Raw genomic sequence first — 55,625 nt, 5'->3', positions numbered from 1 at the left:
AGCGATGCAGGCCGTCTTCCCAGATAACTCCGTCTGCCGGGTTCGCAGGACGGGCTGCCGCAACGTGAAGGTCTACTCCCAGCATCTGTGGTGCATGTTCCCACAGCACGGTCCCGGCAAGAAGCACGACCGCATCATCGCCCTCGAACCCTGGCAACAGCAGCTCGTGGACGGTCACCCCTGGGATTTCATCCGCGGGCTCTTCCACTCCGACGGCTGCCGGATCACCAACTGGACCACCCGCATCGTCGCGGGCGAGCGCAAGCGCTATGAGTATCCGCGCTACTTCTTCACCAACAAGTCCGACGACATCCGCACGTTATGCTCCGACACCCTCACCAAGGTGGGCGTCGAGTGGACGACGTTGGCGCGTGGCAGCGACCCATTCAACATCTCCGTTGCCCGCAGGGCCTCCGTCGCCCTCATGGACGCCCATGTCGGGCCGAAGTACTGAGCCCAGCACTCCGGCCCCGGAGGCGCGGGACTATCGCAGATCGTCCGCCCCGATGTAGTGCGCGCGGACCAGGTTGGTGGAGCCGGAGACGCCGGGTGGGGAGCCGGCGGTGATGATGACGAGGTCGCCCTTCTTGCAGCGGCCGAGGCGCAGCAGTTCCTCGTCGACCTGGGCCACCATCGAGTCCGTGGAGTCGACCCTCGGGCCGAGGAAGGTCTCGACGCCCCAGGTCAGATTGAGCTGGGAGCGGGTGTTCGGCTCCGGGGTGAAGGCGAGGAGGGGGATCGGGGAGCGGTAGCGGGAGAGGCGGCGGACGGTGTCGCCGGACTGGGTGAAGGCGACCAGGCACTTGGCGTCGAGGAAGTCGCCCATCTCGGCCGCCGCGCGGGCCACCGCGCCGCCCTGGGTGCGGGGCTTGTTGCGCTCGGTGAGCGGGGGGAGACCCTTGGCGAGGATGTCCTCCTCGGCGGCGGCGACGATCCGGCCCATCGTCTTGACCGTGGCGATCGGGTACTTCCCGACGCTGGTCTCACCGGAGAGCATCACCGCGTCGGTGCCGTCGATCACCGCGTTGGCCACGTCGGACGCCTCGGCGCGGGTGGGGCGGGAGTTGTCGATCATCGAGTCCAGCATCTGGGTCGCGACGATCACCGGCTTGGCGTTGCGCTTGGCCAGCTTGATCGCGCGCTTCTGGACAATCGGCACCTGTTCCAGCGGCATTTCGACGCCGAGGTCGCCGCGGGCGACCATGATGCCGTCGAAGGCGTCGACGATCCCGTCCAGGTTCTCGACCGCCTGCGGCTTCTCGATCTTCGCGATGACCGGGAGCCGGCAGTCCTCCTCCTGCATCACCCGGTGGACGTCGATGATGTCCTTCTCATTGCGCACGAAGGACAGGGCGATGATGTCGGCGCCGGTGCGCAGGGCCCAGCGGAGGTCGTCGATGTCCTTCTGGGAGAGGGCGGGGACGGAGACGGAGACACCGGGCAGATTGAGGCCCTTGTGGTCGGAGACCATGCCGCCTTCGATGACGATCGTGTGCACCCGCGGGCCGTCGACGTCGACGACCTCCAGCGTGACGCGGCCGTCGTCGACGAGGATCCGCTCGCCCTTGCTGACGTCGGCGGCCAGTCCCTCGTAGGTGGTGCCGCAGCGGTGCTGGTCGCCCTCGATCGGTTCGACGGTGATGGTGAACTCATCGCCGCGTTCAAGGAGTACGGGGCCTTCGCGGAATCGTCCGAGCCGAATCTTCGGGCCTTGAAGGTCGGCGAGGATGCCGACACTGCGGCCGGTCTCCAGCGAGGCTTTCCGCACTCGCCGATAACGCTCCTCGTGCTCGGCGTAGGTGCCGTGGCTGAGGTTGAAGCGGGCCACGTCCATTCCGGCCTCGACGAGTGCCTTGATCTGCTCGTACGAGTCGGTGGCGGGTCCCAAAGTACAGACGATTTTCGCTCGGCGCATGTCCTCGAGCCTATGACTTACCGGTGGGTAAAGGACCGGGAAGTCCGTACTCCTCCATGGCAATTGCATGGCAGGTTATTGACAACTAATGAAACGTGCACGGCCATGCTCCGATGAGCGATTTCCGGGGGCGTTTCACAGCTCGGGGCGGGTCATGGTGAAGCGCGCGTTGAGGTGCGCGTACACGGTCTGGCGCTCCGGTTCCAGGTCCAGCGCCGGGGCGCTCTCGGCACCACCGTAGCCGGACCGGGCGCGCGGGGCGGCCATTGCCACCGGGGTCATCGGCCCGGCCTCCGCCTCGAGGTCGGCCAGCTCGACCAGGGCGACGAGCGAGGCGCCCAGCGCCTCGGCGTACTCGCGGGCGCGTCGTACGGCCTGCCGCACCGCCTCCTGGCGGGCCTCGCGGTGGACGGGCGAGTCGGGGCGCAGCGCCCACCGGGGTCCGTTGACGGTGGTGAGTTCGGCGTCGCCGAGCCGGGTGGTGAGCTCGCCGAGCGCGGTGAAGTCGGTGATCGTCACGGTGAGGTGGACCCGGCCGTGGTAGGCGCGGACGCGTTCATGGCGGCCCTTGGCGGTGAGTTCGGGGGTGATCGTGAAGGCGCCGGTCTCAAGGGTCTCGATCGCTTCGCCGTAGGACTTCACCAGGTCGAGGACGTGCTTGTTGCGGCGGGTGAGGTCCTCCAGCGCGGCCCGCCGGTCGGAGCCGCGGGCGCTGACGGTGATGCCGAGCCGGGCGATCTCGGGGTCGGCCTCGAGCCGTGCCTCGCCGCGGACGGCCAGGCGCGGGGTGTCGGGGGTGCCGTACGGGACGGGGGTGCCGTACGGGACGGGGGTGGCGGGCTGGTCCATGGAGGCTCCCGGGTGGCAGAGGAGTGGGGGGACGGGCTCAGCGGGACGGCACGGTGAGCCGTCCCTGCGGGGGCCGGTCGGCGTTGAGGGTCAGCGCGATGTCCACCAGCGGCACCCGGTCCAGGCCGGGCACCCGGTCCAGTTCGATCCACGCCGCCCGGTCGGTCGAGCCGCCGGTCTCGTGGCGCAGTTCCCCGCCGGTCACCCGGGCCGCGTAGAGGACGCGTACACCGTGGAAGTCGGCGTCGCGGCCCAGTCGCCGCGGGGTGCGGCCGCGGACGGTGTCGATGCCGAGCAGCCGCTCGATCTCCACCGTATAGCCGGTCTCCTCCTCGACCTCGCGGTGGACGGCGTCGCAGGGGTCCTCGCCGTGGTGGAGTCCGCCGCCGGGCATCGTCCACCGCTTGCCGTCGGGGCCGATCCACCGGGCGAGCAGGACGCTTCCGTTGTCAACGCAGACGGCGTACGCCGCGACGCGCAGATGTCGGTTGGCCATTCCCCCAGCATGCCGGAAGCAATCCGATCGCAACCTGTCAAGGCTGTTGCGGAATGGTCGCGTTGGGCCAGAATCTACGCGCGTTGTGCCCCATTCCGGAGGGCGCGCGTATCGCATCAGGGGAGAAGGACATGCCGCTCAACCGTAGGACGTTCCTGGGCCGCTCGGCCGCGACAAGCGCAGGGGTGGCACTGGCCGGAGGCGCGGCGGCCGTTCCGGCCGAGGCGGACGACCGGGAGAGCGGGACCGGCGGCGGGGGCGCCAAGCGGTACGCGTTCACCGTCATGGGCACCACCGATCTGCACGGCAACGTCTTCAACTGGGACTACTTCACCGACGCCGAGTTCGACGACGCCGCCCACAACGACGTCGGCCTGGCGAAGATCTCCACGCTGGTGGAGCGGGTCCGCGCGGAGAAGGGGCACCGCAACACCCTGCTGATCGACGCGGGTGACACCATCCAGGGCACCCAGCTGTCGTACTACTACGCCAAGGTGGATCCGATCACCGGCGCGGGCGGCCCGGTGCATCCGATGGCACAGGCCATGAACGCCATCGGCTACGACGCGGCGGCGCTGGGCAACCACGAGTTCAACTACGGCATCCCGGTGCTGCGGAAGTTCGAGGAGCAGTGCGACTTCCCGCTGCTGGGCGCCAACGCGCTGGACGCGAAGACGCTGCGGCCCGCGTTCCCGCCGTACTGGATGACCCGGCTGCGCACGCCCTGCGGGCGGACGGTGAAGGTGGCGGTGCTGGGGCTGACCAATCCGGGCATCGCGATCTGGGACAAGGCCAATGTCCAGGGGAAGATGACCTTCCCGGGGCTGGAGGAGCAGGCGGCGAAGTGGGTGCCGCGGCTGCGTTCGATGGGTGCGGATGTGGTGATCGTCTCGGCGCATTCGGGCACCAGCGGGACGTCCAGCTACGGCGACCAGGTGCCGTATGTGGAGAACGCGGCGGCGCTGGTGGCGGAGCAGGTGCCCGGGATCGACGCGATCCTGGTCGGCCACGCCCATGTGGAGATCCCCGAGTCCCGGGTGGTGAACAGGAAGACGGGCCGGGAGGTGGTGCTCTCCGAGCCGCTCAAGTGGGGTCAGCGGCTGACGGTGTTCGACTTCGAGCTGGAGTGGGCCCGGGGCCGATGGCGGGTGGCGTCGGTGTCGGCGGAGGTGCTGAACTCGGCCGCGGCCGAGGAGGACCCGCGGATCGTGAAGCTGCTCGGCGATGAGCACCAGAAGGTCGTGGGCTATGTGAACCAGGTGATCGGCAGCTGTACGGCGGCGATGGCGGCCACCGAGGCGCCGTACAAGGACGCGCCGATCATCGACTTCATCAACCATGTGCAGACGGAGACGGTGAAGAAGGCGCTGGAGGGCACCGAGCACGCCGCGCTCCCGGTGCTGTCACAGGCTTCGTGCTTCTCGCGCACGGCGAAGGTCCCGGCGGGAAAGGTCACCATCCGGCAGGTGGCGGGGCTCTATCCGTTCGAGAACACCCTCGAGGCACGGGTGCTGACGGGCGCCCAGCTGAAGGAGTACCTGGAGTTCTCGGCGCGCTACTACGTGCGGACCCCGGCCGGGGGTGAGGTGGATCCGGCGAAGCTGACGAACGCGGGGAACATCCCGGACTACAACTACGACGTGGTCAGCGGGGTGAGCTACGAGATCGACATCGCCAAGGCGCCCGGTGCGCGGATCGCCGGGCTGACCTTCGACGGCAAGCCGGTGGACGACGCGGCCCGGTTCGTACTGGCGGTGAACAACTACCGTGCCAGTGGGGGCGGCAACTTCCCGCACCTGCCCAAGGCCAAGCAGGTGTGGGCCAACTCGGACGAGATCCGGAACACCATCATCGGGTGGGTGAAGGCCCAGGGGACGGTCGATGTGGCGCGGTTCGCCTCGGTGGACTGGAAACTCACGCGCGAGGGCACGCCGGTGTTCTGAACGATGGCCGGATGACCGAGGACCTCGCCGCCGCCCTGCGGCCCGTGCTCCGCGATCTGCGGGCCACCTGCTCCGTCCGGCCGATCGTCCGGGCGGCACCGGAGGAAGGAGACGGCGGCGAGGACATGGTGTTCTTCTGGGAAGCGGACGGCAGCGGCCGGGGCATCGGGCTGTGGCCCGGGCACGGCCCGGCCGACCGGATCGCCCAGGTCGCCGAGCAGGCGAGCGACTGGGCGGTGGAGGCGCTGTGCGCCGCGCTCAAGCCCGCCGTATGGCCGGAGTGCCCCGTCCACCCCGACTCCCATCCGCTGGAGGCCGGGGTGCGCGGCGGGGTGGCCGTGTGGTCATGTCCGCGTACGGGCCAGTCGGTCGCGCTGGTCGGGGAGTTGGGGAAGGCCGACGCCCGTGGCGCAGGGGCCTGAGGGCTGGAGCCCGAAGGTGGTGAAGGCGGTGCGGGACGGCAGGGGGTAGGCGGGTTCCGCGGTCATCGAGTTGAGGATGACGGCGGAGCGCCACGCCGCCAGGCCCAGGTCGGGGGTGCCCACGCCGTGGCTGTGGCGCTCGGCGTTCTGGACGTAGACCGAGCCCTTGATCATCGGGTCGAGGACCAGCCGGTGCTGGGCGTCGATGCGGGGGCGTTCGGAGGAGTCCCGGCGGATGTAGGGGTCGAGGGCGGCGAGCAGGGTGTCGACGCGGCGCTCGCGGTAGCCGGTGGCGAGGATGACGGCCTCGGTGGTGTGGCGGCTCCGGGTGCCCTGCTGGGTGTGCTCGAGGTGGAGTTCGAGGCGGGCGGCGGCGATCCGGCCCGCGGTGCGGACGGTGACACCGGGGGTGAGCACGGCGCCGGGCCAGCCGCCGGTGAGCTGGGCGCGGCGGTAGAGCTCCTGGTGGATGGCGTCGATGGTCTCGTGGGCGATGCCCTTGTACAGCTGCCACTGGCGGGGCAGGAGTTGGTCCCGTACGGGTTCGGGGAGCCCGTGGAAGTAGCGGGTGTAGTCGGGGCTGAACTGCTCCAGCCCGAGCTTGCTGTATTCCATGGGGGTGAAGGCGGGGGTGCGGGCGAGCCATTGAAGGCCCTCGGCGCCCAGGGGGCGGTGGCGCAGCAGGTCCAGGAAGACCTCGGCGCCGGACTGGCCGGAGCCGACGACGGTCACCTGGCCGGTGGTCAGCAGCCGTTCGCGGTGTTCGAGGTAGTCGGCGGCGTGCAGCACGGGCACGTTGGGGGCTTCGGCGAGCGGGCGCAGCGGTTCGGGGACGTACGGCTCGGTGCCGACGCCGAGGACGAGGTGGCGGGCGTGGGTGCGGCCCAGGGCTTCGGCTTCGCCGTCGGTGCCGATGCGGGTGAAGTCGATTTCGAAGACGCCGTGGGCGTGGTCCCAGCGGACGGCGTCGATCTGGTGGCCGAAGTGGAGGCCGGGGAGCTGTTCGCTGACCCAGCGGCAGTAGGCGTCGTACTCGGCGCGTTCGATGTGGAAGCGCTCGGCGATATAGAAGGGGAACAGCCGCTCCTGGGCCTTGAGGTAGCTGAGGAAGCTCCAGGGGCTGGCGGGGTCGGCGAGGGTGACCAGGTCGGCGAGGAAGGGCACCTGGATGGTGGCGCCCTCGATGAGCAGACCGGGGTGCCACTGAAAGGCGGGCCGCTGGTCGTAGAAGGCGGTGCGCAGCCCGGGGACGCGGTGGGCGAGAGCGGCGAGGGAGAGGTTGAACGGGCCGATGCCGACCCCGGCCAGGTCCAGGGGCGTCTCGAGGGGGGAGGCGGCTCCGGGCGGCGGACCGGGTGTGGGGGCGGGGATCCCGGTGGGGGGTTGTGCGGTGCTCATGGGGTGCTGTCGCCTTCCACGAGTGCGAGCAGCCCGCGCAGATCGGCGGGCCGGGTGTGCGGATTGAGGACGGTGGCCTTGAGCCATATCCCGTCGGCGGTGGTGGCGCGGCCGAGGACGGCGCGGCCGTCGATGAGGAGGCGGCGGCGCAGTGCGGCCACGGTGGCGGGTCCGGCTCCGGTGGGACGGAAGAGGACGGTGCTGATGGTGGGGCGCGCGTGGAGTTCGAGGCGGGGGTGGGCCTCGATGAGGTCCGCGAGCTGGTGGGCCGCGGCGCAGACGTGGTCGACGAGTTCGCCGAGGCCGCGGCGGCCGAGGGCGCGCAGGGTGACTGCGGTCTTGAGGATGTCGGGGCGCCGGGTGGTGCGCAGCGAGCGGCCGAGGAGGTCCGGGATACCGGATTCGGTGTCGTCGTCGGCGTTGAGGTAGTCGGCGCGGTGGTCGAGGGGGGCCAGGGCGGCGGCGTCGGGGACGGCGAGGAGTCCGGCGGCGACCGGCTGCCAGCCGAGTTTGTGGAGGTCGAGGGTGACGGTGCGGGCGCGGTCGAGCCCGTCGAGGCGGGGCCGGTGGGTATCGCTGAACAGCAGCGGTCCGCCGTAGGCCGCGTCGATGTGAAGGGCGGCGGTATGGCGGTCGCAGAGGTCGGCGATGGCCGGGAGGGGATCGATGGCGCCGGTGTCGGTGGTGCCCGCGGTGGCGACCACCAGGACCGGGCCTCGGCCGGTCAGCCGGGTGAGGGCGTCGTGGAGCCGGGCCGGGTCGAGGACTCCGGCGGGGGTGGGGAGGGTGAGCGGGGTGGGCAGGCCGAGCAGCCAGGCCCCGCGGTGGACGCTGTGGTGGGCGTTGGCCCCGCAGACGATCCGGAGTGCGGCGCCCGGTCCGGGCGGGACGGCGGTGCGGGCGGCCTCGCGGGCCAGCAGCAGGGCGAGTTGATTGGCTTCGGTGCCGCCGGTGGTGACGAGCGCGTCGGGCGCGGGGCCGCGGGGGTGGACCAGCGCGGCCAGGGCGCGGCAGGTGAGCGCCTCCAGTTCGGAGGCGGCGGGTGCCTGGTCCCAGGAGTCGAGGGAGGGGTTGAGCGCGGAGACCGCGAGGTCGGCGGCGGCGGCGACGGCCAGCGGCGGGCAGTGCAGATGGGCGGCGCAGCGGGGGTCGGCCGGGTCGGCGGAGCCCGCTGCGAGGGCCCGTACGAGGGTGCGCAGGGCGAGCGGCGCACCCTCGCCGACATCGGGGAGGAGCGGTTCGGCGGCGGCCCGGACGCGCCGCGCCACGGCGCCGGGGCCGCCGGCGGGCAGCGGGCCGGACCGGTCGGCGGCGCCGCGGGCGAGCGCGTCCAGGACGGTATCGACCATGGGCCGCAGAGCGTCCGGGCCGCGACCGCCGCCCGCGAGCAGGCCGGCGGTCCCGGTGGCGGGCACAGGCATGGGTGTGCCCCTTGTCTCGAAGTAGGGGAGGCGAACGCTGCCTCAACGTACTTCGTGCGCAAGCGGTTCGGCCGGTGGGGCCATGAAGTCCACCCGTACGTGGTACGGCGCCGCGCGGCCCCTTGCCGCCGCCGGCGGGGGTGCCCCCGGGCCTTGTCTCATGCGTCCTGTGTCCCGCTCCCCCGCTGCTCCTGCCGCCGCTGGACGCGCAGGGCGCGCCGCAGGTCGTCGAGCTGGTCGGCGAGGCTCCGGTGCAGCGTGGGGAGCAGATCGTCGCGGCGCAGGCACTCCTCCCCCAGCTCCAGGGTCCGGGTGTCCACGGTGCTGGGGAAGCCGGAGCGGGCGACCACGTCGGCGATGGCGCGGCCGCGCCGGGCGGCCACCTCGGCGGCGGCCGGGAAGTAGCGCGGGACGTAGTCGGTGAGCAGCTCGTGGTGCTCGGGCTGCCAGAAGCCGGTCGCGGTGGCGGAGACGAGATAGTTGGACAGTTCAGCCGGTTCAGCCGGTTCAGCCGGTTCGCCGGCGCCGCCGAACAGGGCGTCCCAGGCGGCCCGTTTGGCGTCCGGGTCGGGGAGGGCGGCGCGGCAGCGGGCGGCGCCCTCCTGACCGGTGGCGCTGGAGTCACGGGCGAGTTCGGCGTCGATCTCGGCGGGGCCGATGGCGCCGAGGACGGCGAGCCGCCCGAGGATCCGCCAGCGCAGTTCGGGGTCGAGGAAGGGGCCGCCGGGGACGGTGTCGCCGTCGAGCCAGTCGCTGAGCCCGGCCGGGGCGGTGGCGCTGTCGATGAAGGTGCGGACGGCGGCGAGCCGCAGTCCGGGGCCGGAGCCGTCCTCGGTGCGGCGCAGCAGGTCGCGGCAGGTGGCGCTGAGGGTGGCCAGGGCGGCGGAGCGCCGGTCGCCGGGGAGGTAGCGGTCGGTGAGCTGGCCGCGGGCGAAGGCCAGGACACCCTGGACGATCGCTATGTCGGTCTCGCGCGGGAGGTGGGCGCGGACGGCGTCGAGGTAGTCGGTGGGCGACAGTTCGCCGTCGCGGACCATGTCGCGGGCGGCGTTCCAGACGACGGCGCGGCTGACGGCGTCGGGGAGGCCGGACAGGGAGCGGACGGCGGCCTTCCAGGAGCCGGGGTCGAGCCGGACCTTGGCGTAGCTGAGGTCGCCGTCGTTGAGCAGCAGCAGATCGGGGCGGGGGCCGGTGAAGGAGAGGGTGAGGGTGGGTTCGGCGCCGCTGAGCTCGGCTTCGACGCGCTTGCGCAACAGCAGTTGGTGGGCGGCGGCGGGCTCGTGGTCGTACAGCCCGATGGAGATGCGGTGCGGGCGGCGGACGGGGGTGGCGCCGTCCCCTCCGCCGTCGTGGCGGATCTCGGCGCTCCAGCGGTCGCCGTGGGCGGTGATGGCGGGGGTGAGGGTGTCGACGCCGGTGGTGCGCAGCCAGCGGTCGGCCCAGGCGTGCACATCGCGGTCGGAGCCGTGGGCGAGGGAGTCGATGAAGTCGGCGAGGGTGGCGTTGCCGAAGCGGTGGCGGGCGAAGTGCCGGTTGATGCCGTCGAAGAAGTCCTTCTCGCCGAGCCAGGTGACGAGCTGGCGCAGGGCGGAGGCGCCCTTGGCGTAGGAGATGCCGTCGAAGTTGAGGCGGGCGGCGGCGGTGTCGGGGACCTGCTCGGGCGCGGGGGCGACGGGGTGGGTGGAGGGGCGCTGGTCGGCGTCGTAGCCCCAGTTCTTGCGGCGGACGCCGAAGTCGGCCCAGATGTCGGTGTAGCGGGTGGTCTCGGTGAGGACCTGGTAGCCCATGTACTCGGCGAAGGACTCGTTCAGCCAGATGTCGTCCCACCAGGTCATGGTGACGAGGTCGCCGAACCACATATGGGCCATCTCATGGGCGATGACCATGGCGCGGGTCTGGCGCTCGGCGTCGGTGACGGCGGACCGGTAGATGAATTCGTCGCGGAAGGTGACCAGCCCGGGGTTCTCCATGGCGCCGTAGTTGAACTCGGGGACGAACGCCTGGTCGTAGGAGTCGAACGGGTACGGCTCCTCGAAGATCTCGTGGTAGCGGTCGAAGCAGCGCCGGGTGATGTCGAAGAGCTCCTCGGCGTCGTCCTCGAGGTGGGGCGCGAGGGAGCGGCGGACGTGGAGGCCGAAGGGCAGTCCGGCGTGCTCGGTGCGCACCGAGTGGTAGGGTCCGGCGGCCAGGGCGACGAGGTAGGTGCTGATGGGCGGGGTGGAGGCGAGCTCCCAGCGGCCTTCGGCGGGGGCGCCGACGCGGGTGGCGATGCCGTTGCCGAGGACGGTCCATTCGGGCGGCGCGGTGACGCGGACGTCGAAGACGGCCTTGAGGTCGGGCTGGTCGAAGACGGCGAAGACGTCGTGGGCGTCGTCGCCGCACATGGTGTAGAGGTAGGTCTCGCCGTCGGCGGGGTCGGTGAAGCGGTGCATGCCCTCGCCGGTGCGGGAGTAGCGCATGTCCGTCTCGACGCGCAGCTCGTGCTCGCCCTCGGCGAGCGCGGTGAGCGGGAGCCGGCCGTCGGCGAGGGACGCGGCGGCGGCGCCGAGGTCGAGCTCGTGGCCGTCGAGGACGGCGCGGTGCAGCGCGGCCGGACTGAGTTCGACGAAGGTGTCCGCGCCCGCCTCACGCGCGCTGAAGCGGATGGTGGTGGTCGAGCCGAAGAGTTCGTCGCCACGGGTGAGGTCGAGTTCGACCGTGTAGCGGTGGACTTCGATGAGGCGGGCTCGGATCTGCGCTTCCTCGCGCGTCAGTACGGACATGGGGACATGCTGCCCTACCTTCCGTGGGCGGCACACGGGTGGGAAGCGGTTGCGGGCGGTCGTCGGGGGCGGGCGAGGCCGGGCGCGCCACCGGAGTGCGCCCCTCCGGGGCGGCGGGGGCGGTCCGGGCGCCGGGGCTCAGGAACGGGCGATGGTCTCGTGGTGCCGGATGACCTCGGCGATGATGAAGTTGAGCAGCTTCTCGGCGAAGGCCGGGTCGAGTTTGGCGCTCTCCGCGAGCTGGCGCAGCCGGGCGATCTGGCGGGCCTCGCGGCCGGGGTCGGCCGGGGGGAGTTTGTGGGCGGCCTTGAGATGGCCGACCTGCTGGGTGCATTTGAAGCGCTCGGCGAGCATGTGGACCACGGCCGCGTCGATGTTGTCGATGCTGTCGCGCAGCCGGGCCAGCTCGGCCAGGACGGAGTCGTCGATGTCCCGGGCGGCGGTGGCGGGGGTTCTGCCGGAGGCGCCGTCCGCGCCGGGGGCGCTGGTGCGGACGGGCTCGTCGGCGCGGTGGGTCTCGCTGTGCGTCATGGACCCCGACCCTATGCCAGCCGGTGCGAGGGTCCGTCTTCAAAGGGGGCGTCCGGCCGCGAGCGGCGTCTGGTGCAGGGGGCACCTCCCAGCGGTAGCTGGGGGAACATCGCAAGGCGGAGGATCGCCCTCGTACTGGGCGTACTCGGGCGACTCCGACAACGCAGCGAGGTGCCGTGCCAGGCGTCGGGAGCAGGGCGGCCCCTTTGAAGACGGGCCCTAGGGCCTTGCGGGACCGCCCCGCCCCCGGTGGGGGGTTGAGGAGGGGACGGGGCGGTCCGGCCGGAGGGGCGCCGCCCCCGGCGCGGCTCCTCCACCGTGGAGGAGCGATCCTCGGGAGGGGAGGTTCCACTTCTTGCCGGATTTTCCCGCCCCGACCCCGGACTTCTCCCTCCGTGCCCGGGACTTTTCGCTCCGTGACGGGGATGTGTCCGTCCTGATGGGTGGTTTTCCGTCGTGTCCGGGAGCGTGCCGGGGGCGATGCGGCAGCGGGGTCCGGACCGGGTCCGCCGGGGTCTGTACACCCTAGGGTCGACACATGATCGCGACACTTCAGTGCACCGTCATCGACTGTCCGGACCCCGCCGCGCTGGCCGCCTTCTACGGCCGGATCCTGGGCTGGCGGGTGGACGACAGCGACCCCGAGTGGGCGACGCTCACCTCCGAGGACGGCCGACGGCTGGCCTTCCAGCTGGCTCCGGACCACCGGCCGCCGCGCTGGCCGGACCCGGCCCATCCGCAGCAGTTCCATCTGGATTTCGACGTACCCACCCGCGAGGACGCGGAGCGGGCGCAGCGGGAGGTGATCGAGCTGGGGGCGATCTTCCTGCACGACAGCGGGGGTGAGCGGTCGGGGTTCCGGGTCTTCAACGATCCGGCGGGGCACCCCTTCTGCATCTGCTACGGCCAGAGCTGACGCCTCGGCCGGAGCTCGCGCCTCGGCCGGGGCGGGCGGCGCGGAACCGGGGCCGGCCGCGGTGGCCGGCCCCGGTCCGGGGGTGGGTGGGACGGGGATCAGCCGCCGAGCTGGTCCGCGCCCGCCTTGATGTCCTTGGCGAAGGTGCTCACCTCGGTGTAGACGCCGGGCTTGCCGGGCCGTGCGCAGCCCTCGCCCCAGCTGACGATGCCGACCTGGATCCACTGGTCGTTGTCGTCCTTGCGGAACATCGGGCCGCCGGAGTCGCCCTGGCAGGTGTCGACGCCGCCGGTGTCCATCTTCCCGGCGCAGATCTCCTCGCCGGGGACCAGTTCGCTGTAGGCGCCCTGGCAGGTGGCGTCGTCGACGAACGGAACGGTGGCCTTGAGCAGATAGCGCTGCTGGCCGCCGCCTTCCCGGGCGGCGCCCCAGCCGGCGACGGTGAAGTCGCCGTTGTTGTAGGCGTCGGTCTCGGCGATCTTCAGGGTGGGCTGGTCGATCGGCTGGGCCAGCTTGATGAGGGCCCAGTCCTTGCCCTGGCCGTTGTAGCCGGGGGCCTGGAGGACCTCGGTGGACTTGACCTTGGTGGCGCCGGAGTCCTGGAGGTCGACGACGCCCGCGGTGGCGGTGATGGAGGTGTTGGGGCCGCTGCCGTCCACGCAGTGGGCGGCGGTCAGCACGATGTCCTTGGTGTAGAGCGCGCCTCCACAGCCCATGGACAGCCGGACCATGAAGGGGAATTCACCCTTCGCCGCGGGGGTGCCGCCGACGACGGTGGGGCCGGGCTCGGGGCCGCTGGGCAGGGCCGTCGCCGTACCGGGGGTGAGGCTGAAGGCGGCCAGGGCGACCGCGCCGAGGGCCGTGGCTCTTTTGAGGTGCTTCAGATGGTTGCGCAACGGATTTCCTTTCGTGGGGGGTTGTGCGCCGATGTCAGGCTCATGCCAATCCGGAAATCGGTAACGCTCGCCGAAGCCCAGTGGGGTGAGCCCGCGAAACACCCTGTGATTATGTGGAGCGGGTGAACTGTGTGACAAGGGTCGCGTTCCGGCCAGCGCGGCCTACCGGCCACTGCGAAATACGTCCGTAACGTGGAATTCTGACACGGTCTCGGCTGAATACGGACTCGGGGTGACGGCGTGGCGGCACCGGGCAGTGACATCAAGCGCGGATTTCCCCATCTGGACACCGTCCGGTCCTCGATCACCGCGCTCTACCGGCGGCTGTCCCGGGACTCGGTGGAACGGTTCGGCGTCAGCGTGGTCCCCGGCGATGTGGCCTTCTCCGACCAGGACGATCTCTATCTCGGGGTGCAGCGGGTCGCCCGGGTGATGGTGCGGCACCTGATGCTTCCCGACGCCCGGATGATCGTGAGTTTCCGCGAGATGGAGCATGCGGGCAATGTCGATCTGGCCGCGGGCCCGGAGTACTTCATCGAGCTCAACTCCCGTTTCAAGGAGCACCGGCGCGACATCGGCGCGGCCCTCGCCCACGAGGTGACGCATGTGTATCTGCACCGTCTCGATCTCACCTTTCCCGGCAGCCGCGACAACGAAATCCTCACCGACACCACCGCCGCCTATCTCGGCACCGGCTGGCTGCTGCTCGACGCCTACCGCCAGGACCGGCTCACCAGCCAGAAACTCGGTTATCTGACCCCGGAGGAATTCGGTTACGTCCTGGCCAAACGGGCGATGTTCTTCAACGAGGACCCCCGGCCCTGGTTCACCAGCCCGCAGGCGTACGAGGCGTACACGAAGGGGCTGGAGCTGGCGGAGCGGGACCAGCGGCAGCCACCGCTGGCCGCGGCCGGATGGACGGGCCGTCACCGCTACGCCCGGGACCGCCGGTCGGCCCGGTCACTGGCCGAGGCCGGATCGCGCGCCCCGGGCCCGCTCACCCCACTGGCCACCGGCGGTGACTACACCTTCGACGGCGGCCGTCCGCTGCATGTCTCCTTCCCCTGCCCGACGTGCCGTCAGCGGATCCGGGTGCCGGTGCGCGGGCGGATGCGGGCCCGCTGCGGTCTGTGCCGCACGGTTCTGGAGTGCGACACCTGACGCGGGCGCGCCCGCCGGAACCCTGCGGGCGGTGCCGCGCCGCACGTCGTACGCTCGGCTCATGAGCCCCTCCATCGCCACCAACACCACTGTCGGCATCGATGAGCTGCTGGAGTTCGTACGCCCGCGCCACCGCGCCCTGCTGATGACCCGCCGGACCGACGGCTCCCCCCAGGCGTCCCCGCTGACCTGCGGTGTCGACGACTCAGGGCGGATCGTCATGTCCACCTATCCCGAGCGCGCCAAGGTGCGCAACGCACGCCGTGACCCGGCGGTCAGCCTGGTGGTGCTCTCCGACGAGTGGAACGGCCCGTGGGTCCAGATCGACGGCACCGCCGAGGTGATCGACATGCCCGACTCCGTCGAACCGCTGGTCGAGTACTACCGCAACATCGCCGGTGAGCACCCGGACTGGGACGAGTACCGCTCGGCCATGCGCAAGCAGGGCAAGTCGCTGATCCGCGTCACCCCGACCCGCTGGGGCCCGGTCGCCACCGGCGGCTTCCCCGCCCGTCTGGTGGAGGGTGAGCAGCAGGGGTGAGGGCGCCCGCGCACCCGGGGTCAGCGCCTCCCCCGGCGCGCGTAGACGCTGATCACCAGTCCCCCGGCCGTCCGGTGGGCACAGCGCTCGAAGCGCTCGGCGAGCACCGTCTCCTTGATGTGGGGCTGCGCGGTGGGCGTGTTGTCCCTCGGGCGGCCGGGGCGGGTCGGTCAGGGTGACGATGCGGTCGACGGCCAGCATCCGGGTCCGGATCTCCTCGGGGGCGCGCTCGATGCCGTAGAGGGTGCCGGAGGACACCGGGTCCTGACCCAGTGCCAGATCCGGCCGCCCGGCGAAGTCCGAGGGGTGGGTCAGCCGGGACTCGCGCCGCTGCGCGGGCAGGAAGAGCACCCCGTCGCCGGGCCGGGACATCGATCCCACCGCCGCGGACACCGCGTTGGTGTCGTCCTGGGGGACCCGGGGGTCCGCAGCGCCAGCCAGGACGGCAGCAACGCCGCCACGGTCCCCAGGGTGACGACCGCGGCCTCCGCCTTCGGCCGGGGGACGGTGCGCAGCAGCCGGTCGGCGGCCGCGCCGATGAGCAGGGCCAGTCCGGTGTGGCAGTACGGGATGTACCGGTCGTGGTAGAGCGGATGGACGGAGGACACCAGCAGCAGCACGGCCGGCGGGACGGCCAGCAGGGGCAGCGCGAGCCGGCGCGGGCCGAGTCGTCCGGGCGGCCGCACCGGTACGGCGGCGCAGGCCGCACCCGCCAGGACGAGCACCAGGACACCGCAGAGCTGTCCGGCGTTCGGGGTCTTGAGCCAGGCCACCTGGGCGTGTTGGGGTTGATCGCGGTGGCCGCGACGACCTGTCAACGGCATGCAAACGCCACGCGGCGCCCGCCCCGGTCGGGTAAGGGGGGAGGGCGCCGCGCGGCCGGTTCCGTACGCCGTTGTACGGGCGGAGACCTGGAGAGATCTGGGGAGGGGTCAGACCATGAGGGAGCGGTCGGTGGGACGGATCGGGGCGGGCAGGGCGCTGGTCCCCGCCAGGTAGCGGTCCACCCCGCGGGCGGCGGAGCGGCCCTCGGCGATGGCCCAGACGATCAGCGACTGGCCGCGGCCCGCGTCGCCCGCCACGAAGACCCCGTCCACATTGGTGGCGAAGGAGGCATCGCGCGCCACGTTGCCGCGCTCGTCCAGCTCCAGGCCGAACTGCTCGACCAAGCCGTTCTCCCGGTCGGTGCCGGTGAAGCCCATGGCCAGGGTGACCAGCTGGGCGGGGATCTTCCGCTCGGTGCCGGCCTTCTGCTCCAGCTTGCCGTCCTTGAACTCCACCTCGATCAGATGCAGCCACTGGACGTTGCCGTCCTCGTCGCCCTCGAAATGGGTGGTGGAGACGGAGTAGACCCGCTCACCGCCCTCCTCGTGGGCCGAGGTGACCTTGTAGAGCATCGGGAAGGTGGGCCAGGGCTGGTTGGCGTTCCGCTCCTCGCCCGGCTTGGGCATGATCTCCAGCTGGGTGACGGAGGCGGCGCCCTGGCGGTGGGCGGTGCCCACGCAGTCCGCGCCGGTGTCACCGCCGCCGATCACCACCACATGCTTGCCCTCGGCGCTGATCGGGGACGTGGTGAGGTCGCCCTCCTGCACCTTGTTGGACAGCGGCAGGTACTCCATCGCCTGGTGGATGCCGTTGAGCTCCCGGCCGGGCACCGGCAGGTCGCGGGCCGTGGTGGCACCGGCCGCGATGACCACCGCGTCATAGCGGCGGCGCAGCTTGGCCGCGTCGATGTCGCGGCCGATCTCCACCTCGGTACGGAACTTGGTGCCCTCCGCGCGCATCTGCTCGATACGGCGGTTGATGTGGCGCTTCTCCATCTTGAACTCGGGGATGCCGTAACGCAGCAGCCCGCCGATGCGGTCGGCGCGCTCGTACACCGCGACCGTGTGGCCGGCCCGGGTCAGCTGCTGGGCGGCGGCCAGGCCCGCCGGGCCCGAGCCGATGACGGCGACGGTCTTGCCGCTCAGCCGCTCCGGCGGCTGCGGGGTGACATCGCCGGCCTCCCATGCCTTGTCGATGATGGTGACCTCGACGTTCTTGATGGTCACCGGCGGCTGGTTGATGCCGAGGACACACGCAGACTCGCACGGGGCCGGGCACAGCCGCCCGGTGAACTCCGGGAAGTTGTTGGTGGCGTGCAGCCGCTCGCTGGCCTCGCGCCAGTCCTCGCGGTAGGCGTACTCGTTCCACTCGGGGATGAGGTTCCCCAGCGGACAGCCGTTGTGACAGAACGGGATGCCGCAGTCCATGCAGCGCCCGGCCTGCTTGCTGATGATCGGCAGCAGGGAGCCGGGGACGTAGACCTCGTTCCAGTCCTTGACGCGCTCGTCCACCGGACGGGTCTTGGCGACCTCGCGGTCAGTGGTCAGGAAGCCCTTGGGGTCAGCCATTGGTCGCCGCCTCCATCATCTTCTCGGTGGTCTCGGACTCGGAGAGCCCGGCTCGCTCGGCGGCGTCCTTGGCGGCGAGCACGGCCTGGTAGGTAGCGGGGATGATCTTGCTGAACCGGGCGAGGGCGGCGTCCCAGTCCTCGAGCAGCGCGCCCGCGACGGTGGAGCCGGTCTCCTCCTGGTGGCGTCGCACCGCGTCGTGCAGCCACTGCTTGTCGGTGTCGTCCAGCTCGCCGATGGCGCCCACCAGCTCGCCGTTGACGTTGTCCCGGTCCAGGTCGATGACGTACGCGATACCGCCGGACATACCGGCCGCGAAGTTGCGCCCGGTCGTGCCGAGGACAACCGCCCGGCCACCGGTCATGTACTCGCAGCCGTGGTCGCCCACGCCCTCGGAGACCACGGTGGCACCGGAGTTGCGGACGCAGAACCGCTCGCCCACCCGGCCGCGCAGGAACATCTCACCGCTGGTCGCGCCGTAGGCGAGGGTGTTGCCCGCGATGGTGGAGTACTCGGCGAGGTGGTCGGCGCCGCGGTCCGGGCGGACCACCACCCGGCCACCGGACAGGCCCTTGCCGACGTAGTCGTTGGCGTCGCCCTCCAGCCGCAGGGTGACCCCGCGGGGCACGAACGCGCCGAAGGACTGGCCGGCCGAACCGGTGAAGGTGATGTCGATCGTGTCGTCGGGCAGTCCGGCGCCGCCGAACTTCCGGGTCACCTCATGGCCCAGCATGGTGCCGACGGTCCGGTTGATGTTGCGGATCGCGACCTGGGCGCGGACCGGCTGGGCCGCCTCGGCGGTCTCGGCGTTCAGCGCGTCGGCCGCCAGCTTGATCAGCTCGTTGTCCAGCGCCTTGGCCAGCCCGTGGTCCTGCTCGACCGCCTGGTGGCGGACGGCGCCCTCGGGCAGCTCCGGCACGTACAGCAGCGGGGCCAGGTCCAGGCCCTGCGCCTTCCAGTGCTTGACGGCGCGGGTGGTGTCCAGCAGCTCGGCGTGGCCGATGGCCTCGTCGAGGCTGCGGAAGCCCAGCTCGGCCAGGAGCTCGCGGACCTCCTCGGCGATGAACTGGAAGAAGTTCACCACGAACTCGGCCTTGCCGTTGTAGCGCTCGCGCAGCACCGGGTTCTGGGTGGCGATGCCGACCGGGCAGGTGTCCAGGTGGCAGACGCGCATCATGACGCAGCCGGAGACCACCAGCGGGGCGGTGGCGAAGCCGAACTCCTCGGCACCCAGCAGCGCGGCGATGACCACGTCACGGCCGGTCTTCAGCTGGCCGTCGGTCTGCACCACGATACGGTCGCGCAACCCGTTGAGCAGCAGGGTCTGCTGGGTCTCGGCGAGGCCCAGCTCCCAGGGGCCGCCCGCGTGCTTCAGCGAGGTGAGCGGGGAGGCGCCGGTGCCGCCGTCGTGGCCGGAGATCAGCACCACATCGGCATGGGCCTTGGAGACGCCCGCGGCCACGGTGCCCACACCCACCTCGGAGACCAGCTTGACGTGAATGCGCGCCTGGGGGTTGGCGTTCTTCAGGTCGTGGATCAGCTGGGCCAGGTCCTCGATGGAGTAGATGTCGTGGTGCGGCGGCGGGGAGATCAGCCCGACGCCCGGGGTGGAGTGCCGGGTCTTGGCCACCCACGGGTAGACCTTGTGGCCGGGCAGCTGGCCGCCCTCGCCGGGCTTGGCGCCCTGCGCCATCTTGATCTGGATGTCATCGGAGTTGACCAGGTATTCGCTGGTCACACCGAAGCGGCCGGAGGCGACCTGCTTGATGGAGGAGCGGCGCGCCGGGTCGTGCAGCCGCTCGGAGTCCTCGCCGCCCTCACCGGTGTTGGACTTGCCGCCCAGCTGGTTCATGGCGATCGCGAGGGTCTCGTGCGCCTCCTGGGAGATGGAGCCGTACGACATGGCGCCGGTGGAGAACCGCTTGACGATCTCGCTGACCGGCTCGACCTCCTCGATCGGGATCGAGGGCCGCTCACTCTTGAAGGCGAACAGACCGCGCAGCGTCATCAGCCGCTCGGACTGCTCGTTCACGCGCTCGGTGTACTGCTTGAAGATGTCGTAGCGGCGGGCGCGGGTGGAGTGCTGGAGCCGGAAGACCGTCTCGGGGTCGAACAGGTGCGGCTCGCCCTCGCGGCGCCACTGGTACTCGCCGCCGATGTCCAGCGCCCGGTGGGCGGAGGGGATCCCGGAGGCCGGGTACGCCTTGGCGTGGCGGGCGGCGACCTCCTTGGCCACCACGTCCAGACCCGCGCCGCCGATCTTGGTGGCGGTGCCGTGGAAGTAGGTGTCCACGAAGGACTCGTCCAGCCCGACGGCCTCGAAGACCTGGGCGCCGCGGTAGGAAGCGACGGTGGAGATGCCCATCTTGGACATCACCTTCAGCACACCCTTGCCGAGCGCCTTGATCAGGTTGCGGATGGCGGTCTCGGCCTCCGTGCCGGGCAGGAAGGTGCCCGCCCGGACCAGGTCCTCGACCGACTCCATCGCCAGGTACGGGTTGACCGCCGCGGCGCCGTAGCCGATCAGCAGCGCCACATGGTGCACCTCGCGGACGTCGCCCGCCTCGACCAGCAGCCCCACCTGGGTGCGCTGCTTGGTGCGGATCAGGTGGTGGTGGACGGCGGAGGTGAGCAGCAGCGAGGGGATCGGCGCGTGCTCGGCGTCGGAGTGGCGGTCGGAGAGGACGATCAGCCGGGCGCCGTCCTCGATGGCGGCGTCGGCCTCGGCGCAGATCTCGTCCAGCCGGGTGGCGAGCGCCTGACCGCCGCCGCCGACCCGGTACAGACCGGAGAGAGTGGCCGCCTTCAGTCCCGGCATGTCGCCGTCGGCGTTGATGTGGATGAGCTTGGCCAGCTCATCGTTGTCGATCACCGGGAAGGGCAGGGTGACACTGCGGCAGGAGGCCGCGGTGGGCTCCAGCAGATTGCCCTGCGGACCCAGCGAGGAGATCAGCGAGGTGACCAGCTCCTCGCGGATCGCGTCCAGCGGCGGGTTGGTGACCTGCGCGAACAGCTGGGTGAAGTAGTCGAAGAGCAGCCGCGGCCGCTCGGAGAGGGCGGCGATCGGCGAGTCGGTGCCCATCGAACCGATCGGCTCGGCGCCGGTTTTGGCCATCGGCGCGAGCAGGACGCGCAGCTCCTCCTCGGTGTAGCCGAAGGTCTGCTGGCGGCGGGTGACCGAGGCGTGGGTGTGCACGATGTGCTCGCGCTCGGGCAGATCGGCCAGGTCGATCAGACCGGCCTCCAGCCACTCGGCGTACGGCCGCTCGGCGGCGAGCTGGGCCTTGATCTCGTCGTCCTCGATGATCCGGTGCTCGACGGTGTCGACCAGGAACATCCGGCCCGGCTGGAGGCGGCCCTTGCGGACCACCTTGGACGGGTCGATGTCCAGCACGCCGACCTCGGAGGAGAGCACCACCAGGCCGTCGTCGGTGACCCAGTAGCGCCCCGGCCGCAGACCGTTGCGGTCCAGCACGGCGCCGACCTGGGTGCCGTCGGTGAAGGTGACACAGGCCGGACCGTCCCAGGGCTCCATCATCGTGGAGTGGTACTGGTAGAAGGCGCGCCGGGCCGGGTCCATGGAGGGGTGGTTCTCCCACGCCTCGGGGACCATCATCAGCACGCTGTGCGGCAGCGAACGGCCGCCGAGGTGCAGCAGCTCCAGGACCTCGTCGAAGGTCGCGGAGTCGGAGGCGTCCGGGGTGCAGACCGGGAAGATCCGGTCCAGCTCCTTCTCCCCGAACAGCTCGCTCATCAGCTGCGACTCCCGGGCCCGCATCCAGTTGCGGTTGCCCTGGACGGTGTTGATCTCACCGTTGTGGGCGACGAACCGGTAGGGGTGGGCCAGCGGCCAGCTCGGGAAGGTGTTGGTGGAGAACCGGGAGTGGACCAGCGCGATGGCCGTGGCGAAGCGGCGGTCGGACAGGTCCGGGAAGAACGGCTCCAGCTGCCCGGTGGTCAGCATGCCCTTGTAGACCAGGGTGCGGGAGGACAGCGAAGGGAAGTAGACCCCGGCCTCGCGCTCGGCGCGCTTGCGCAGCACGAACGCCTTGCGGTCCAGGGCCACCCCGGTGCTCACGCCGTCGGTGACGAAGAGCTGGGAGAAGGCGGGCATGGTGGTGCGCGCGCCGTTGCCCAGCAGGTCGGGGGCGACCGGCACCTCGCGCCAGCCGAGGACGGTCAGCCCCTCCTCGGCCGCGATCGACTCGATCCGTGCCGCGGCCGCGGCACCCTCGGCCGCCGCTTCCGGGAGGAAGGCGATACCCACCGCGTACGCACCGGCTTCGGGAAGCTCGAAGCCGGTGACGGTCTCCCGCAGGAAAGCGTCCGGGACCTGTACGAGAATCCCCGCGCCGTCGCCCGAGTCGGGCTCCGAGCCGGTGGCTCCGCGGTGCTCGAGGTTGCGCAGCACGGTGAGAGCCTGCTCCACGAGCTCATGGCTGGCCTCGCCGGTGAGGGTCGCCACGAAACCGACGCCACAGGCGTCGTGCTCATTGCGCGGGTCGTACATCCCCTGGCGGGCGGGGTGGGATGCGGAACGCATCTGCTCTCCCGTCGTCGTCATGGCAGCTAGATGTGCCGAGGGACGACTTTGGCCCTCCGCGAGAATTTCGTGCAGGTTACATGATGAGGCGCTTCTCGGGAACCGGTCATTCCGTTTCATCATGCGGACACCCCTGCACGGGGTGATCAAGGCAATGGGTACCGGGCGACAACCGTCACCGCGATGGAAGGCGGGCGACACTGCCCGCGCGTTACGGCTTTATGCCCGCATGCGAAAGGTTCGAAACCGTGGAGTAACAGAATAATGATGCGGAAGGCCGTATGACTAGCCTACGGCGGTTCCGAAGAAGGTTCCCAGGGCGTAGGTCACACCGGCCGCCGCGCCGCCCAGCGCCAGCTGCCGCAGCCCGCTGTACCACCAGCTCCGGGCGGTCACCCGGGCCACCACCGCACCGCAGACGAACAGCCCGATCAGCGCCAGCACCACCGCGGGCCACAGCGCCACCGCGCCCAGCAGATACGGCAGCACCGGCAGCAGCGCGCCCAGCGCGAACGAGCCGAACGACGACACCGCGGCGACCGTCGGCGACGGCAGATCGTCCGGGTCCACCCCCAGCTCCTCGCGGGCGTGTATCTCCAGCGCCTGCTCGGGGTCCCTCGACAACTGCTCGGCCACCTCACGGGCGAGCCGCGGCTCCACGCCCCGCGACTCGTACAGCGCCGCCAGCTCCTCCAGCTCGTCCACCGGGTGCTTGCGCAGCTCGCGCCGCTCCACCTCCAGCTCGGCCTGGACCAGCTCGCGCTGGGAGGCGACGGAGGTGTACTCGCCCGCGGCCATCGAGAACGCACCGGCCGCGAGTCCCGCGAGGCCGGTGATCACGATCGTCTGGCGGTCCACCGCCCCGCCCGCGACACCGGTCATCAGGGCGAGGTTGGAGACCAGACCGTCCATGGCACCGAAGACGGCGGGGCGCAGCCAGCCGCCGTTCACGTCCCGGTGGGTGTGGTTGTCCCGGTGGGCGATATGCGGTGACGCGGCGCTGTCAATGACGGACATCTGAGAAGTACTCCCTTCGCGGAGGGCGTTCCGCCCTCACCCCAACAGTTCGAAGGTACGCGCGAATTCCCCTGTCCCGCCAGCAAGGAAGGCCGAACTTACCTCTCTGACCTGCGGAAACGCTAAAGCCGCCGAACCCGATGGGTCCGGCGGCCTTATGCGGTGCGCTACTTGGAGGGTTCCGCCTCCGGGGACACCGTGGTGTCGGTGTCCTTCGCGGCCTTGGTGCCCTCGGCGTTCTCGGCGCTCTCGGCGCTCTCGGCGCTCTCGGGAGTGTCCGCCCCGTCCTCGACGGCCGCGGGCTCGACCACGGTCTCCCGGCCCGGGGCCCGCTTCGCGGAGAGCACCATGTAGACGACCGCGCCGATGAAGACGACGATCGAGGTCCAGTTGTTCAGCCGCATCCCGAGCACATGGTGGGCGTCGTCCACCCGCAGGTACTCGGTCCAGAAGCGGCCCACCGTGTACGCGGCGACATAGAGGGCGAACGCCCGGCCGTGCCCCAGTTTGAAGCGCCGGTCCGCCCAGATCACCAGCACCGCGACGCCGACGCACCACAGCGACTCGTACAGGAACGTCGGGTGGTACGTACCGGCCACCCGGCCCGCGTCCGCGTCGGCGTCGATCTTCAGGCCCCAGGGCAGCGTGGTCGCCTTGCCGTAGAGCTCCTGGTTGAACCAGTTGCCCCAGCGGCCGATCGCCTGGGCGAAGGCGATACCGGGCGCGATGGCGTCCGCGTAGGCCGGGAGCGGGATCCCCCGGCGGCGGCAGCCGATCCAGGCGCCCACCCCACCGAGTGCGACGGCCCCCCAGATACCGAGGCCGCCCTCCCAGATCTTGAACGCGTCGACCCAGTTCCGGCCGTCCGTGAAGTACAGCTCGTAGTCGGTGATGACGTGGTACAGACGTCCGCCGACCAGGCCGAAGGGCACCGCCCAGACGGCGATGTCGGCAACGGTGCCGACCCTGCCGCCCCGGGCGACCCAGCGCCGGCCGCCGAGCCAGACCGCCACGAAGACACCGATGATGATGCAGAACGCATAGCCGCGCAGCGGGATCGGACCGAGATAGATCACGCCGGACGACGGGCTGGGAATGTAAGCGAGGTCCATGACAGAGTCGACGCTACCGTGCCGGGCGGCGAATACCACAACCCGCCCGGCACAACGGCTGCATAACGGGCTCACCCCCGGGCCGCCGCAGCGACCATCCGCTTCAGCTTGTTGGGACTCAGCGGCTTGTTCGGATTGCCATAGACCGACTTCCCATTGAGCAGCACGGTCGGGGTCGAGGCGTAGCCGGAGTGGTTGAAGGTGTTACTGGACTTCTTCACCCAGCCGTCATGGCGGCCGTCCTCGACGCAGGAGCGGAAGGCGGGGGTGTCGAGCCCCGGGACCGTGCCCGCCAGCTTGATCAGCCGGTCCTTGCTCGCATAGGTGTCGCGGGTCTCATCGGGCTGATGCTTGTAGAGCACGTCGTGGTACGCCCGGAACTTCCCCGCGTCCTGGGCGCAGGCCGCCGCGTTCCCCGCGTTCAGCGAGCCGCTGCCGCCCATGTTGCCGTCGATGATCGTCACCAGGTGGTAGCGGACCTTCAGCCGGCCGGTGTCCTGGAGCTGGTGCAGCGTGCCGCGGAAGACGTCCTCGAACTGCTTGCAGCCGGGGCAGCGGAAGTCCTCGTAGACGGTCAGGGTCGAGGGGGCGGGCTGTCCCGGCTTCGCGGACTTCCCGGTCTCGATCACCATGCCGCCCTTGCCGACCGCGCCCCGCGGCGGCTCCACCGAGCTGCCGGACTTGCCCGAGTCCTTGGTGGTCCTGGACGCGAACATGCCCACCCCCGCGGCCACCGCGAGCACCACGACGACCGCCCCGACGGCGCCCATCGTCCGCTTCCGCTTGTCGCGCGCCCTGTCCCTCTCGCGCTGTTCCCGCAGCCGCTCACGGGCGCTGCGCTTTCCCTCACGGTTTTTCTGGCTCACGCCCGGGCCTAACGAGGCGGAGGAGCACGCTTGGGCTCCTCCGCCCCGCGATTCCCTCTAACGAGCGACGCGAACGCCCTCGGCCAGCTCACCCGCCAGCTCGCGCACCGCATGGAGCCCGGCCTCGTGGTCCTCGGCCTCCAGCAGCCGCTTCACGAACGCCGAGCCCACGATGACCCCGTCCGCGAACGCCGCGACCTCCGCCGCCTGTGTCGCGTTGGACACCCCGAGCCCCACGCACACCGGCAGTTCGGTGGTGGCGCGGGTGCGCTCCACCAGTTCACGGGCCTCCAGGCCCACCGATTCCCGGGTGCCGGTGACGCCCATCAGGGAGGCCGCGTAGACAAAGCCGCTGCCCGCCGCCGTGATCTTCGCCAGCCGCTCGTCCCGGCTGCTGGGCGCGACCACGAACACGGTCGCCAGACCGTGCTGCTCGGCGGCCTTCCGCCACACCTCGGACTCCTCGACCGGCAGATCGGGCAGGATGCACCCCGCTCCCCCGGCCTCGGCCAGATCGGCGGCGAACCGCTCGGGGCCGTAGCGGTCCACCGGGTTCCAGTACGTCATGCACAGGACCGGCGCACCGGTGGCCGCGTGCACCTCGCCGACGGTCCGGATGACATCGCGGATCTTCACCCCGCCGCGCAGGGCGATGTCGTCGGCGGTCTGGATCACCGGTCCGTCGAGCACCGGGTCACTGTGCGGCAGCCCGACCTCGACCACATCGCAGCCGCCCTCGATCATGGCGGTCATGGCGGCCACCCCGCCGTCGACGGTCGGGAATCCGGCGGGCAGATAGCCGACGAGCGCGGCACGCCCCTCGTTCCTGGCGCGTCCCAGGACGGACGCCAGCAGCTCCAGATTTCCGGCCATCACTTCGCTCCCCCTTGGTCGTTCGCACCGCGCCCCGACTCCGCCGCGGCCGGGTGCGCCTCGCTCGCTCCTCGCCCGGCACCCCCCACCTCCGCTGCGTCTCGGCTGCCTTGTTCATCGTCGTACAGCCCGAAATACCGCGCCGCGGTGTCCATGTCCTTGTCGCCGCGCCCGGAGAGGTTGACGACGATCAGGCCGCCCTGGCCCAGCTCCCGGCCGAGGTCCAGTGCCCCGGCCAGCGCGTGGGCGCTCTCGATCGCCGGGATGATGCCCTCGGTCCGCGACAGCAGCCGCAGCGCCTGCATCGCGCCGTCGTCGGTGACGGCCCGGTACTCGGCGCGGCCGGCGTCCTTCAGATAGGCGTGCTCGGGGCCGACGCCGGGGTAGTCCAGCCCGGCCGAGATCGAGTACGGCTCGGTGATCTGCCCTTCCTCGTCCTGGAGGACGTAGGACCGGGAGCCGTGCAGGATGCCGGGCTCGCCCTGGCTCAGGGTGGCGGCGTGCTCACCGCTGTCCACCCCGTGCCCGGCGGGCTCGAAGCCGACGATCCGCACGCTCTCGTCCGGCAGGAAGGCGTGGAACAGCCCGATCGCGTTGGAACCGCCGCCCACACAGGCCGCCACGGCGTCGGGCAGCCGGCCGGTGCGCTCCAGGATCTGCCGCCGCGCCTCCACCCCGATCACCCGGTGGAAGTCGCGCACCAGGGCGGGGAAGGGGTGCGGTCCGGCCACGGTGCCGAAGAGGTAGTGGGTGCGGTCCACATTGGCGACCCAGTCGCGGAACGCCTCGTTGATGGCGTCCTTCAGGGTGCGGCTGCCGGACTTCACGGCGATGACCTCGGCGCCCAGCATCCGCATCCGGGCCACGTTGAGGGCCTGCCGCTGGGTGTCCACCTCGCCCATGTAGATCGTGCACTCGAGCCCGAACAGGGCGCAGGCGGTGGCCGTGGCCACCCCGTGCTGTCCGGCCCCGGTCTCGGCGATGACCCGGGTCTTGCCCATCCGCTTGGTGAGCAGGGCCTGGCCCAGTACGTTGTTGATCTTGTGCGAACCGGTGTGGTTGAGGTCCTCCCGCTTGAGGAAGATCCGCGCGCCGCCCGCGTGTTCGGCGAACCGCGGCACCTCGGTCAGGGCACTGGGCCGCCCCGTGTAGTTGACCAGGAGGTCTTCGAGTTCGGCGGCGAACGCCGGATCGGCCTTCGCCTTCTCATACTCGGCGGCGACCTCGTCCACCGCGGCGACCAGTGCCTCGGGGATGAACTTGCCGCCGAACGCGCCGAAATACCCCTCGGCGCTGGGGATCCGACCCTCCGGGTCCGGGATGAAGAAATCAGAGGACATTCGCTGTACTCCGCAGGTCTCGATGGATGACGATCACAACGCGGGACGGGCACACCGCCGCCGGTGCGGGGGCGGCAGGGGCCGGTACGTCACCCGGCCGGGGCCGCCGGAACCGCCAGAACCGCCAGATCGCCGAGATCGCGGGGATCCCCGGTGTCCGGACGGACGGACGGCTCACAGCCGCGGCGCGGTACGGCCCACGGCACCCCTGCCGGTGTCAGCGGTGCGCCGTACGCCGCCATCGGCGCCCGTTGATCTGTCCCGGTTCGCATCCGATGTGATAGCGCACGCGCCGCCCGCGCACCCGCCGTGCGGGCGCGCGGCAGCCCCGGGGACGGCACCCCCGGGCCAAGCGTGCGTACGTCTCCATGATCCGTCAGTCCCGTCCGTGCCGCAGCGCGGGATGGGCGCCCGCGGCCACCAGGTCGGCGACGGCGGCCTTCGGGTCGCGCCCGGTCACCAGGGACTCGCCGACCAGCACGGCGTCCGCGCCGTCATTGGCGTAGGCGATCAGGTCGTGCGGCCCGCGCACCCCGGACTCGGCGATCTTCACGATGTTGTCCGGGATCTCCGGTGCGACCCGGGCGAAGTTGCCGCGGTCCACCTCGAGGGTCTTCAGATTGCGCGCGTTGACGCCGATGAGCTTCGCCCCGGCGTCCACCGCCCGCGCGACCTCCTCCTCGTCGTGCACCTCGACCAGCGGGGTCAGCCCGATCGACTCGGCCCGCTCGATGAGGGAGACCAGGGCCTCCTGGTCCAGCGCGGCGACGATCAGCAGCACCACGTCCGCGCCGTACGCCCGCGCCTCCCACAGCTGGTAGGAGGTGACGATGAAGTCCTTGCGCAGCACGGGGATGTCGACCTTGGCGCGGACCGCCTCGAGGTCGGCCAGCGATCCGCCGAAGCGGCGCTGTTCGGTCAGCACGCTGATGAGGGCGGCGCCGCCCGCCTCGTAGTCGGCGGCGAGCCCGGCCGGGTCGGCGATGGCGGCCAGCGCGCCCTTGGACGGGCTGGACCGCTTGACCTCGCAGATCACCTTGACGCTGTCGCCCTTGAGGGCCGCCACACCGTCCTTGGCCGGCTGCGCCCTGGCCGCCCGCTCCTTGAGCTCGTCGAGGGTGACGCGTGCCTGCCGCTCCGCGAGGTCGGCACGGACTCCGTCGATGATCTCGTCGAGCACACTCACGCGAGCGGCCCCCTTCCCGGATGGGGATGAAGCAGATGGTCGGCGCCGGTGGGGCGGAAAACCGCTGCACCAGGCACTGCGATGGTAGCTGTCACAAGAGCCGGGTCTCGCATCCGGTTGACGCCGAGTCCCACCACATGGACATACATAACAACGGTCACGGCGTCAGTAGTCCCTCGAACGGGAAATTCCGGACGATCGTGAAGATCACCACGAGCCCGAGGAACGCCCGGACCTGCCAGCCGCGCGGGGTGTACGGCCGCCCCCGCGCCGGACCGGTGAACCGCCCTCCCGCCACGGCCCTGGCACACCACACCGCCCAGCACACCGCGAGCAGGGCGTAGCAGAGGACGGCGAGGGCGTTGTCGCGCAGCGCGGCGGGCAGATCGCCGTGGGCGAGGGCGTGGGCGCCGCGCAGGCCCCCGCAGGCCGGGCAGTACAGACCGGTGAGCCGCAGCAGGGGGCAGACCGGATAGTGGCCCGGCTCGTGCGGGTCGACGGCGCCGACGTAGCCGAAGGCGGCGACGGCGCCCGCGAGCGCCCCGAGGGGCGCGAGCAGCCGCCGTACCGCACCGCCCGCGCCGGGCGGCGGGGCGGGCGGCGGAACCGGGTCCGGGGCGGCCGGCGACGGTGCGCTCACACCGCCGAGTCTGCCCGCTGATCGACGAAGGCGCGGCTCAGGGCTTGGGTACCTGCGCCGTACGGGGTCGATGGCCGGTGGCTGAGGGAGCGACCGGCCGCCGTACGCGTCAGGACGGCCCCGTGCCGCGCCCGGCGTCCGCTACTGCTGGGTCTGCGCCTCGGGGCGCGGCCGCGGGTGGGGCTGCGCCTTCGGCATCCCGAGCCCGGCCGCGCGCATCGCCATGCCGACCACACCACCGAGCGCGACGATGACCAGGCCCGCCCAGAAACCGATCGGGTTGGCCAGCACGGTGAAGGCACCGGCGACGCAGAAGCCGATGAAGGCGATGGTGACACCGGTCCAGGCGGCCGGGGTGTGTCCGTGGTTGTGACCCGCCATGAATACTCCTCGTAGCTGTACTGCGCCTGGTCCGGGCGCCCGGGGCGAACGCTCCCACGTCATTGTCCCCGACGCGCGAAGTTCCCTTGAGCGGGGGTGCCGCTGGACGTGACCCCGGCTCACATCCCCGGCCGGACGCCGGCCGGACGCCGTTACGCGCCCTGCCGGGCCGTGGGGTCCTCGCCCCGGTCCAGCGCCTTCCACAGCTCCTCGGGGCGCTCGGGGTCGGGGGCGGGGCGGGCGCCGCGGCGGGCCCGGGCGCGCCCCTCGCCGCCGGTGCGCTCGTACCGCCCGGACATCGCGGGCCAGTGGCGGCCGTAGCCGAGCGCGAGCAGCCCCGCGAGCAGCAGCAGCACCCCGCCCGCCATGGCCACCCAGGGCCAGGGGGTGTACGCCACGTCGTGGATGACGCCGTCGGTGAGTCCGGTCGCCTTCGCCGCCTTCTCCTCCAGCGCCGCCTTGTCGGACGCGCCGAGCGCCGAGGCGACGACGATGCCCGCGCCGGTGAGCGCGAGCAGTCCGGAGACGACGTACCGGCCGACCCGGCGCACGGCGAACACGGCGACGAGGGCGGCGAGCCCGACGACCGCGAGCGCGCCCGGCAGCCCGGTGATGTCGTCGCCGTTCGCCCGCTGGGGCAGGGTGCCCTGGGCGACCGAGGCCGTGCCCTCGGCCCAGGTGCGGCTGGTGGCCAGCAGGACGAGTGCGGCGCCGAGGGCGCCGGCGAGCAGGCCGACGGCAAGGCTGATTCGGCGGCCGCGCGCGACGGGGGCGGAGGGCTCGTTCTCGGCCCGGGGCTGGGGTACGGCTGCTGCACTCACGCGTACCACTATCCCCCACGGGGTACGGAGCCCTGGCCCCGGGGGTACGGGATGACCCGTTCCGCACCGATACGTCCGGTGGCGACCAGGGAATCGCCCGGGGCGCACGGCGCCTGCCCGGGGCGCACGGCCTCCGTTCAGACCACAGGTCAGCGGCTGAGCCGGTTGGCCGTGTGCACCGCCCGCAGCACCGCCGCCGCCTTGTTGCGGCACTCCGCGTCCTCGGCCGCCGGATCGGAGTCGGCCACCACGCCCGCGCCCGCCTGGACATAGGCCGTGCCGTCGCGCAGCAGGGCGGTCCGGATGGCGATGGCGGTGTCGGAGTCGCCCGCGAAGTCCAGATAGCCGACACAGCCGCCGTACAACCCGCGGCGGCTGGGCTCCAGCTCCTCGATGATCTGCATGGCGCGCGGCTTGGGGGCGCCGGAGAGGGTGCCCGCGGGGAAGCACGCGGTGAGCACGTCGAAGGCGGTGCGGCCGTCGGCGAGGGCGCCGGTGACCGTGGAGACGATGTGCATGACGTGGCTGTAGCGCTCGATCGACATGAAGTCGACGACCTCGACGCTGCCGGGTTCGCACACCCGCCCCAGGTCGTTGCGGCCGAGGTCGACCAGCATCAGATGCTCGGCCCGCTCCTTGGGGTCGGCGAACAGCTCCTCGGCGAGCGCCGCGTCCTCCTGCGGGGTGTCGCCGCGGGGGCGGGTCCCGGCGATGGGGTGCACCATCGCCCGGCCGTCCTCCACCTTGACCAGCGCCTCCGGGCTGGAGCCCACCACATCGAACCCCTCGAAGCGGAAGAGGTACATGTAGGGGCTGGGGTTGGTGGCGCGCAGCACCCGGTAGACGTCGAGCGCGGAGGCAGCACAGGGCGTCTCGAACCGCTGCGAGGGGACGACCTGGAACGCCTCGCCCGCCCGGATGCGCTCCTTGATGTCGTCGACGGCCGCCATGTAGTCCTCGCCGCCCCACAGCGCGGTGTACTCGGGAAGTTCGGAGGCGGGCAGTGCGGTGGGGTCGGTGGCCACCGGGCGGACCAGGTCGGCGGCCATCGCGTCGAGCCGTGCCACGGCGTCCGCGTACGCCTCGTCGACCCCGGTGTCGAGGTCGTTGTGGTTGATCGCGTTGGCGATCAGCAGCACGGTGCCGTCCCAGTGGTCGAGCACCGCGAGATCCGAGGTGAGCAGCATGGTCAGCTCGGGCAGCCGCAGATCGTCGCGGCCGTGCTCGCCGATCTTCTCCAGCCGGCGGACGATGTCGTAGCCGAGGTAGCCGACCATGCCGCCGGTGAAGGGCGGGAGGTGGACCAGGCCGCCGAGGTCACGGGGGGTGTGCAGGGCCTCGACCGTGGCGCGCAGCGCCTGGAGCGGATCGCCCTCGGTGGGGACGCCGACGGGCGGGGTGCCCAGCCAGTGGGTGCGGCCGTCGCGCTCGGTGAGGGTGGCGGCGCTGCGTACGCCGACGAAGGAGTAGCGGGACCAGGAGCGGCCGTTCTCGGCGGACTCGAGGAGGAAGGTGCCGGGGCGCTCGGCGGCCAGTTTGCGGTAGAGGCCCACGGGGGTGTCGCCGTCCGCCAGCAGCTTGCGGCTGACGGGGATGACGCGGCGGTCGGCCGCCAGCTTGCGGAAGGTCTCGAGATCCATCGTGGCAGCGTCCTGGGTCATGGCTGAGGAGCCTAGTGGGGGCGGGGCCCGGCTACTGGCCGAGCGGGAGGACGTCGGCGTCGAAGCAGGTGCGGTCGCCGGTGTGGCAGGCGGCCCCGACCTGGTCGACCCGGACGAGGATGGTGTCCGCGTCGCAGTCGAGGGCGACGGACTTGACCAGCTGGACGTGGCCGGAGGTGTCGCCCTTGACCCAGTACTCCTGGCGGCTGCGGCTCCAGTAGGTGCAGCGGCCGGAGGTGAGGGTGCGGTGCAGCGCCTCGTCGTCCATCCAGCCGAGCATCAGCACCTCGCCGGTGTCGTACTGCTGGGCGATGGCGGGGACGAGCCCGTCGGCGCCGCGCTTGAGGCGGGCGGCGACGGCCGGGTCGAGGGCGGAGGGGCGGTCGGAGCCGGTCATGCGACCATTCTGCACGGCCGGGCGGGTGGTCCCGCGGACGATCTCACGGTGTGATCACCCGGGGCGGCGGCCATGGGGTGTCGGTGGGGTATCCGTGGGGTAGCCGTGGGTGCGCCCGCGCCGGGGGTACGCGACGGGTGCGGCGGCCGTACCGTCCCGGCCTGGCCGGTATCACCGGGGCCGATGGCCGGGATGTCGGTGAGATGGGGCATGCTTCGGACATGACGTTTCCGCCGCCGAACGACGCCAACCGGCCTGGAAACGGCGGGGGGTTCGGCCCGCCGCCGCCTCAGGACCCACAGCAGCAGGCACAGCCGCCCCAGGCACGGCCACCTCAGCAGCCGCAGCAGGGCTTCGGCCCACCGCCGCCCCAGCAGGGACAGCCGGGACAGCCCGGCCCGTCGGCACAGCCCGCGCTGCCGCCCGGCGGCGGGTTCGGCGCCTTCGGCCCGCCGTCCGGCGGTCCACTGCCCGGCGGTTTCCCGCCGGGCACCCTCCCGCCGGGCTCCATACCGACCCCTCCGCCCCGCGGCGGAGGCTCCAAGGTCGCGGCGATCGCCGTCGCGGCGGTGGTGGCCGTGGCGGTGGTCGTCGGCGCGATCGCCCTCGGCTCCCAGGGCGACGACGGCGACGGCGACAAGGCGTCGGCCGACGGGACCCCGCGCTCCTCGGCCTCCCGGAGCGCCCCGTCGTCCCCGTCCGCCTCGCCCTCCGGCCCCTCGGGCACGGAGGACCCCGGCGAGGGGGCCCCGGTGGGCGAGGGCGAGGCGCCCAAGGGGGATCCGGACTCCGGGACCTCCCCGGACGCCTCCGAGTCCGCCGACCCCGGCGGGCGGGTGCCCTTCGTGGTGCTGTCACCCGGCACCTGCTTCGACCACCCCGCGATGGACAGCAGCGTCAGCAAGGTCGAGAAGCGCTCCTGCTCGGCCGCGCACGACGGCGAGGTGATCGCCAACGAGACGCTGACCGGTGACTTCTCCTCCGACAAGGCGATCCAGAAGAAGGCCCTCACACTGTGCGGGGCGGACGCCAGAACACGGCTGAAGAAGATCCCCAACGACGGGCGGAATTACTACTACTACGCGCTCTACCCGGCGCTGGGCACCTATTCCGTCCAGGGTGAGGACAAGGTCTCCTGCGCGCTCACGCTCAGCTCGGGCCTGGACGGCGCCAAGCTGCACAAGCCGCTTCCCAAGTAGCCCCGGTGTCCGCGGTCCCGGCACGCCGGTCGGCGGTTGACGCGGCGGGCCCGGGGGGCGGCCGTAGGGTGGGCGTTATGTCCACTCATGCGAAGCGCGAACGTCTGCTCCTCGCCGACCTCTTGGAGAGCGCGGGCCCCGACGCCCCGACGCTGTGCGACGGCTGGTCCACCCACGATCTGGCGGCCCATCTCGTGGTCCGCGAGCGCCGCGCGGACGCGGCCGGCGGGCTGCTGATCAAGCCGCTGGCCGCGCGGCTGGCCCGGGTGCAGGCCGAGTTCGCGGCGAAGCCGTACGAGGAACTGCTCCAGCTCTTCCGCACCGGTCCGCCGCGGATGTCGCCGTTCGCGCTCAAGCAGGTGGACGAGGCGGCCAACAGCCTCGAGTTCTATGTGCACGCCGAGGACGTCCGCCGGGCCCGGCCGGACTGGGCGCCGCGCGAGGTGGATCCGGTCTTCGCCAATGTGCTCTGGTCCCGGGTCGAGCGCGCCGCCCGGGTCTTCGGCCGCCGGTCCCCGGTGGGTCTGGTGCTGCGCCGCCCCGACGGCCGTACGGCGGTGGCGCACCGCGGCACCCCGGTGGTCACCGTCACCGGTGAACCGGGTGAGCTGGCGCTGTTCCTGTACGGCCGTCAGGACGCGGCACGCGTCGAGCTCGACGGCGACAAGGAGGCCGTGGCGGCGGCGCGGTCCGCCCCGCTCGGTATCTGAGGACCGGACTGGGCCATAGCTCAGGACCGGTTCCGCCCTATCCGAGGACCGACCCCGGCCACCGCTCGGCGCCGCTTGGGGTGACGCGATGTCCCGGACCGACTGGAACCACAACGTCCACTACCACCCGCTGGTGCTCGACGCCGTACCGGACGGCTGCGGCAGAGCCGTGGACCTCGGCTGCGGCGACGGCCTGCTCGCCCGCAAGCCGGCCGGGCGGGCGGGCGGGCGGCCGAGGTGACGGGCGTGGACCGGTCCGCGGAGATGATCCGGCCGGCCCGGTCGGCCGCTCCGCACGGCCCGCCCCCGCCCCCGTGTGTCATACCTGGAGGCGGACTTCCTCGACGCCTCCGAGGCCGGGCTCCCCGCGGGCACGTACGACTTCGTCAGCGCGGTCGCCGTCGTCCACCCCATGGAGTTCGCGGCGGCGGCGCGCGCCATGGTGCGGCTGCTCGCGCCGGGCGGACGTCTGATGATCGTCGGCCTGGCCCGTAACCGCACCCCGCTGGACTGGATCATCAGCGGCGCCGGTGTCCCGTCGGCCCGCCTGCGCGCCCGGCGCAACGGCGGCAAGACGAGCCCCGACGGGATGCCCGTCCGGAGGCCCGGGATGAGCTGGTGGCAGGTCCGCCGGGAGGCCCACCGACTGCTGCCCGGCCGTCGCTTCCGGCGCCACGTCCTGCGGCGCTACTCGCTCGTGTGGGACAAGCTCTGATCATGTCGTCGTCCGCGCGTCCCGCCCTCCTGGCCCGTATCCCTGGCCCGTCTCCCTGACCACCGAGCGGCTGCTGTTGCGCCCGGTCGAGGCCGCCGACGTCCCCATGGTGTCCCTGCTGTGGACCGACCCCGAGGTGCGCCGCCACCTCGGCGGCCCGGTGCCCGCGGAGAGGGTCCGCGCACTGGAGCGGGGATGGGTGGGCGCCCCGAGGTCGTCGCGGTCACCCAGGAGGCCAACGCCCGTTCGCGGCGTCTCCCGGAGGCGCGGGGGACGCGGCAGGACGACGCGTTCACCGAGTCCGACGCACCTCAGGTGATGTACGCGCTCCACCGGGACGCGGACGGTCAGCCCGGGCAGGTCCCGCGGACGTAGTCGCGGTCGCCCCGGGGCGTGACATTGACGTCCCGGCGCACGATGCTCAGCCGGTCGCCCCACTCCGCGCAGCCCTTGGCGAGCCCCTTGGCGGTGTATTCGACCACGACCACATGGCGCCCGAAGGCGGCCACGTATCCGCCGCACTCGTCGTACGCGCCGCACTCCTCGGCCACGGCGAAATCCAGCCCCGTCTTCCTGCGGCTGTCGGCGAGTTCCACGGTGTTCTTCTGGCCGATGGCCAGGTTCCGGGAGTGCGCGTGCGCGGAGAGCACGGTGATGAACGCCTTGGCGTCGGCCGCCGACAGCCTGCCGCCGGAGCGGGTGTAGCTGTCGTAGTTGTCCGGCTCCACGGCGTCGTAGCCCTTGTCGGCGCAGCCGTCGATCCACCGGTTGACCCGGGCGGCGATCCGCTTGCGCTTGGCGGGCGTGCCGATGTCCAGCAGCGGTTCGTTCCAGGCCTTGTCCAGGACGACGTCCCCGTCCGCGTCGCGCAGCAGCAGCTCGGCGGGCCACCGCTTCCGCTCCTCCGGCTGGGACTGGAAGGCGTTGACGTAGCAGATGTTGTACAGCCCGTCCGCCGGGTCGGCCTCGCGGTCACGGCTGACGATCCGGACACCCTTCGGCGGCGGGTAGGCGCCGCCCAACTGGTAGTCGAATCCGGTGTGGACGGGGGGCGGCGTCACCGAAGGGCCTCCGGACCCGGACTCGGGGGACTCGGCGGACTCAGGGGATCCGGACGACGGCGTACAGCCGGTCAGGGCGAGGAGGACCGCGGCCGCGACGGCGGCGGACCGGACGGCGGGACGGGGGGCGGGCATGGTGCACTGCTCCGGCGTTCGCGGGTGACGGCCCCGCCTCGGACGCGTCGCGCCGGTCCTGGCGACTGGGGCCGGGCTGGGGAGCAACTCCCGTACCGGCTGGGCGCACCTCTGGGGCTCCGGGTGTCTCCCCGGGCCGACTGCCGTGATCCAAGCGCCCCGGGAACGCCGCGTCAAGTCCGCCCCGGCGCGGCCGCGGTCCGCGCTCCGCGGGATGATCGCGTCATGTCCGTGACCCCCGATTGCGTCTTCTGCCGGATCGCGGAGGGGCTGGAGCCCGCCCGCCTCGTCCACTCCGACGCGCAGACCCTCGCCTTCCTGCCGCTCCAGCCCGCCGTGGACGGCCATGTCCTGGTGGTCCCCCGCCACCATGTGCGGGACGCCTGGGAGCTGGACGAGCCGACGAGTCTGGAGCTGACCCGCGCGGTGCGGCGGGTCGTCCGCGCGGTGCGGACCGCCTTCGCGCCGGAGGGGATGAACATCATCACCTCCGTGGGGGCGGTGGCGACGCAGAGCGTGATGCATCTGCACATCCATGTCGTCCCCCGTAACGAGGGCGACCGGATGGGCCCGATCTGGCCGCCCCAGCGGGCGATGGCCCCCGCCGCGCTGGACGGGCTGGCCGACCGGCTGCGCGGCGCGCTGCGGACCTCAGGCGAGGAGGACCGCGACCAGCACGGCGAGGTGGGCGACGGCCATCCCGCCGTAGAACAGCGCGAGGGTGACTGAGCAGGCGGCCTGCCGCCACCGCGTCCCGGCCGCGTAGGGGCGCGGGTTCATGGCGAACGGCTCCACCCCTCCCCCGGCCGGTTTGCGGACCTGGTCGTAGAGGTTGCGGAACAGCCGTTCCTGCCAGAGGAAGTAGCCGTCCAGCAGCCAGAACGCCAGCAGCGGCACAAAGGCCGTCACGGCCACGGACACCCGCGATCCCTCGGCGGCGAACGCCAGCAGTCCGGCCGCCAGGGTCAGGCACCAGCCCTTGAGGAGGAAGGAGTTGTTGCCGAGCCGGGTGACGACGGCCTGGATGAACTCCAGGTGTTTGACCTGGTCCTGACTGGGCGTCGGCTGGGCGGTGAGCAGCGCCGGCGGTTCCGTTTCGCTTGTCACCGACGAGAGTGTAATGGCTCTCCGCGAGCCATACTGGAGTGCAGAAAGACATGGTGCGGGGGGGGCAGATGGAGACGGTGTCGGACGCTCCGGAGAAAGTTGATTTCTTCATCAGCTATGCGGGGGTGGAGCGGGCCTGGGCCGAATGGGTGGCCTATCACCTCCAGCAACACGGATTCAGCATCGAGTTCGACCACTGGCACTGGCGGGCGGGTGACAACACCACCGTGCGGATGAGCGATGCCCTCACCCGTGCCGACCGGTTCCTCGCGCTGCTGTCGCCGTCGTACTTCGAGCGCCGCCGGTACACCTGGGACGAGTGGACCGCCGCCTACGACGACCGGGAGCGCGGACCGCGCGACTTCGTCCCGCTGCACGTGGCCGAGTTGGAGAAGAGCCGGATCCCCGCGTTGCTCCGGCCCATCAAGGCGGGGATCCTGCACGGCAAGGGCGAGGAAGAGGCACTGGCGGAGCTGCTGCGCGCGGTCGGAGGGCCGGAGGCGCCGGAGACCAGGCCGGGCTTCCCCGGGGCGGCGTCCGCCACCCCGGTGGTCCCGGAAGCGGCCGCGGACGTTCCGAGGCTGCCGGCTGCCCAGCCGAAGGCGTCACACGTCCCGCCGCGGCTTCCGCTGTTCACCGGGCGGGACGAAGTGCTGGACCACATCCGGACGACGTTCCGGTCCCGGTCGTCCGGTCAGGCGCTGCACGGCATGGGCGGCGTGGGCAAGACCCAGACGGCGCTGGAGTACTGCCACCGCTTCGCCTCGCAGTACGACACGGTGTGGTGGCTCGACGCCGAACAGACCGTCACCCTCGACAGCCAGCTCGCGGATCTGGCGCACGCCCTGAGGGTGGTGCCCACCACCATGCCGGTGGCGGACGCGGCGCAGAGCGCCCGTCAGTATCTGCGCACCCACGGCCGCTGGCTGCTCGTCTTCGACAACGCCGAGGACCCGGAGACGTTCCGGACTCTGCTGCCGGAGGGTGACGGCCATGTGCTGATCACCTCGCGCGACCCCGGCTGGCACAGTCTCGCGGCCCCGGTGGACCTGGGCCTCTTCGCGCGCGACGAGTCACGGGCCCTGCTGGCCGGATATGTGCCCGAGTTGCCGGAGGGCGAGGCGGACCGGCTCGCCGAGGCCCTGGGGGACCTGCCGCTGGCCCTCTCCCAGGCGGGCAGCCTGATGGCCACCTCGGGCCTCTCCGCCGAGACCTACCTCAACGACCTCGCGGCGACGAGCCGCCTCCTCGATCACCACACCGCCACCACCTACCAGCACACGTCGCTCGGCGCCGCGGTACGGATCTCCTGGGGCCATCTCGCCCGCATCCATCCCGTGGCCTCGGAACTCCTCCGCATCTGCGCCTTCCTGGCCCCGGAGCCGATCCCCCTGGACACCTGGATCACCAAGGAGGGCGTCAGGCTTCCTCCCCCGCTGGAGCCCCTCGCCGGGGATCCCGTGGCGGTGGCCGACACCATCGGCGCGATGGCCCGGCTGGGGCTGGTGCGTTTCCGGAAGGGCGGGTTGACGGTCCACCGGCTCACCGCCGCCATCCTGCGGAACGACTCCGCCGCCGACGCCCGTGCCCACGCCAAGGACCTCATCGTCAGCGTACGACCGGCCGATGACGGCAGGAGCCCGGTGAGCTGGCAGGAATGGGCCGGGCTGCTGCCCCATGTGCTGGCCCTGAGCGAGGCATGGACACACGACGAGGCCATGCGCCGGCTCTCCCTCCACGCGACGCAGTACCTGTTCTTCCGGGGCACCGGACCGGCCGCGCATGAAGCCGCCGAGACACTGCACCGGCGGTGGTCGGCCGAACTCGGCCCGGACCACCCGGACTCCGTGGCCGTCGGCACCCTGCTCTCCGGCGCCCTGAACTACCTGGGACGGTACCGGCAGGCTCTCCGTGTGATCGAGGACGTGGTCGAGCTCAGCCGGAACGCGCTCAGTGATGAGCATGAGCGGACCCTCGACGCCAGCGAGGCCCTGGCGATCACCCTGGGGAACCTGGGACGGTTCGAAGAGGCCAGGGCACTGATCACGGAGACCCTGCACGCATTTCGCCGCACCCTGGGAGACCATCACCCGAGGATCTTCGGCTCCGTCCAACTCCACGCGGGCGCCATCGGGTTCCTCGGCCGGCACAAGGAAGCACGCGTCATCCTTACCGAGATCGTCGACCGCAGCCGCGCCGCCCTGGGGGACGACCACCCCGACACGCTGTTCTGTGTCTGCTCCCTCGCCATGACCCTCAACCACCTCGAGAAGCACTCGCAGGCACAGGCCATGCTCCAGGACGTACTCGACCGCAGCCGCACCGTCCTCGGCGAGGACCACCCCATGACCCTGCACGCGAGCCAGTGTGTGGCCAGCACCATGAGCTATCTGGGCCACCACGTCCAGGCCCGGACACTGCTCCAGAGCACACTCGACCGCAGCCGCACCACGCTGGGCGCCGACCACGTCTCCACGCTCGTCGGCACCCAGCTGCTGGGCGCCACACTGCTCGCCCTCGGTCAGAACATGCAGGCCACGACCCTGCTCCAGGAGTCCTTCGACCGCAGCCGCGCCACCCTGGGCGACGACCACCCCAATACGCTCAACACCGCGGCCCTCCTCTCGGACGGCCTCGCCAGCCTCGGGCGGCGCAGGGACGCCCGCGCCCTGTCACGGGACACCTATGAGCGGTGCCACCGAACGCTCGGTGACGACCATCTGCTGACCAAGAACGCCACCAAGCTCATGGAGATGCTGAAGCGGCGGTCGCGCCGCTGACGCCTCAGCGCACCGGGTGCCCCGCCGCCCGCAGTGCGTCCTTCACCTGACTGATCCGCAGATCGCCAAAGTGGAAGACCGACGCGGCCAGTACCGCGTCCGCGCCCGCGGCCACGGCCGGAGGGAAGTGGGCGAGGGTGCCCGCGCCGCCGCTGGCGATGACCGGGATGGTGACGTGCTTGCGGACAGCTTCGATCATGGGGGTGTCGTAGCCGTCCTTGGTGCCGTCCGCGTCCATGGAGTTGAGCAGGATCTCCCCCGCGCCCAGCTCGGCGGCGCGGTGGGCCCATTCGACGGCGTCGATGCCGGTGCCCCGGCGGCCGCCGTGGGTGGTGACCTCGTAGCCGGACTCGGTGACCGTGGCCGGTTCCCCGTCGGCGGCGGGCGCGCAGCGGCGGGCGTCGACCGAGAGGACCAGGACCTGGCTGCCGAAGCGTTCGGCGATCTCGCGGATCAGCTCGGGGCGGGCGATCGCGGCCGTGTTGACGCCGACCTTGTCCGCACCGGCGCGCAGCAGCTTGTCGACGTCGTCCGTGGTGCGGACGCCGCCGCCCACCGTGAGCGGGATGAAGACCTGCTCGGCGGTGCGGCGGACGACGTCGTAGGTGGTTTCGCGGTTGCCGGAGGAGGCGGTGATGTCGAGGAAGGTCAGCTCATCCGCGCCCTCCTCGCCGTAGATCTTGGCCATCTCGACCGGATCGCCCGCGTCGCGCAGGTTCTGGAAGTTGACGCCCTTGACGACCCGGCCGTTGTCCACGTCCAGGCAGGGGATGACTCGGACCGCGAGGGTCATGGCTGTCGGGCTCCTCGGAATGCTTCCACTTCGACTTCCACCAGGACGCGCGAGTCCACGAAACCGGAGACCACGACGAGGGTCGCGGCCGGGCGCACGGCGTCGAAGAGCTCCTTGTGGGCGCGGCCCACCTCGTCCACGTCCCGGGCGTGGGTGATGTACATCCGGGTGCGGATCACGGATTCGGCGCCCAGGTCGAACTTCGACAGCGCGTCCAGGGCGTGGCGGAAGGCGGCGAGCGTCTGCTGGTACGGATCGCCCTCGCCCTCCAGCACGCCGCGCTCGGCCAGCGGCATCGTCCCGGCGACGACCACCAGGTCGCCGGCCTCGACGGCCCGGGCGAAGCCGATGGTCTCCTCCCAGGGACTGTGGGTCTGGATCCGTCGTGCGATCTCGGGTGAGGTCATGCGGATACCGCCTCCAACGCCTCTTCCAGGGTGAACGCCTTGGCGTAGAGCGCCTTCCCGACGATGGCACCCTCGACGCCTTCCGGTACCAGAGTCGCAAGGGCGCGCAGGTCGTCAAGGGAGGAAACGCCGCCGGAGGCGACGACCGGCCGGGGCGTGGCGGCGCACACATTGCGCAGCAGCTCCAGGTTGGGGCCCTGGAGGGTGCCGTCCTTGGCGATGTCGGTGACGACGTAACGGGCGCAGCCCTCGGAGTCCAGCCGGGCCAGGGTCTCGTAGAGATCGCCGCCGTCGCGGGTCCAGCCGCGGCCGCGCAGGGTGGTGCCGCGCACATCGAGGCCGACGGCGATGCGGTCGCCGTGCTCGGCGATGACCTTGGCGACCCACTCGGGGGTCTCCAGCGCGGCCGTGCCGAGGTTGACCCGGGTGCAGCCGGTGGCGAGGGCGGCGGCCAGCGAGGCGTCGTCGCGGATCCCGCCGGACAGTTCGACCTTCAGCTCCATGGCGCGGGCGACCTCGGCGATCTGCGCGCGGTTGTCGCCGGTGCCGAAGGCGGCGTCGAGATCCACCAGATGCAGCCACTCGGCGCCCGCCGCCTGCCAGGCGAGGGCGGCCTCCAGCGGGTCGCCGTACGACGTCTCGGAGCCGGACTCGCCGTGCACGAGGCGGACGGCCTGGCCGTCGCGGACGTCGACGGCGGGGAGGAGTTCGAGGCGGTGCGTTGGCATGCGGGGAACCTTACGGTGAGTGCTGGGCTGATGCGGGCCGGTCAGAGCGTGTCGAGCCAGTTGCGGAGCAGCCGCGCGCCGGCGTCGCCGGACTTCTCGGGGTGGAACTGGGTGGCCCACAACGGGCCGTTCTCCACGGCGGCGACGAACGGCTCGCCATGGGTGGTCCAGGCGACCTTGGGGACGGGCATGGCCGGGTTGGCCACCTCCAGCTCCCAGGTGCGCACCGCGTAGGAGTGGACGAAGTAGAAGCGCTCGTCCTCGTCCACACCGTCGAACAGCCGGGAGTCGGCGGGTGCCTTGACCGTGTTCCAGCCCATGTGGGGGACGACGGGGGCGCGCAGCGGCTCGACGGTGCCGGGCCACTCGTCCAGGCCCTCGGCCTCGACGCCGTGCTCGATACCGCGTCCGAAGAGGATCTGCATACCGACGCAGATCCCCATCACGGGGCGGCCGCCGGAGAGGCGGCGGCCCACGATCCAGTCGCCGCGGGCCTCGCGCAGCCCCTTCATGCAGGCGGCGAAGGCGCCGACGCCGGGGACCAGCAGCCCGTCGGCGGACATGGCCTTGTCGTAGTCACGGGTGATCTCGACTTCGGCGCCGACGTGGGCGAGGGCGCGCTCGGCGGAGCGGATGTTGCCGAAGCCGTAGTCGAACACGACAACCTTCGGGTTCGTGCTCAATTCCAGACCTCCAGCCGCATGATGCCCGCCACCAGGGCCATCGAGGCGCCCAGGCCGAGCAGCACGATCACGCCCTTGGGCAGCCCCTGCTTCACGAAGGAGACCACCCCGCCGAGCAGGAACAGCCCGAGCACGATGAACGCCGTGGCCGACCCGCTCACGGCATCGCTCCGTCCGCGCGTACGTCGCTCACAGCGCGCCCTTCGTCGAAGGAAGAATCCCGGCCGCGCGCGGATCGCGCTCACTGGCGTAGCGCAGCGCCCGCGCCAGGGCCTTGAACTGGCACTCCACGATGTGGTGGGCGTTGCGCCCGTACGGCACGTGGACGTGCAGGGCGATCTGCGCCTGCGCCACGAACGACTCCAGTATGTGCCGCGTCATCGTGGTGTCGTAGGTGCCGATCATCGGCGCGATGTTCTCCGGCTCGCTGTGCACCAGGTAGGGGCGGCCGGAGAGGTCGACGGTCACCTGGGCGAGCGACTCGTCCAGCGGCACCGTGCAGTTGCCGAAGCGGTAGATGCCCACCTTGTCGCCGAGCGCCTGCTTGAACGCGGCACCGAGCGCGAGGGCGGTGTCCTCGATGGTGTGGTGGGTGTCGATGTGCAGGTCGCCCTCGGTCTTGACCGTGAGGTCGAAGAGGCCGTGGCGGCCCAGCTGGTCGAGCATGTGGTCGTAGAAGCCCACACCGGTCGATACGTCGACCTGTCCGGTGCCGTCGAGGTCGATCTCGACGACGACCGAGGTCTCCTTGGTGGTGCGCTCCACGCGTCCAACGCGGGTCATGCGCTCTTCTCCTTCATCAGCTCGCGTACCGCGTCGAGGAACGCGTCGTTCTCGGTGGGGGTGCCCGCGGTGACCCGCAGCCATCCCGGTACGCCGTTGTCACGGACCAGAACACCCCGGTCCAGCAGGCCCTGCCATGCCGCGTGCGCGTCCTCGAAGCGGCCGAACTGCACGAAGTTGGCGTCCGAGTCGGTCACCTCGCAGCCGATGCTGCGCAGCTCGCCGACCAGCCGGTCGCGCTCGGCCTTGAGCGCCTCGACGTACCCCAGCAGCGTATCGGTGTGCTCCAGGGCGGCCAGCGCGGTGGCCTGGGTGACGGCGGACAGGTGGTACGGCAGCCGGACGAGCTGGACGGCGTCCACCACGGCCGGGTGCGCGGCGAGATAGCCCAGCCGCAGTCCGGCGGCGCCGAACGCCTTGGACATGGTCCGGGAGAGGACCAGCCGCGGGCGGTTCTCGATCAGCGGCAGCAGCGAGGGGTGGTGGCTGAACTCCCCGTACGCCTCGTCGACCACGACGAGCGCCCCGGCAGTGTCCGCCCCGGCGGCCTGCGCCGCCTCGTACAGCGCCAGCACCGTGGCCGCCTCGACGGCCGTCCCCGTGGGGTTGTTCGGGGAGGTGATGAACACGACGTTGGGCCGGAGCTCCGCGATGGCCGCGCGGGCCGCGTCGACATCGATGGTGAAATCCGCGTTCCGCGGGCCGGAGATCCAGCCGGTGCCGGTGGAGCGGGAGATCAGCGCGTGCATCGAGTACGAGGGCTCGAAGCCGATCGCGGTGCGCCCCGGGCCGCCGAAGGTCTGGAGCAGCTGCTGCAACACCTCGTTGGACCCGTTGGCCGCCCAGACGTTGGCCACGCCGACCTCGAGCCCGGCGGTGCGGGTGAGGTAGCGGGCCAGCTCGGTGCGGAGCTCGACCGCGTCCCGGTCCGGGTAGCGGTTGAGCTCGCGGGCCGCCTCGGCGACCCGCTCCGCGATCCGGGCCACCAGGGGCTCGGGCAGCGGATACGGATTCTCGTTGGTGTTCAGCCGCACGGGCACATCGAGCTGTGGAGCGCCGTACGGGGACTTGCCACGGAGCTCTTCCCGGATCGGAAGATCGTCAATGCCGGTCACTTGCTCGGTGGCACCTTCCAGTCGAACCTTGCCTTCACCGCGGCGCCGTGGGCGGGCAGGTCCTCCGCCTCGGCGAGCGTCACCACATGGCCCGCGACCTCGGCCAGCGCCTCCCGGCTGTAGTCCACCACATGGATACCGCGCAGGAAGGACTGCACGGACAGCCCGGAGGAGTGGCAGGCGCAGCCGCCGGTGGGCAGCACGTGGTTGGAGCCCGCGGCGTAGTCGCCGAGGGAGACGGGCGCGTACGCCCCGACGAAGACCGCCCCGGCGTTCCGCACCCGGGCGGCGACCGCCGCCGCGTCCTCGGTCTGGATCTCCAGGTGCTCGGCCGCGTACGCGTCCACCACGGCCAGGCCCTGGTCGACCCCGTCGACCAGCACGATGCCGGACTGGCGGCCGGAGAGCGCCGGGCGGATCCGGTCCTCGACATGTTTGGTGGCCGCGATCTGGACCTCGAGCTCCTTCTCGACCGCGGTGGCCAGCTCCTCGGAGTCGGTGACCAGCACCGACGCGGCCAGCGGATCGTGCTCGGCCTGGCTGATCAGGTCCGCGGCGACGTGCGCCGGGTCGGCGGTGGCGTCGGCGAGGATGGCGATCTCGGTGGGCCCGGCCTCGGCGTCGATGCCGATCCGGCCCTTGAGCAGGCGCTTGGCGGCGACGACCCAGATGTTGCCCGGACCGGTCACCATCGAGACCGGGCGGCACTCCTCGGTGCCGTAGGCGAACATGGCCACCGCCTGGGCGCCCCCGGCCGCGTAGACCTCGTCGACGCCCAGCAGGGCGCAGGCCGCCAGGATGGTGGGGTGCGGCAGCCCGCCGAACTCGCTCTGCGGCGGGGAGGTGACGGCCATCGAGCCGACCCCGGCCTCCTGCGCGGGCACCACGTTCATCACCACGGAGGAGGGGTAGACCGCGCGGCCGCCCGGGACGTACAGCCCGACCCGCTCGACCGGCACCCAGCGCTCGGTGACCGTGCCGCCGGGCACCACCTGCGTGGTGTGGTCGGTGCGCCGCTGCGCGCGGTGGACCCGCCGGGCCCGCCGGATGGACTCCTCCAGGGCGGCCCGCACGGCCGGGTCCAGCTCGGCGAGGGCGCGCTGAAGGGCCTCGGCGGGCACCCGCACCCGGTCGAGGGCGACGCCGTCGAACCGCAGCGCGTAGTCGATCAGCGCCGCGGTGCCGCGATGCCGTACGTCCTCGCAGATCGGCCGCACCTTCTCCAGGGCGGCCTCGACGTCGAGCTCGGCACGGGGCAGCAGGTCACGGTCGATGCCGCCCTCGGAGAGGGCGGCGCCGCGCAGATCGATACGAGAGATCACGCGATCAATTGTCTCAGACCCGAAACGGCCGCCCGCCCCCCGTATCAGTCAGTGATACACACCCCCTAAGTTGACCCTGACCGTTGGCGTTCAACCGGTTACTCAGCGGGAATGTGGTCCGTACGGGGATACGGAGAACAGGAGGGGACACGGCTGTGACCGAGCCGCACGATGGCGATCCGCCCCCGGGTCTGGACCTGACCACCGCCGAATGGGGCATGTGGCAGGCGTTCCGCAACGGCAGCACCCACGATCTGCGCACCTCCCACCCCCAGCGGAACGACCCCTCCGGCCCCTACGCCTGGGGCCCCGAGCGCAGTGTGCGCGCACGGGTGGTGGCGCTGCTGCTGCTGAACGGGCCGCCCGCCCAGCCGGGCCGGGTCGCGGCGCTCAAGCTCAACGGGGTGCACATCACCGGCACCCTGGACCTGGCCGGTGGGGTCATCACCCCGTACGTCGAGCTGAAGAACTGCCGCTTCGAGCGGGAGGTGCTGCTCCCCGAGTCGCATTTCGCCACCCTGCGCCTGGTGGGCTGCGCACTCCCCCGGCTGGAGGGGGCCCGGCTGCGCACCGAGGGCGATCTGCATCTGCCGCGGTGTGTCGTGGAGCACGGCATCCGGCTCACCGACGCCCATATCGGCACGGATTTACTGCTCAACCAGCTCATAGTGCGCCGGGACCGCCGGGGCATGTCGATCAGCGCCGACGGGCTGACCGTCGCCCAGGACTTCCAGGCCGACATGATCGAGTCGTACGGCGAGCTGAGTCTGCGCGGTGCGCAGGTGGGCGTGTCGCTCAGTCTGCGCGGTTCCCGGCTGCGCAATCCCTACGGGCGGCGGGCGCTGAACGCACCGCAGCTGACCGTCGAGCGCAGTCTGTATCTGACCGGGGGCGGGATGAGCGCCTTCTCGGGCAGCTCCACCCCGGCCTACGGCACCACCGACACCCCGACGCGCGGAACCCGGATCCAGCGCTTCGAATGCGAGGGCGGCATACGCCTGGACGACGGGCGGATCGGTGACGCCATCGACTTCGACCAGGCCCGCTTCATCATGGAGAACGACCAGGAGCTGTCGCTGCGCCGGGTCCAGACGCCCGAGCTGCGCTTCGTCGGGGAGCGGCCGCAGCGGGGCCGGGTGATCCTCTCCGGCGCCCGGGTGGTCAACCTGGTCGACAAATCGGTGAGCTGGCCGGGGCCCGGCGGGCTGACCATGGCGGGCTTCTCCTACGAGTGCCTGATCCCGCGCGGCCACTTCCCGCTGACCCGGCGGCTGGAGTGGGTGGCCGCCGCGACCCCGGAGTACGCGCCCGAGCCGTACGAGATGCTGGCCAACTCGATGCGGGCCAGCGGTGAGGACGCGGACGCGCGCGAGGTGCTGCTCGCCAAGCAGCGCCGCCGCCGGGAAACGCTGCCGCTGGCCGGGAAGATGTGGGGCTATCTCCAGGACTGGACGGTGGCCTACGGCTACCGCCCAGGCCGGGCCGCGGTGTGGATGGCGGTGCTGTGGGCGGTGGGTTCGGTGTTCTTCGCCCACAACCGCCCCGAGGCGCTGAAACCGGACGAGTCCCCGCACTGGAACGCCTCGCTGTACACGCTCGACCTGCTGATCCCGGTGGTCGATCTGGGCCAGGACGGCTACTGGAAACCCGGCGGAGCGGTGCAGTGGGCGGCCATCGTGATGATCCTGCTGGGGTGGGTACTGGCGACCACGGTCGCCGCGGGCGCCTCCCGGCTGCTGCGCCGCCAGTGATGCACGACGCGCGGGGCCATTAGGCTTACGCCCCGTGACCTCCGCGCGCCTTCCGCTCTTCCCGCTGAACACGGTGCTGTTCCCGGGTCTCGTCATGCCCCTGAACGTCTTCGAGGAGCGGTACCGCTCCCTGATGCGCGATCTGTCGGCGCTTCCGGAGGACGCGCCGCGCCGGTTCGGGGTGGTCGCGATCCGGGACGGCCATGAGGTCGCCCCCAGCGCGATCGGGCTCCCGGAGGCCGTCACGCTGCCCGACCGCGGCCCCGCGGCGGGCTTCGGCCCGGATCCGGTGAAGTCGTTCTACTCGGTCGGCTGTGTCGCGGACGCGGCCACCATCCGGGAGCAGGAGGACGGCACCTTCGAGGTGCTGGCCACCGGCACCACCCGGTTCGAACTGCTCTCGGTGGACTCCTCGGGCCCGTATCTGACCGCCGAGGTCAAGGAGCTGGAGGAGACGCAGGGCGACGGCGCCGGGGCGCTGGCCTCCGGGGTGGTACGGGCGTTCCGCACCTATCAGAAGCGGCTCGCGGGGGCGCGGGAACGCACCCTGACCGCCGAACAGGACCTGCCCGGCGAGCCGTCCGTCCTCTCCTACCTGGTCGCGGCGGCCGCCGTGCTCGACACCCCGGCCAAGCAGCGGCTGCTCCAGGCGCCGGACACGGCCCGCCGACTGGCCGAGGAGCTGAAACTCCTTCGCGCCGAGAGCGCGGTCATCGGTAAGCTCCCGTCGCTTCCCGCCGTCGATCTGACCCGCCGGCCGACCAGCCCCAACTGACGCACAAGGACATGGCCAAGAAATCCAGGAAGAACTCCGCCGGTACCCCGGCCACCACCGCCCTCACCGCGGCGGGCACGCCCTTCACCCTGCACTCCTACACCCATGACCCGGCGGCGCCGTCGTACGGGGAGGAGGCCGCGCAGGCGCTGGGGGTGGAACCGGGCCGGGTGTTCAAGACCCTCATCGCCAGCGTGGACGACCGGCTGACCGTGGCGATCGTCCCGGTCTCCGCCTCGCTGGACCTCAAGGCCCTCGCGGCGGCGGTGGGCGGCAAGCGCGCCACGATGGCGGATCCGGCGGCGGCGGAGCGCACCACGGGCTATGTCCGCGGCGGTATCTCCCCGCTCGGTCAGCGCAAACGGCTGCCCACGGCCCTGGACGCCTCGGCGGCCGGGCACAAGACGGTGTGTGTCTCGGCGGGCCGCCGCGGTCTCGAGGTGGAGCTGTCCCCCACGGATCTGGCGGCGCTCACCGAGGCCGTGGTGGCCCCGATCGCGCGTCACGAGGGGTAGCGAAGAACCGGATCGGGCCGGATCAGGCGGGGCTGAGGCCCGAGTTCGGCAGCGGGGGCTCCGGGTCACGCGGGCCGAACACTCCGGTCAGCGCCAGATGCACCACCATCGCCGCGACCGACCAGGACAGCAGGGCGCCCTTGGCGCGCAGTTTCAGCGGCCCGTCGAAGGCGACGCCCTTGCCGACCTCCTTGGCGTGGGCCGCGATGTCCGCGCTGGGGCCCAGCCAGACGCCCAGCCGCCAGGCGATCACCGAGGCGAGCACCCCGCCGATGGCCAGTCCGATGACCAGCGCGATCCCGCCCTGCCGGAAGAACAGGAACACCACGAGCGCCGTCACGGCCCCGAAGGCCAGGGCGAGCAGCACGAACGTCCCGTCCGCGCCGATGGCGTCCTCCGCCTCGGAGTTCTTCAGATAGACGGCGCCGTCCCCGGCCCAGACCAGTGGCACCCGCGGCGCCAGCCACAGCCACAGCAGCCCCAGCAGCACCCCCGACACCGCCACCGCGATGGCCACCAGCGACGCCTGCACCAGCTCCGCCCGCAGCTCGGGCCCCGGCTCGGAGTACTCGCCGTGCTCGGTGTATCCAGCGTGTTCGGGGTGCTCGGGGTGCTCGGGGTGCTCGGGGTGAGGGTGCTGAGGCGCCTCGCCGGAGGGATACGACTCGGCCCGCCCCTCGGTGGGCTCGTCCTGCGGCGAAGGCTTGTCTTGTGGCGTCAACGGTGCGGTCACCCCGTCATCGTGCCAGGTGGACGGCGTACTTCGGTCAGCGGGAGGTCCGCTGCGGCGCGTCACCGCACGGCCGCCCGCCGGTAGGCCCAGGTCGCGGCGGCGAGTGACACCACGGCCACCCCGGCACACACCCCGAGGTCGGCACAGACCGCTGGCCAGTCGGGCTGCCCGTCGAAGGACCGCGCCAGGGCCTCCACACCGTACGTCGACGGCAGCAGATCACGCGTGTACGACACTACCTCCGGCATCCGCTCGGCGGGCAGAACCCCCAGCAGCAGCGCCGCCGACATCCCCAACTGGCCGCAGAGGGTGGCCAGTTCCTGACGCGGGGCGAGCAGTCCGAGGGCCGCGCCGAGTCCGGCGAGGGCGGCACCGGAGAGCGGGATCACCGCGGCGAGGATCCACAGATGTCCCATCGGCAGCTGGAAGAGCGCACTGCCCACGACGGCGGTGACGGCCGTCCCGGGCACGGTGAAGGAGGCGTACGCTGCGGCCGCGCCGAGCACCACCGCGGACGGCGGCACCGGCAGGGTGGCGTAGTGGTCGAGTCCGCCGCTCGCCCGCAGCTGACCGAAGTACTGGGCCAGCAGATTGAGCGCCACGAACGCCACGACCAGCACGCTCGACCCGGCGACCACGGAGCGGGCCTCCGCACCGCCGTCCACCACCCCGCGCATCAGGACCATGATCCCGACGGACTGGAAGGTGGCCACGAACAGCAGCGGGATCCGGGCCACCCGGGCCCGGCTCAGCTGGGCCCGGTAGACCGCGACGAGGGCCGGGAGCAGCCGTGCGCCGGCCGCCAGCGGGGCGGGCACGTCTTCGGCGGCACCGGCCTCACCGGCCGGCCCGGCGGCCTTCGCCGGGGAGCTTCCCCCGGTGATGCCGGACGGCATGGCCTGCGCGGGCACGACACTCACGTTGTGCTGCTCCTCTTCGCCGGTGACGGCTTCGGTCGCTTCACGGACTTCACTACGGACACGGTCACGCCTGCGTTCACGCCTTCACCAGTCCCTGCGTCCCCTCCGCACGGCCGCCCAGCGCGAGGTACACATCCTCCAGGCTGGGTGTGGCGAGAGTGAAATCGTCCAGCGCGGCGAAGGCGGGCCCGCCGGTCACGGTGGCGATGGCGGCGCGCGCCTCGTCCGGCGCGAGCCGCAGCGTCCAGCGGCGCCCCGAGGCGGTGTGGGCGGTGTCCCGCAGCCGGGCGATCCCGGGGACGTCCAGCGGTGGCTCGGTGCGCCACACCAGCTCCACCCGCACCTCGTCGGCGACCATCGCCTTCAGCCCGGCGGGGGTGTCGCAGGCGATCACCCGGCCGCGGTCCAGCACGGCGACCCGGTCGAGCACGGTCTCGGCCTCGATGACGTTGTGGGTGACGAGCAGTACCGTCACCCCGTGTTCGGCCCGCCGCCGGTCCACGGCGGCCCACACCGCCCGCCGGGCGACCGGGTCCATCCCGGTGGTGGGCTCGTCCAGCACCAGCAGCGGCCGCTCGCCGACCAGCGCGGCGGCGACGCACGCCAGCCGGCGCTGGCCGCCGGAGAGCTTCTTCAGCGGCCGTCCGGACAGCTCGCCGAGCCCCAGCTCCTCGATCACCGCGTCCCGCTCGGCCCGGGCCGCGCGGGCGTCCAGGCCGCGCAGCCGGGCCGTGGTCTCGGTGGCCAGGGCGACGGTCAGCTCGTCCAGCGCGGTCGAGTCCTGGCCCAGGTAGCCCAGCAGCCGGGCGGCGCGCTCGGGGTGGCGGACGAGATCGTGGCCGAGCACCCGGACGGTGCCCTCGTCGGGCCGCAGCAGTCCGGTGAGCTGGCGGACCAGGGTGGACTTCCCGGCGCCGTTGGGTCCGAGCAGCCCGAAGACCTCACCGCGCGCCACGTCGAGGTCGATGCCGTCGCTCGCCCTTACGGCGGGGGTGGCGGGCGCGCCGCGGCGGGCGCGCGTGGCGGGATAGGTCTTGACCAGGCCGCGCACGGTGCACACCACATCGCCACCCGTCGCCTGTTTCGCGCCCGTCCTCACGAGCTATGAGGGTACGCGCCCATACACCCGCTCCTGCCCCCGGGTCCCTCGCCGGACGGTCCGGACGGCCCACGGCCCCGGGCCCGGCCCGGCCCGGCGATCAGAGGGTGATGGTGACCGAGGGCGGCGAGGAGGTGTCCGTGCCGCCGGGGGTGGTGACGAGGACGTCGAAGGTACCCGGCGCCAGGGAGGGAACGACGGCGAGGACCTCGGTCGCGGAGACGTTGCTGAAGAGGGCGGGGGTCTGGGTGACCCCGTCGTCGAAGACCACCGAGGTGGTGTCGGCCAGACAGGTGCCGGTGACGGTGACGTTCTGGCCCGGCACCTGGGTCGCGGGGGTGGCCGAGACCGCGTCGGGGACGTCGTAGTACGTGTACTGGCTGCGGTCCGACGAGGCGCTGGTGCCGCCCGGCGAGACGACGGTGACCCCCACGGTGTCGGTACAGCCGGTGATGGGGGTGGTGTGGGCGGGGGTGGTGACGGTGAGCGCGGTGTCCGTCGGCGGCGGGAAGGTGCCGGTGGCGGCGCCCACGGAGCCGAAGGTGGCCCCGGTCGCGGTCAGGAAACCCTCGCCGATCAGGGTGACCGTGGTGGCCCCGGCCGGTCCGGCACCGCTGCTCAGGTCGGTGACGACCGGCGCGGGCACGAGGAAGAACGGCAACGCGTTGCTGGTGGAGTCCCCCGCGGTCACGCTGACCGCATGCTGCCCCGCGCACAGGGCCGGGACGGTGACCGTGACCGTGCCGGGTGCCACGCTCGCCGGGGTGAGAGCCGCGCGGCCGACATTCACCCGGGTGGTGCCCCCGAGGCCGGATCCGGTGAGGGTGAGGGTGTCCCCGGCCTTGCCCCGGTCGGTGCCGGTGGCCGCGTCGACCAGTGAGGTGAGAATCCCCGCCATGACCGTCCTCCGTGGTATGCCCGCTCGGCCACCGCACCGGGCCGCCCGGTGAGGCCGATTAAAGCAATCGGGTGACGGCGGCGGCAGGCGCACGGGAGGCGTGCGGGGAGGGGACGGAAGGCCGGGGCGCGGACGGTCGCCCGCACCGGGCTATTCGGGCGCCGGGGTGTGCTCCGCCGCGGTACGGACGTCGATCTCGCGCCAGAAACCGGCCCGGATCGCATAGCGGTCGTGCTCGTCGATCTGGTCGTCCTTGTGGGCGAGCAGACCGAAGCGCGCGGCGTACCGCAGCAGTTCGCCGTCGATGCGGTGCGGGATGCGCGGGTACTCGGTGGAGAGCTGCGGGAGGTGGCCGGGATCGGAGAGCCGCTCGATCCAGCGGCGGGCGAAGACCTGCCCGACCTCGAAGGGGTCGCCGCTGACGGTGGTGATGTCCTCCTCGCGGTCGGCCCAGCGCTGCTCGGCGCTGGTGAGCTGGGCCAGCATCGGGAGGCTGGCGGTCTCCGGCGGCTCGCCCACCCCGGTGCCGGGGCCGCGGTCGACCCATCCCTTGTCGGAGGACCAGCGCAGGGTGGCGCTGGGGACGGGGTGCTGCGCCGCGGGGCCGCCGTGGGCCCGGCCCAGCCCCGCGAGGTCCTTGGGGGTGGGCACCCCTGCCTTGGTGCCGGCCGCGGCGCCCGCCGCCGCGTCGGCGGCCGTCCCGGGCTCGGCGGGGTCCGCGCTCCCGGTGCCGTCGGCCGCGCCGCGGCCGACGACGCCCGCACCGGGATGGGCGGTGCCGTTGCGGCCGGCGGTCGCGCCGTCGGTGCCGGACCCGGCCGCGGCGGCAGCGGCGGCCGCGGCCGCCGTCTCGGGCAGCGGGGCGGACAGGATGGCGGCGATCTCCGGGCGCGGCGCGGCGGTGGGGGCGCAGGGGCCGGGTGGTTCCTTGGCGCGGACCGCCCCGGTGATCCAGGCGCGGTCCAGCACCCGCCGCTCATCGGCCTCGGCGACCAGGTCCTCGGACTGGTTGTAGTCGCCGTCCGCGGCCTGGACGGCCCACAGATGGACGGCGACGCCGTGCTCCTTGGCCGACATCAGCCCGGGCAGCAGATCGCCGTCCCCGGTGACCAGCACGATGTCGGAGCAGGCGCGATTGCGGGCGAGTTCGGTGAGTTCGGCGTGCATGGCGGCGTCCACCCCCTTCTGTGCCCAGCGGCCGTCGCTGCGGGTCAGGGCGCCGAGCCGGACGGTCACCCGGGGCATCACGCGCAGCCGTCGGTGCTCGGGCTGCGGTACGCGGTCGGGGGCGCCGTCGAACCAGTAGATGCGCAGCAGGGGGCGCTCGGTCTCGGCCTCGGCGCGCTCCCGCAGGCCCTGGATGAGGGTCGCGTGGTCGACGGAGATACGGGACCGGGCGGGTTCCCCGGCCAGCAGGCTCGCGGCGGCGCCCAGCAGATAGCCGGCGTCCACCAGGACGACGCAGCGGTCCACGTTCCACCCTCTTTCAGACAGTCCAGTCCTCGGTCGCCCCCGTACACAGCCGTACCCCGGAATTTCTCTTGGCTTTCTCTCGAGTCTGCCCGACCGTACGAGGGTTATCAGTCCGAACTGGATCACCGGCGTGGCGGATACGGCCTACCCGCGAAGACCCCCCTTCTCACTCACGGTAATTGCCCGAAATGCACGGGACACTGAGCCATGTCACTGTTCTTCCCGGAGGGCTTCCTCTCCGGAGGGCCTTCACCGGGGGGCTGATCCCAACTGGAGGCACACCACCATGGGCAAGAACAAGAACCGCGATCGCAAGCAGCCGCAGGCGCAGCAGAACCGCGGCATGGCCGACCGCCCCGCCGACCAGAGCCAGCCGTCCTCACCGGAGGGGCAGTCGCAGGCGATGCGACCGGAGGGCGCCCCGGCGGCGGCCCGCAAGGACCGGCAGAAGAGTTTCGGCCACAACTGACCACCGCTTGTGAGCGGTTGAGGGGCGCGCCCGGTCCGGGCGCGCCCCTCGCGCGGGTGTGGCGGGCGGGCGTCAGCCGGCCAGGCAGGACGCTCCCAGCAGCACCTTGAGATCGCCGAACAGGGCCGGATCGGCGGTGACCCGGTGCCGGTCGAGCCTCAGCACGGTGGTCTTGCGGGCCCCTTGCAGCTTGATCCGCACCTCGGTGGAGCCGCGGTGGTGGCTGAGCACCTCGCCCAGCTTCTCGACCAGCGGCGGGGTGACCTTGACCGTGGGAATGGTGATCGTCACCGGTGCGTTGGCCGATGCCTCGGACAGGTCGGGAACCATCAGTTCCATGGCGACCAGCCGGGGGATGTCCTCGCGCTTGTCGAGGCGGCCCTTGACGAAGACCACCGCGTCCTCGACCAGCTGGGTGGAGACCAGCTGATAGGTGGCGGGGAAGAACATGCACTCGATGGAACCGGCCAGGTCCTCAACGGTGGCGATGGCCCAGGCGTTGCCCTGTTTGGTCATCTTCCGCTGGAGGCCGGAGATGATGCCGCCGATGGTGACGATCGCGCCGTCGGCGTGCTCACCGCTGGTGAGCTGGGCGATCGCGGCGTCCGCCTTCTCGTTGAGGACGTGCTCGATGCCGAAGAGCGGATGGTCGGAGACATAGAGACCGAGCATCTCGCGCTCCTGGGCGAGCAGATAGGTCTTGTCCCACTCGATGTCGGAGAACTCGATGTCCAGACCGAAGCCCGGTCCGTCGCCGCCGCTGTCGTCGCCCATGCCGCCGAAGAGGTCGAACTGCCCCTCGGCCTCCTTGCGCTTCACCGCCACCACATTGTCGATCATCGTTTCGTAGTGGGCGGTGAGGCCCTTGCGGGTGTGGCCCATCTCGTCGAAGGCGCCCGCCTTGATCAGCGATTCGGTGGTGCGCTTGTTGCAGACGACCGCCTCGACCTTGTCCAGGTAGTCGGGGAAGGAG

56 protein-coding genes (2 of these 56 only partly in view) are annotated in these 55,625 nt (G+C 71.9%); 17 read left to right on the top strand and 39 right to left on the bottom strand.

Annotation, left to right across the window (positions count from 1 at the left end):
• Positions 1-454, top strand: partial view of a helix-turn-helix domain-containing protein gene (locus HUT19_RS30570; RefSeq protein ID WP_176183542.1) — the 3' portion only. It extends 335 nt beyond the left edge of the window; only the last 454 of its 789 coding nucleotides appear in the window; its start codon lies off the left edge, out of view; it ends in the stop codon at positions 452-454.
• A 30-nt stretch (positions 455-484) separates the two neighbouring features.
• Here the strand turns inward: HUT19_RS30570 and pyk are convergent, their stop codons facing one another.
• The 3 genes from pyk to HUT19_RS30555 form a co-directional block, all read right to left on the bottom strand.
• Positions 485-1,915 carry a pyruvate kinase gene (gene pyk, locus HUT19_RS30565; RefSeq protein WP_176183541.1) on the bottom strand — a complete coding sequence of 477 codons (1,431 nt, stop codon included), beginning with the start codon at positions 1,913-1,915 and terminating at the stop codon, positions 485-487.
• A 135-nt stretch (positions 1,916-2,050) separates the two neighbouring features.
• A complete protein-coding gene (locus HUT19_RS30560) occupies positions 2,051-2,764 on the bottom strand; it encodes an SIMPL domain-containing protein (protein WP_176183540.1) in 714 nt (237 codons plus the stop codon).
• 37 nt (positions 2,765-2,801) lie between these two features.
• Entirely contained in the window at positions 2,802-3,260 is a 459-nt protein-coding gene (locus HUT19_RS30555; protein ID WP_176183539.1) for an NUDIX hydrolase, read from the bottom strand.
• Between the two features lie 131 nt (positions 3,261-3,391).
• On the opposite strand from HUT19_RS30555, the gene HUT19_RS30550 reads away from it, so the two are divergent.
• Positions 3,392-5,203, top strand: coding sequence for a bifunctional UDP-sugar hydrolase/5'-nucleotidase (locus tag HUT19_RS30550; RefSeq protein WP_176183538.1), 1,812 nt, complete (start codon positions 3,392-3,394; stop codon positions 5,201-5,203).
• An 11-nt stretch (positions 5,204-5,214) separates the two neighbouring features.
• The gene (locus HUT19_RS30545; protein ID WP_176183537.1) at positions 5,215-5,625 is read left to right on the top strand and encodes a hypothetical protein; all 411 of its coding nucleotides are present in this window, start codon (positions 5,215-5,217) and stop codon (positions 5,623-5,625) included.
• Here HUT19_RS30545 and HUT19_RS30540 read toward each other — a convergent pair.
• The 4 genes from HUT19_RS30540 to HUT19_RS30525 form a co-directional block, all read right to left on the bottom strand.
• Positions 5,548-7,023: a lysine N(6)-hydroxylase/L-ornithine N(5)-oxygenase family protein gene (locus HUT19_RS30540; RefSeq protein WP_176183536.1), complete on the bottom strand. Its 1,476-nt coding sequence runs from the start codon at positions 7,021-7,023 to the stop codon at positions 5,548-5,550. The two genes, HUT19_RS30545 and HUT19_RS30540, sit on opposite strands and share 78 nt — an antisense overlap.
• Positions 7,020-8,444, bottom strand: coding sequence for a pyridoxal-dependent decarboxylase (locus HUT19_RS30535; RefSeq protein ID WP_176183535.1), 1,425 nt, complete (start codon positions 8,442-8,444; stop codon positions 7,020-7,022). Before HUT19_RS30535 ends, HUT19_RS30540 begins: the two co-directional genes overlap by 4 nt.
• A 158-nt stretch (positions 8,445-8,602) precedes the next feature.
• Positions 8,603-11,206, bottom strand: coding sequence for an aminopeptidase N (pepN, locus tag HUT19_RS30530; protein ID WP_176183534.1), 2,604 nt, complete (start codon positions 11,204-11,206; stop codon positions 8,603-8,605).
• A gap of 138 nt (positions 11,207-11,344) precedes the next feature.
• The gene (locus HUT19_RS30525; protein ID WP_254885869.1) at positions 11,345-11,737 is read right to left on the bottom strand and encodes a chorismate mutase; all 393 of its coding nucleotides are present in this window, start codon (positions 11,735-11,737) and stop codon (positions 11,345-11,347) included.
• Positions 11,738-12,275: 538 nt separating this feature from the next.
• Between HUT19_RS30525 and HUT19_RS30520 the strand changes: the two genes are divergently transcribed.
• On the top strand, positions 12,276-12,653 hold the full coding sequence (locus HUT19_RS30520; RefSeq protein ID WP_176183533.1) for a VOC family protein: 378 nt from the start codon (positions 12,276-12,278) through the stop codon (positions 12,651-12,653).
• Positions 12,654-12,751: 98 nt separating this feature from the next.
• On the opposite strand, the gene HUT19_RS30515 is transcribed toward HUT19_RS30520, so the two are convergent.
• A complete protein-coding gene (locus HUT19_RS30515; protein WP_176183532.1) occupies positions 12,752-13,549 on the bottom strand; it encodes a trypsin-like serine protease in 798 nt (265 codons plus the stop codon).
• Between the two features lie 240 nt (positions 13,550-13,789).
• On the opposite strand from HUT19_RS30515, the gene HUT19_RS30510 reads away from it, so the two are divergent.
• Together HUT19_RS30510 and HUT19_RS30505 are read left to right on the top strand one after the other, a co-directional pair.
• The gene (locus HUT19_RS30510) at positions 13,790-14,710 is read left to right on the top strand and encodes a hypothetical protein (RefSeq protein WP_176183531.1); all 921 of its coding nucleotides are present in this window, start codon (positions 13,790-13,792) and stop codon (positions 14,708-14,710) included.
• Positions 14,711-14,771: 61 nt separating this feature from the next.
• Positions 14,772-15,251 carry a PPOX class F420-dependent oxidoreductase gene (locus tag HUT19_RS30505; RefSeq protein ID WP_176183530.1) on the top strand — a complete coding sequence of 160 codons (480 nt, stop codon included), beginning with the start codon at positions 14,772-14,774 and terminating at the stop codon, positions 15,249-15,251.
• Positions 15,252-15,562: 311 nt separating this feature from the next.
• Here HUT19_RS30505 and HUT19_RS30500 read toward each other — a convergent pair whose 3' ends face one another.
• From HUT19_RS30500 to hisI, 15 genes are all read right to left on the bottom strand, one after another.
• On the bottom strand, positions 15,563-16,024 hold the full coding sequence (locus tag HUT19_RS30500; protein ID WP_176183529.1) for a hypothetical protein: 462 nt from the start codon (positions 16,022-16,024) through the stop codon (positions 15,563-15,565).
• Positions 16,025-16,183: 159 nt separating this feature from the next.
• Positions 16,184-17,644, bottom strand: coding sequence for a glutamate synthase subunit beta (locus HUT19_RS30495; protein ID WP_176183528.1), 1,461 nt, complete (start codon positions 17,642-17,644; stop codon positions 16,184-16,186).
• Positions 17,637-22,187 (bottom strand): glutamate synthase large subunit, encoded by a 4,551-nt coding sequence (gltB, locus tag HUT19_RS30490; RefSeq protein ID WP_176183527.1) that lies wholly within the window; start codon positions 22,185-22,187, stop codon positions 17,637-17,639. Before gltB ends, HUT19_RS30495 begins: the two co-directional genes overlap by 8 nt.
• A gap of 285 nt (positions 22,188-22,472) precedes the next feature.
• Complete coding sequence (locus tag HUT19_RS30485) at positions 22,473-23,204, bottom strand: VIT1/CCC1 transporter family protein (protein ID WP_176183526.1); 732 nt, start codon at positions 23,202-23,204, stop codon at positions 22,473-22,475.
• A 167-nt stretch (positions 23,205-23,371) separates the two neighbouring features.
• On the bottom strand, positions 23,372-24,316 hold the full coding sequence (gene lgt, locus HUT19_RS30480) for a prolipoprotein diacylglyceryl transferase (RefSeq protein ID WP_176183525.1): 945 nt from the start codon (positions 24,314-24,316) through the stop codon (positions 23,372-23,374).
• 71 nt (positions 24,317-24,387) lie between these two features.
• Entirely contained in the window at positions 24,388-25,182 is a 795-nt protein-coding gene (locus tag HUT19_RS30475; RefSeq protein ID WP_176183524.1) for a thioredoxin domain-containing protein, read from the bottom strand.
• A 57-nt stretch (positions 25,183-25,239) separates the two neighbouring features.
• Positions 25,240-26,055 (bottom strand): tryptophan synthase subunit alpha, encoded by an 816-nt coding sequence (gene trpA / locus HUT19_RS30470; protein ID WP_176183523.1) that lies wholly within the window; start codon positions 26,053-26,055, stop codon positions 25,240-25,242.
• Positions 26,055-27,395 carry a tryptophan synthase subunit beta gene (trpB, locus tag HUT19_RS30465; RefSeq protein ID WP_176183522.1) on the bottom strand — a complete coding sequence of 447 codons (1,341 nt, stop codon included), beginning with the start codon at positions 27,393-27,395 and terminating at the stop codon, positions 26,055-26,057. Before trpB ends, trpA begins: the two co-directional genes overlap by 1 nt.
• 217 nt (positions 27,396-27,612) lie before the next feature.
• Entirely contained in the window at positions 27,613-27,765 is a 153-nt protein-coding gene (gene trpM / locus HUT19_RS44375) for a tryptophan biosynthesis modulator TrpM (RefSeq protein ID WP_368661717.1), read from the bottom strand.
• A gap of 6 nt (positions 27,766-27,771) precedes the next feature.
• Positions 27,772-28,581, bottom strand: a complete 810-nt coding sequence (gene trpC / locus HUT19_RS30460) for an indole-3-glycerol phosphate synthase TrpC (RefSeq protein WP_176183521.1) — start codon at positions 28,579-28,581, stop codon at positions 27,772-27,774.
• Positions 28,582-28,738: 157 nt separating this feature from the next.
• Positions 28,739-29,140, bottom strand: coding sequence for a DUF2752 domain-containing protein (locus HUT19_RS30455; protein ID WP_254886244.1), 402 nt, complete (start codon positions 29,138-29,140; stop codon positions 28,739-28,741).
• Between the two features lie 222 nt (positions 29,141-29,362).
• Positions 29,363-29,602: an HGxxPAAW family protein gene (locus HUT19_RS30450; protein WP_176183519.1), complete on the bottom strand. Its 240-nt coding sequence runs from the start codon at positions 29,600-29,602 to the stop codon at positions 29,363-29,365.
• A gap of 152 nt (positions 29,603-29,754) precedes the next feature.
• On the bottom strand, positions 29,755-30,423 hold the full coding sequence (locus HUT19_RS30445) for a TIGR02234 family membrane protein (protein ID WP_176183518.1): 669 nt from the start codon (positions 30,421-30,423) through the stop codon (positions 29,755-29,757).
• 149 nt (positions 30,424-30,572) lie between these two features.
• The gene (locus HUT19_RS30440) at positions 30,573-32,084 is read right to left on the bottom strand and encodes an anthranilate synthase component I (RefSeq protein WP_176183517.1); all 1,512 of its coding nucleotides are present in this window, start codon (positions 32,082-32,084) and stop codon (positions 30,573-30,575) included.
• Between the two features lie 31 nt (positions 32,085-32,115).
• On the bottom strand, positions 32,116-32,481 hold the full coding sequence (gene hisI, locus HUT19_RS30435) for a phosphoribosyl-AMP cyclohydrolase (protein ID WP_176183516.1): 366 nt from the start codon (positions 32,479-32,481) through the stop codon (positions 32,116-32,118).
• A gap of 221 nt (positions 32,482-32,702) precedes the next feature.
• Here hisI and HUT19_RS30430 point away from each other — a divergent pair, with 221 nt between their 5' ends.
• From HUT19_RS30430 to HUT19_RS43350, 5 genes are all read left to right on the top strand, one after another.
• Positions 32,703-33,680, top strand: a complete 978-nt coding sequence (locus HUT19_RS30430; protein WP_176183515.1) for a hypothetical protein — start codon at positions 32,703-32,705, stop codon at positions 33,678-33,680.
• 77 nt (positions 33,681-33,757) lie between these two features.
• The gene (locus HUT19_RS30425; RefSeq protein WP_176183514.1) at positions 33,758-34,390 is read left to right on the top strand and encodes a TIGR03085 family metal-binding protein; all 633 of its coding nucleotides are present in this window, start codon (positions 33,758-33,760) and stop codon (positions 34,388-34,390) included.
• Positions 34,391-34,478: 88 nt separating this feature from the next.
• On the top strand, positions 34,479-34,631 hold the full coding sequence (locus HUT19_RS43360) for a hypothetical protein (protein ID WP_254885868.1): 153 nt from the start codon (positions 34,479-34,481) through the stop codon (positions 34,629-34,631).
• 75 nt (positions 34,632-34,706) lie between these two features.
• Complete coding sequence (locus HUT19_RS43355) at positions 34,707-35,105, top strand: methyltransferase domain-containing protein (RefSeq protein WP_254885867.1); 399 nt, start codon at positions 34,707-34,709, stop codon at positions 35,103-35,105.
• Positions 35,106-35,300: 195 nt separating this feature from the next.
• Entirely contained in the window at positions 35,301-35,480 is a 180-nt protein-coding gene (locus tag HUT19_RS43350) for a hypothetical protein (protein ID WP_254885866.1), read from the top strand.
• On the opposite strand, the gene HUT19_RS30410 is transcribed toward HUT19_RS43350, so the two are convergent.
• The gene (locus HUT19_RS30410; protein ID WP_176183513.1) at positions 35,453-36,301 is read right to left on the bottom strand and encodes an endo alpha-1,4 polygalactosaminidase; all 849 of its coding nucleotides are present in this window, start codon (positions 36,299-36,301) and stop codon (positions 35,453-35,455) included. The two genes, HUT19_RS43350 and HUT19_RS30410, sit on opposite strands and share 28 nt — an antisense overlap.
• A gap of 225 nt (positions 36,302-36,526) precedes the next feature.
• Between HUT19_RS30410 and HUT19_RS30405 the strand changes: the two genes are divergently transcribed.
• Positions 36,527-37,030 carry an HIT family protein gene (locus HUT19_RS30405; protein WP_176183512.1) on the top strand — a complete coding sequence of 168 codons (504 nt, stop codon included), beginning with the start codon at positions 36,527-36,529 and terminating at the stop codon, positions 37,028-37,030.
• On the opposite strand, the gene HUT19_RS30400 is transcribed toward HUT19_RS30405, so the two are convergent.
• Entirely contained in the window at positions 36,953-37,408 is a 456-nt protein-coding gene (locus HUT19_RS30400) for a hypothetical protein (RefSeq protein WP_176183511.1), read from the bottom strand. The two genes, HUT19_RS30405 and HUT19_RS30400, sit on opposite strands and share 78 nt — an antisense overlap.
• A 68-nt stretch (positions 37,409-37,476) precedes the next feature.
• Between HUT19_RS30400 and fxsT the strand changes: the two genes are divergently transcribed.
• Positions 37,477-40,188: an FxSxx-COOH system tetratricopeptide repeat protein gene (gene fxsT / locus HUT19_RS30395; protein WP_217712292.1), complete on the top strand. Its 2,712-nt coding sequence runs from the start codon at positions 37,477-37,479 to the stop codon at positions 40,186-40,188.
• Between the two features lie 4 nt (positions 40,189-40,192).
• Here fxsT and hisF read toward each other — a convergent pair whose 3' ends face one another.
• From hisF to hisD, 8 genes are read right to left on the bottom strand one after another with little or no spacing between them, the layout of a single operon-like run.
• Positions 40,193-40,981, bottom strand: a complete 789-nt coding sequence (gene hisF, locus HUT19_RS30390; RefSeq protein ID WP_176183509.1) for an imidazole glycerol phosphate synthase subunit HisF — start codon at positions 40,979-40,981, stop codon at positions 40,193-40,195.
• Positions 40,978-41,388 carry a Rid family hydrolase gene (locus HUT19_RS30385; protein ID WP_176183508.1) on the bottom strand — a complete coding sequence of 137 codons (411 nt, stop codon included), beginning with the start codon at positions 41,386-41,388 and terminating at the stop codon, positions 40,978-40,980. The genes hisF and HUT19_RS30385 overlap by 4 nt, the downstream gene beginning before the upstream one ends.
• The gene (priA, locus tag HUT19_RS30380) at positions 41,385-42,116 is read right to left on the bottom strand and encodes a bifunctional 1-(5-phosphoribosyl)-5-((5-phosphoribosylamino)methylideneamino)imidazole-4-carboxamide isomerase/phosphoribosylanthranilate isomerase PriA (protein WP_176183507.1); all 732 of its coding nucleotides are present in this window, start codon (positions 42,114-42,116) and stop codon (positions 41,385-41,387) included. Before priA ends, HUT19_RS30385 begins: the two co-directional genes overlap by 4 nt.
• A 41-nt stretch (positions 42,117-42,157) precedes the next feature.
• Positions 42,158-42,799 carry an imidazole glycerol phosphate synthase subunit HisH gene (gene hisH, locus HUT19_RS30375; protein WP_176183506.1) on the bottom strand — a complete coding sequence of 214 codons (642 nt, stop codon included), beginning with the start codon at positions 42,797-42,799 and terminating at the stop codon, positions 42,158-42,160.
• The gene (locus HUT19_RS30370; RefSeq protein ID WP_176183505.1) at positions 42,796-42,960 is read right to left on the bottom strand and encodes a hypothetical protein; all 165 of its coding nucleotides are present in this window, start codon (positions 42,958-42,960) and stop codon (positions 42,796-42,798) included. Before HUT19_RS30370 ends, hisH begins: the two co-directional genes overlap by 4 nt.
• 28 nt (positions 42,961-42,988) lie before the next feature.
• On the bottom strand, positions 42,989-43,582 hold the full coding sequence (hisB, locus tag HUT19_RS30365) for an imidazoleglycerol-phosphate dehydratase HisB (RefSeq protein ID WP_030831739.1): 594 nt from the start codon (positions 43,580-43,582) through the stop codon (positions 42,989-42,991).
• On the bottom strand, positions 43,579-44,697 hold the full coding sequence (locus tag HUT19_RS30360) for a histidinol-phosphate transaminase (RefSeq protein WP_176183504.1): 1,119 nt from the start codon (positions 44,695-44,697) through the stop codon (positions 43,579-43,581). Before HUT19_RS30360 ends, hisB begins: the two co-directional genes overlap by 4 nt.
• Positions 44,694-46,019, bottom strand: a complete 1,326-nt coding sequence (hisD, locus tag HUT19_RS30355; RefSeq protein WP_176183503.1) for a histidinol dehydrogenase — start codon at positions 46,017-46,019, stop codon at positions 44,694-44,696. The genes HUT19_RS30360 and hisD overlap by 4 nt, the downstream gene beginning before the upstream one ends.
• Positions 46,020-46,174: 155 nt before the next feature.
• On the opposite strand from hisD, the gene HUT19_RS30350 reads away from it, so the two are divergent.
• Genes HUT19_RS30350 through ybaK form a run of 3 tightly spaced genes read left to right on the top strand, consistent with a single transcriptional unit; the run spans position 46,175 to position 49,060 of the window.
• Positions 46,175-47,770 carry an oxidoreductase gene (locus HUT19_RS30350; RefSeq protein WP_176183502.1) on the top strand — a complete coding sequence of 532 codons (1,596 nt, stop codon included), beginning with the start codon at positions 46,175-46,177 and terminating at the stop codon, positions 47,768-47,770.
• A gap of 34 nt (positions 47,771-47,804) precedes the next feature.
• Positions 47,805-48,545: an LON peptidase substrate-binding domain-containing protein gene (locus HUT19_RS30345; RefSeq protein WP_176183501.1), complete on the top strand. Its 741-nt coding sequence runs from the start codon at positions 47,805-47,807 to the stop codon at positions 48,543-48,545.
• Positions 48,546-48,556: 11 nt separating this feature from the next.
• On the top strand, positions 48,557-49,060 hold the full coding sequence (ybaK, locus tag HUT19_RS30340; RefSeq protein WP_176183500.1) for a Cys-tRNA(Pro) deacylase: 504 nt from the start codon (positions 48,557-48,559) through the stop codon (positions 49,058-49,060).
• Between the two features lie 22 nt (positions 49,061-49,082).
• Here ybaK and HUT19_RS30335 read toward each other — a convergent pair whose 3' ends face one another.
• The 5 genes from HUT19_RS30335 to HUT19_RS30315 all read right to left on the bottom strand — a co-directional run bounded on the left by HUT19_RS30335 (position 49,083) and on the right by HUT19_RS30315 (position 54,183).
• A complete protein-coding gene (locus HUT19_RS30335) occupies positions 49,083-49,793 on the bottom strand; it encodes an ABC transporter permease (protein ID WP_176183499.1) in 711 nt (236 codons plus the stop codon).
• Between the two features lie 59 nt (positions 49,794-49,852).
• A complete protein-coding gene (locus tag HUT19_RS30330; protein WP_176183498.1) occupies positions 49,853-50,713 on the bottom strand; it encodes an ABC transporter permease in 861 nt (286 codons plus the stop codon).
• Positions 50,714-50,789: 76 nt separating this feature from the next.
• Complete coding sequence (locus HUT19_RS30325; RefSeq protein WP_176183497.1) at positions 50,790-51,812, bottom strand: ABC transporter ATP-binding protein; 1,023 nt, start codon at positions 51,810-51,812, stop codon at positions 50,790-50,792.
• A gap of 100 nt (positions 51,813-51,912) precedes the next feature.
• Entirely contained in the window at positions 51,913-52,710 is a 798-nt protein-coding gene (locus tag HUT19_RS30320) for an IPT/TIG domain-containing protein (RefSeq protein WP_176183496.1), read from the bottom strand.
• Positions 52,711-52,860: 150 nt separating this feature from the next.
• Positions 52,861-54,183 carry an NYN domain-containing protein gene (locus HUT19_RS30315; protein WP_176183495.1) on the bottom strand — a complete coding sequence of 441 codons (1,323 nt, stop codon included), beginning with the start codon at positions 54,181-54,183 and terminating at the stop codon, positions 52,861-52,863.
• A 286-nt stretch (positions 54,184-54,469) separates the two neighbouring features.
• Here HUT19_RS30315 and HUT19_RS30310 point away from each other — a divergent pair, with 286 nt between their 5' ends.
• Positions 54,470-54,652: a hypothetical protein gene (locus tag HUT19_RS30310; RefSeq protein ID WP_176183494.1), complete on the top strand. Its 183-nt coding sequence runs from the start codon at positions 54,470-54,472 to the stop codon at positions 54,650-54,652.
• A 72-nt stretch (positions 54,653-54,724) separates the two neighbouring features.
• Here HUT19_RS30310 and dnaE read toward each other — a convergent pair whose 3' ends face one another.
• Positions 54,725-55,625: the final stretch of a DNA polymerase III subunit alpha gene (gene dnaE, locus HUT19_RS30305; protein ID WP_176183493.1), read on the bottom strand. The gene runs 2,642 nt beyond the window's last position; the window shows 901 of its 3,543 coding nt (coding positions 2,643-3,543); its start codon lies off the right edge, out of view; its stop codon occupies positions 54,725-54,727.

Source organism: Streptomyces sp. NA02950 (assembly GCF_013364155.1).
Lineage (GTDB): Bacteria > Actinomycetota > Actinomycetes > Streptomycetales > Streptomycetaceae > Streptomyces.
The sequence above is the reverse complement of the archived record's forward strand: the minus strand, read 5'-3'. Positions and strand labels throughout refer to the sequence as shown.

What these genes read in the sequence shown, in the direction of transcription:
- priA (WP_176183507.1), bottom strand. Translation starts at nt 42,116, where the DNA reads ATGCCAACGCACCGCCTCGAACTCCTCCCCGCCGTCGACGTCCGCGAC.
- pepN (WP_176183534.1), bottom strand. Translation starts at nt 11,206, where the DNA reads ATGTCCGTACTGACGCGCGAGGAAGCGCAGATCCGAGCCCGCCTCATC.
- HUT19_RS30450 (WP_176183519.1), bottom strand. Translation starts at nt 29,602, where the DNA reads ATGGCGGGTCACAACCACGGACACACCCCGGCCGCCTGGACCGGTGTC.
- HUT19_RS30440 (WP_176183517.1), bottom strand. Translation starts at nt 32,084, where the DNA reads ATGACCCAGGACGCTGCCACGATGGATCTCGAGACCTTCCGCAAGCTG.
- HUT19_RS30425 (WP_176183514.1), top strand. Translation starts at nt 33,758, where the DNA reads ATGTCCACTCATGCGAAGCGCGAACGTCTGCTCCTCGCCGACCTCTTG.
- HUT19_RS30520 (WP_176183533.1), top strand. Translation starts at nt 12,276, where the DNA reads ATGATCGCGACACTTCAGTGCACCGTCATCGACTGTCCGGACCCCGCC.
- gltB (WP_176183527.1), bottom strand. Translation starts at nt 22,187, where the DNA reads ATGCGTTCCGCATCCCACCCCGCCCGCCAGGGGATGTACGACCCGCGC.
- HUT19_RS43360 (WP_254885868.1), top strand. Translation starts at nt 34,479, where the DNA reads ATGTCCCGGACCGACTGGAACCACAACGTCCACTACCACCCGCTGGTG.
- HUT19_RS30485 (WP_176183526.1), bottom strand. Translation starts at nt 23,204, where the DNA reads ATGTCCGTCATTGACAGCGCCGCGTCACCGCATATCGCCCACCGGGAC.
- lgt (WP_176183525.1), bottom strand. Translation starts at nt 24,316, where the DNA reads ATGGACCTCGCTTACATTCCCAGCCCGTCGTCCGGCGTGATCTATCTC.
- HUT19_RS30405 (WP_176183512.1), top strand. Translation starts at nt 36,527, where the DNA reads ATGTCCGTGACCCCCGATTGCGTCTTCTGCCGGATCGCGGAGGGGCTG.
- HUT19_RS30545 (WP_176183537.1), top strand. Translation starts at nt 5,215, where the DNA reads ATGACCGAGGACCTCGCCGCCGCCCTGCGGCCCGTGCTCCGCGATCTG.
- HUT19_RS30310 (WP_176183494.1), top strand. Translation starts at nt 54,470, where the DNA reads ATGGGCAAGAACAAGAACCGCGATCGCAAGCAGCCGCAGGCGCAGCAG.
- pyk (WP_176183541.1), bottom strand. Translation starts at nt 1,915, where the DNA reads ATGCGCCGAGCGAAAATCGTCTGTACTTTGGGACCCGCCACCGACTCG.
- HUT19_RS30555 (WP_176183539.1), bottom strand. Translation starts at nt 3,260, where the DNA reads ATGGCCAACCGACATCTGCGCGTCGCGGCGTACGCCGTCTGCGTTGAC.
- HUT19_RS30560 (WP_176183540.1), bottom strand. Translation starts at nt 2,764, where the DNA reads ATGGACCAGCCCGCCACCCCCGTCCCGTACGGCACCCCCGTCCCGTAC.
- trpM (WP_368661717.1), bottom strand. Translation starts at nt 27,765, where the DNA reads ATGGAGACGTACGCACGCTTGGCCCGGGGGTGCCGTCCCCGGGGCTGC.
- HUT19_RS30550 (WP_176183538.1), top strand. Translation starts at nt 3,392, where the DNA reads ATGCCGCTCAACCGTAGGACGTTCCTGGGCCGCTCGGCCGCGACAAGC.
- HUT19_RS30385 (WP_176183508.1), bottom strand. Translation starts at nt 41,388, where the DNA reads ATGACCTCACCCGAGATCGCACGACGGATCCAGACCCACAGTCCCTGG.
- HUT19_RS30535 (WP_176183535.1), bottom strand. Translation starts at nt 8,444, where the DNA reads ATGCCTGTGCCCGCCACCGGGACCGCCGGCCTGCTCGCGGGCGGCGGT.
- trpA (WP_176183523.1), bottom strand. Translation starts at nt 26,055, where the DNA reads ATGGCCGGAAATCTGGAGCTGCTGGCGTCCGTCCTGGGACGCGCCAGG.
- hisB (WP_030831739.1), bottom strand. Translation starts at nt 43,582, where the DNA reads ATGACCCGCGTTGGACGCGTGGAGCGCACCACCAAGGAGACCTCGGTC.
- HUT19_RS30495 (WP_176183528.1), bottom strand. Translation starts at nt 17,644, where the DNA reads ATGGCTGACCCCAAGGGCTTCCTGACCACTGACCGCGAGGTCGCCAAG.
- hisI (WP_176183516.1), bottom strand. Translation starts at nt 32,481, where the DNA reads ATGACCGGCTCCGACCGCCCCTCCGCCCTCGACCCGGCCGTCGCCGCC.
- HUT19_RS30430 (WP_176183515.1), top strand. Translation starts at nt 32,703, where the DNA reads ATGACGTTTCCGCCGCCGAACGACGCCAACCGGCCTGGAAACGGCGGG.
- HUT19_RS30525 (WP_254885869.1), bottom strand. Translation starts at nt 11,737, where the DNA reads ATGACGCACAGCGAGACCCACCGCGCCGACGAGCCCGTCCGCACCAGC.
- fxsT (WP_217712292.1), top strand. Translation starts at nt 37,477, where the DNA reads ATGGAGACGGTGTCGGACGCTCCGGAGAAAGTTGATTTCTTCATCAGC.
- HUT19_RS30320 (WP_176183496.1), bottom strand. Translation starts at nt 52,710, where the DNA reads ATGGCGGGGATTCTCACCTCACTGGTCGACGCGGCCACCGGCACCGAC.
- HUT19_RS30505 (WP_176183530.1), top strand. Translation starts at nt 14,772, where the DNA reads ATGAGCCCCTCCATCGCCACCAACACCACTGTCGGCATCGATGAGCTG.
- HUT19_RS43350 (WP_254885866.1), top strand. Translation starts at nt 35,301, where the DNA reads ATGGGTGGGCGCCCCGAGGTCGTCGCGGTCACCCAGGAGGCCAACGCC.
- hisF (WP_176183509.1), bottom strand. Translation starts at nt 40,981, where the DNA reads ATGACCCTCGCGGTCCGAGTCATCCCCTGCCTGGACGTGGACAACGGC.
- HUT19_RS30540 (WP_176183536.1), bottom strand. Translation starts at nt 7,023, where the DNA reads ATGAGCACCGCACAACCCCCCACCGGGATCCCCGCCCCCACACCCGGT.
- ybaK (WP_176183500.1), top strand. Translation starts at nt 48,557, where the DNA reads ATGGCCAAGAAATCCAGGAAGAACTCCGCCGGTACCCCGGCCACCACC.
- HUT19_RS30410 (WP_176183513.1), bottom strand. Translation starts at nt 36,301, where the DNA reads ATGCCCGCCCCCCGTCCCGCCGTCCGGTCCGCCGCCGTCGCGGCCGCG.
- trpB (WP_176183522.1), bottom strand. Translation starts at nt 27,395, where the DNA reads ATGTCCTCTGATTTCTTCATCCCGGACCCGGAGGGTCGGATCCCCAGC.